Consider the following 55,091-nt stretch of genomic DNA (forward strand, 5'->3'; position numbering starts at 1 on the left):
GACCTGGACCGTCGGCCTGGTCTACAGCCCGGAATTCGTGCAGGGCCTGGACGTCAGCCTGGACTGGTGGAAGATCCGCATCAACAACGCCATCGTCGGCGAGTCGGCCACCGATATCCTCAACCAGTGCTACGTGCAGGGTGTGGATTCGGCCTGCGGTCGCTTCACCCGTTCCACCGCAGCGGCCACGCGTGGCCAGGTCTCGGCACTGGATCGCTCGCTGGTCAACGCCGGCTACCGCGAAACCGCCGGCTATGACATCGGTGTGCGTTACCGCCTGCCGGAAACCGCGTACGGCAAGTTCGCCATCAACTGGAACACCACCTACACCGACTACCTGGAGCAGCGCAACGACAGCGCCGCCACCACGCCGGTGGAGCAGAAGACCGGCTGGCAGGGCAACTTCCGCGTGCGTTCGACCTTCAACCTGGATTGGCAGTACGGCGATCTGGGCATCGGCTGGACCGCCCGCTACTACTCGGGCATGAAGGAAGCCTGCTCGTATGACCTGGCCGGTGGCGCGGACTGCAACATGGCCGGCTTCGTCTCGCCGTATACCGATGCGCAGCCGAGCCGCAAGGTGGGCTCCAACACCTTCCACGACCTGCAGGTGCGTTACAGCCTGCCGTGGGACGGCACTGTGTCGCTGGGCGTGAACAACGTGTTCGACCACCAGGGCCCGATCATGTACAGCCAGCCGAACAGCAGCTTCACCTACTACGGTGGCTTCGACATCGGTCGTTTCATGTACATGAAGTACCAGCAGCGCTTCTAAGGCTGCAACCGCGTTCCCGCCACCGCCACCTCTCTCCTGGCGGTGGACGGAAGCAGAACGGCGCCCCTCGGGGCGCCGTTCTTTTTTGAGGAAGCGGGGGGCGGATCCAGGCGAGGGGATCCGACGCTGTCGCCGTTACCGCTTGCGCATCGTGCGGATGTTGTCACCGACGAACAGGATCAGGCCGGCCCAGATCGCGGCGAAACCGATCGCCTTGGCGGTATCGAACACCTCATGGAAGAAAAACACGCCCAGCAGCAGCTGCAGGCTCGGCGCGATGTACTGCAGGATGCCGACCAGCGACAGCGGAATGCGCTTCACACCGTAGGCGAAGCCGATCAGCGGTACCGCAGTGACCGCGCCGCCGAAGATCAGCAGCAGGTCGTTGCGCCAGCCCCAGCCATGGAAGAACGCGCCGCCGTGGCCGTTCTCGGCCCAGATCGCAAACGCCAACGCCGGCAGGAACAGGTACATGCTCTCCACGCCCAGACCAGCCACCGGATCGACCGAGACCAGCTTGCGCAGCAGGCCATACAGGCCGAACGAACAGGCCAGGCCCAGCGCGATCCACGGTGGCGTACCCGCGTCGATGGTCAGCCAGGCCACGCCCACCGCCGCCATCGCTACCGCCACCCATTGCAGGCGGCGCAGCCGCTCCTTCAGTACCAGCACGCCCAGCAGCACGTTCACCAGCGGGTTGATGAAGTAGCCCAGGCTGGTCTCGATCACATGGCCGGCGTTGACGGCCCAGATGTACAGCCCCCAGTTGAACGCGATGGTCAGGCTGGACACCAGCAGGATCGGCAGCGCGCGCGGCTGCGCTGCGATCTTCTGCCACCAGCCCAGGCGCGAGCTGAGCAGCAGCCAGCCCACCACCATCACGGTGCTCCAGATGATGCGGTGGGCGATGATCTGGAACGAGGGCACCTCGTTGAGCAGGTGCCAGTACACCGGCACCAGCCCCCAGATCACGAAGGTGGAGGCAGTGACCAGCAGGCCACGGCGTTGTTCCTTCTCGTCCATGCTCATTTCTTTCTCGTCCTTGCCATTGTCAACACCACCACACCCAGAAGAATCACCGCCATCGCCAGCAGGTCGCGCCAGCCGAAGCGTTCACCGTTGAGCAGTGCGCCCAGCAGCACCGCGATGACCGGATTGACGTACGCATAGCTGCCGGCCAGCGCCGGGCGCACGTTCTGCAGCAGCCATACGTAGGCGGTGAACGCGACGATGGAACCGAACACGCACAGGTAGGCCATCGCCAGCAGGCCGCCGGTGTCGGGCAATGTGGTCGGGCGTTCGCCCACGGCCAGGCCGATCACTACCAGCAACACGCCACCGCAGATCATCTGCCCGGCGGCGGTCATGAACGGGCCCGGCAGGTCCAGGCCGCGTGCCCACACCGAACCGAAGGCCCAGCCGACCGGCGCGATCAGCAGCAGCACCAGCCCGGTCGGCGATGCGGTCAGACTACTGCCGGCATTGAGCCAGACCACGCCCAGAAAACCGATGGCGATGCCCAGCCACTCACCACGGCTGGCGTGCTGGCCGCGCAGCGCTGAGAACAGCGCCATCCACAGCGGTACCGAAGCCACCGCAGTCGCGGCCAGGCCCGAGGACACCTCACGCTCGGCCAGCACCACCATGCCGTTGCCCAGCACCAGCATGGTCACGCCCATCACCACCAGGTTGCGCCACTGCCGAAGGGTCGGGTTCGGCAGCTTCCAGAACAGGCGCAGCGCCGCGAACATCACCCCGCCGGCAATGATGAAGCGGCTGCCGGAGACCATCGTCAGCGGCAGTGCGCCGCCGTGCAGGGCCTTGGCGATGCCCAGGTAGGTCGAGCCCCAGACCACGTAGACCAGCAGCAATGCCAGCGCGACAAGGCCGCCCCGGGGGGCAGCCGCAGACGAAGAAGGGGGAGCCGACATGACACACCAGGGAGCCGGGGGAAGGCGGATTCTAGGACGTTTTGAGTATGGTCCGTGACCCCATACGGTGGCACGCTGTCATCCATCCATGCACCCTGCTCTGGTCTGCTACCCCGTGTTGACGGCTGATGCAGTACCAAGAGGGCTGCCCGGCCGCGCCGCCCCAAGGCCGGGCGCCGTTTTCCCTGCGCACGGACGCGCCGCATCGAGGATTCCCACCCAGATGAGCACCACGTCCCAACCTGCCGTACCCGCGAACGACCGCGCCGCCCTGCGGCGGTCGATCTCCAACACCCTCAAAGGCTCCGCCGGCAACCTGGTGGAGTGGTATGACGTCTACGTGTACTCGGTGTTCGCCGTGTACTTCGAATCGCAGTTCTTCTCGCCGGACGACAAGAACTCCACCATGTACGTATGGGCGATCTTCGCCGCAACGTTCCTGATGCGCCCGATCGGCGCCTGGTTCTTCGGCCGCTTCGCCGACCGCCACGGCCGCCGCCTGGCGCTGACGGTATCGGTCACGTTGATGGCGCTGTGCTCGTTCCTCATCGCCATCACCCCCACCGCCGCCAGCATCGGCATCTGGGCTGCAGTGATCCTGCTGTTCGCACGCCTGCTGCAGGGCTTCGCCACCGGTGGCGAGTACGGTGCCAGCGCCACCTACATGTCCGAGGCCGCCATTCCCGGCCGCCGCGGCTTCCTGTCCTCCTTCCACTACGTCACCCTGGTCGGCGGCCATGTGCTGGCCCAGCTGACCCTGCTGCTGATGCTGACCTTCTGGGGCAAGCCGGAAATCTCCGAGTGGGGCTGGCGCATCGCCTTCGGCATCGGCGGCATCGCCGCGGTGGTGGTGTTCTGGCTGCGCCGGGGCATGGACGAGTCGCTGTCGGAGTCGTCCATCGAGGCCGCGCGCGAGGGCAAGGCGCAGAAGTCCGGTTCGATGTACGAACTGTTCGTGCACCAGTGGCGTCCGCTGCTGCTGTGCTTCCTGATCACCGCCGGTGGCACCGTGGCCTTCTACACCTACTCGGTGAACGGCCCGAAGATGATCCAGAGCGCCTTCGCCGGCAACGACCCGATGACCGGCACCCTGATCAACCTGGGCGTGCTGGCGTTCCTGATGGTGCTGCAGCCGGTCGGCGGCTGGCTGTCGGACATCATCGGCCGCAAGACCCTGCTGGTGTTCTTCGGCGTCGGTGGCGTGCTGTACAGCTGGTACCTGATCACCCAGCTGCCGCACCAGCATGACGCCACCCTGGCGTTCCTGACCCTGGCGATGGCCTTCGTCATCCTCACCGGCTACACCTCCATCAACGCGGTGGTGAAGGCCGAGCTGTTCCCCACCCACGTGCGTGCACTGGGCGTGGGCCTGGGCTATGCGCTGGCCAACTCGCTGTTCGGCGGCACCGCCCCGCTGCTGTACCAGGGCGCGCTGAAGACCGGCCACGTCGACTGGTTCGCCATCTACGTGACCGCCACGATCGCGGTATCGTTGGTGGTCTATGTGTTCTTCCTCACCAACAAGGGCCCGAACTGGCTCGACGGCACCCGCAAGTAGGCGCGTTGCCCTGATCGCAGCCACCGGTGCACTGCCGGTGGCCGCTGCGTCTCCCGCCACGCCACTGATGTGGATGGCGGCGACGCTGGCCGCAGCCACGGCACTGGCCTGGCTGCTGCGCCGTCCCAACGCACAGGCCGCGTGGCCGCGCATCGGCTTCGGGGTCGCCCTGCTGGTGTTCTGCGGCGCGCTGGCGCTGCAGCTGGCGGTGGACCTGGGCAGCGGCCACAGCTCGCTGCAACTGCGCCTGCATCGCGGCATCAATGCAGGATCACCGGTTGGCCTGCGTACGATGGTGGCGTGCTATCTGGCAGCGCTCGTCGCCAGTGGCTGGGGCGCGTGGAAGCTGTTGCGCCGGCGCAGGTAGTGCCGGCCGGCAATCGGCAATCGGCAATCGGCAATCGGCAATCGGCAATCGGCAATCGGTAGAGTCGACTGTTAGTCGACTGCTCTCTCTGTCGCCACCGGAAAACCCATGCTGCGCGCGATAGTCGACTAGCAGTCGACTCTACCGGCGGAATGACATGACACCCCGCCGGTCCCGATCCTCAACGGCGGGCCGCTTCGCTCTTGTCGCGCGCGCCGCGGAACTCCGATTCCTTTTCCCACGTCGGCCAGCGGCGGCTGTTGGCCAGCTCGGCGCCCAGGTCGTAGACCAGCAGGGTGTCGGCTGCGTGGCCGCTCGGGTCCCAGCTCGGGGTCCAGGCATCGCAGGCCTGGTGATAGCAGTCGGCGAAATACTTCTCGCGCAGCGCGCGGCCGGCTTCAACCCCACCGTCCAGCTTGTCCAGGCCCGGGCCGATGGTGATCGCCGGCACGCCCAGGCGGGCGAAGGCGAAGTGGTCGGCACGGTAGAAGAAGCCGGCCTCCAGGTTCGGGTCCGGGCTGTAGCTGCGGCCGCGGGCCTTTGCCACGCGTTCCAGGTCGCCTTCCAGCGAGACCCGGCCCTTGCCCCACGAGGCGATGTCACGGGTCGCGCCATCCGGGCTGAACATCTCGATGTTCAGCACCGCAGCGGTTTTGTCCAGCGGCGCCAGCGGGTGCGCGGCGTAGTAGCTGGCACCCAGCAGGCCCTTCTCTTCGGCGGTCAGTGCCACGAAGTACAGTGTGCGCTGCGGCTGCGGGCCGGCGGCGAACACGCGGCCCAGTTCCAGCACCGTGGCCACGCCGGTGGCGTTGTCGATCGCACCACGGCGGATGCGGTCGCCCTTGGCGTCGGCCTGGCCGATACCGAAGGCATCCCAGTGCGCGGAGAAGATCACGGCCTCGTCGGCGTGTTCACCACCGGGCAGCTTGGCCACCACGTTGCGGGTCACCACCTGCTCGCGCTTGAGCGCGAAATCCACGCTCAGCTTCGCGTTGTCCAGTGCCACCGGGCGGAAGTCTGCACGCATCGCCTTGCGCTTCTCGGCATCGAAGTCGAGGCCGGCGTCGGCGAAGATCGCCTCGGCCAGCTCGCGCTGCATCCAGCCACGCAGCGGCGTGTGCTGCGCCATCGCCTCGGCCTGGCCGCGTTCGATGTCGAACAGCGGCGAGGTACCCGAGCTCTTCACCGTGGCCCAGCCATACGCAGCCGGCGCGGTCTCGTGCACGATCAGCACGCCCTCGGCGCCACGGCGCGCAGCTTCCTCGAACTTGTAGGTCCAGCGGCCGTAGTAGGTCACCGCCTTGCCATCGAACGCACCCGGCGCATCAGCCTCGAAATCGGCGTCGTTGATCAGCACGACGGCGATCTTGCCGTGCAGGTCCACGTCCTTGTAGTCGTTCCACTGGCGTTCCGGCGCGTCGATGCCGTAGCCGACGAACACCAGCGGGGCATCCTTGATCTGCACGCGCTCGCGCGGCTGCAGGCTCTGCAGGGTCACGTCCACGCCGTTGGCCAGCGCACGCTTGCCACGCTTCAGCGACAGGCTGGCCTTGGCCGGTCCGTCCAGCTGCGCGCGCACCAGCGGCACCGGCTGCACCCAGCTGCCGTCCACGCCACCCGGCTGCAGGCCATAGCTGCGGAACTGCTCGATCAGGTACTGCACCGTGCGTTCTTCGCCTTCGGTCGCCGGCGCGCGGCCCTCGAATTCATCCGACGCCAGCACACGCACGTGGCGCGACAGTGCCTGCGGATCGATACCGCCGCCGGGCAGGTCATTGGCCGCATGGGCCAGACCCCCGACAAACAGGCAGGACGACAGCAGCAACACGCGCATCGGATTCACGGCAGTACCACGGCTAGCTTGGAAGTCACCAGAGTGTAACGTGGTCGTGACATCACGGCGCAGCCTGGGCCCACGTCCTCCACGCATGGCATGGATCTACCTGCTGATACGGTCCAGCCAGCACGCCAGGCCCTGCGCGTTGAGTTCGATGTCCATCGCCAGAACAGCAGTCACCGCCGCATCGTCCAGCGCGCAGCCATGCAGCTGTGCACGTTCCAGGTACAGCGCCTGCAGTGCGGCCAACAGGCAGCGGTGGCGGTCCGGCCGGCCATCGCACTGGCGGCCGATGGCGGCCATTGCATCGATCTGCTCGAACAGGTCGTCGGCCAGTTTCTCCACCTGTTCCACACGACCGTAGTGGGTCAGGTACATCGCCTGCGGGTCGTAGCCCAGCATTCGCTGGATCGAGGCCTTCATCGCCTCTGGGTCGAACTGCACCGGCGACGACGTCGGGAAGATGAAAGCGCCCTGCGCACTGTCCAGCTCGCGGTAGGAGATGCCGAAGGTATCGCCGGTGAACCAGCTGCGGCTGCGCGCATCCCACACGCAGTAGTGGTGCAGCGCGTGGCCCGGCGTGTGCAGCAGGACCAGCTCGCGGCCGGCCAGATCGATGCGGTGGCCGTCTTCGGCCACCACCACACGCTGCTCCGGAATCGCCTCGATGCGACCATAGCTGCGCGCGATCTCCCCGGCACCATAAACGGCGGTGGCACCGGCAATCAGCCGGGTCGGATCGATCATGTGCGGCGCGCCGCGCGGGTGCAGCACCGCCTTTGCGTTCGGCAGCTGCTGCATCAGCAGGCCGGCGCCGCCGGCGTGGTCCAGGTGCACGTGGGTCAGCAGCAGCCAGTCCACCGCCTCCACGTCCAGGCTGGCGTCGGCCAGCGCCTGCAGCATGGCCGGCACTGACAGGCCTGTGCCGCAGTCCACGAAGGCCGCGCGGCCGTTTTCAACGATCAGATAGGCCGCGTCGAAGTCCGCACGCTGGAAGCCGGTATCGATGGTGTGGATGCTGGGGTCGGCGGTCATCGGCACGCACCTGGCAGGATCGGGAACAGACCCCCATGGTAGGCGCGCAGGCGGCCCGGGTTCGATGCGGCTTTGGTCGGAGGCCAGATTCTGTAGAGCCGAGCCCATGCTCGGCTGCCTTTCTGCCAGACATCAGCCGAGCATGGGCTCGGCTCTACAGAGGGCGCGTGCAGTCGAGCATGGCTCGACTCTACAAAGGCGGGGTTACCGACCCAGCCAGCGCGGCCGCAGCAGCAGGGCCAGCACCAGCACCGCCAGGAACGCGCCGTAGGCGTACAGCACCGCCAGCACCTGTGGCCAGATCGGGCCGGCGCCGGGCTGCACCACGCCGATGCGGTAGCCCCACAGCATCGACACGATACTCAGGGCGAAGGCCAATACCAGTGTGGTGCCATCGAACAGCCGCCGACGCGCGGTGCGCGGCTGGCGCGGGAACAGCCAGTACAGGCTGCCCAGCAGCAGGAACCAGGGCAGGAACAGCAGCAGCGACAACCAGGCCATCGCAGACTCCATGTCATCGCGCCGGAGGCGCGGGGACATCATGCCACGGGCGCTGTTCCACGGTCGTGCCGGCGGGGTGCTTCCCTGTAGAGCCGAGCCTATGCTCGGCTGGGTAGCAAAGCAGCCGAGCATGGGCTCGGCTCTACAGAGGCGTAGCAAAGTCGAGCATGGCTCGACTCTACAAAGGGCAGGCAGACCCTGCGATCAGGTCCCTTCGCGCAGCGCGGCCAAGGCCGCCAGCACCGCATCCACCTCGGCCTCCAGCTTGAACAGCTCGCTCTGCAGCTGGTCGCCCTGCTCGGCCTGCTTGATCACGGCAATCAACTGCCCCGCATCTCGCGGCGAATCGAAGCCTTCGCTCTGGATCAGCAGCGTGCCGTCACCGGCGGTCAGCTTGAAGTAGAAGCGGCCGTCCTTCTCGCGGTACTGCTTGAACAGCGGCGGTGCCACGCGGGCCACGCCGGCATCCTCGCTGGCGATGTCGCCGGCGCTGGACAGGTCACGCAGGCCCACGGCGTGGCGCAGCTCTTCCAGCAGCGGTGCCGCCAGCTGCTCGCGCAGCTGCTGGCCACGGCGCTTGAGCAGCGCTTCGATCTTCTCCGGCTCGGCCATCAACGCGTTGTAGCGCTCGCGCAGCGGCGACAGCTCGCTGTCGATGCGCTCGAACAGCTGCTGCTTGGCATCGCCCCAGCTGATGCCGGCGGCAAAGGCCTTGGCGAATTCAGCGGTCTGTTCCGGGGTGGCGAAGGCCTGGTACATCTGGAACAGCGCCGAGCCCTCGGTATCCTTCGGCTCGCCGGGTGCGCGCGAGTCGGTCAGGATCGAGAACACCAGCTTCTTCAGCTCCTCGCGCGGCACGAACAGCGGAATGGTGTTGTGGTAGCTCTTGCTCATCTTGCGGCCATCCAGGCCCGCCAGCGTCGCCACCTGCTCGTCGATCACCACGTCCGGCAGCGGGAAGTACTCCTTGCCGTACACGTGGTTGAAGCGCTGGGCGAAATCGCGCGCCATCTCGATGTGCTGGATCTGGTCACGACCCACCGGTACCTGGTTGGCCTTGAAGATCAGGATATCGGCGGCCATCAGCACCGGGTACATGAACAGGCCGGCGCTGACGCCTGCGTCCTCGTCCACGCCTTCCTCGCGGTTCTTGTCCACCGCCGCCTTGTAGGCGTGCGCGCGGTTGAGGATGCCCTTGCTGGCGATGGCGGTCAGGAACCACATCAGCTCGGTGGTCTCGCGGATGTCGCTCTGCCGGTAGAACCACACGTGTTCCGGGTCCAGGCCGCAGGCCAGCCAGCTGGCCGCGATCTCCAGGGTCGCGCGCTGGGTGCGCTGCGGGTCCTGCGACTTGATCAGGCTGTGCAGGTCGGCCAGGAAGAAGAAGCTCTCGATCCCCGGCGCGCGGCTGGCAGCGATGGCCGGACGGATGGCGCCAACGTAGTTGCCCAGGTGGGGCGTGCCGGAGGGGGTGATGCCGGTAAGGACTCGGGTCGTCATGACTGCGTGGGGTAACCTTCGATGAACGGGGCCAGTTTACCTTGCACGCCATCAACCCCGTCAGGGGCTGCGGCGCGTTCATTCACGCAACCCCGCTGGAGACGCCCGATGAAACGCCTGCTGCCCCTGCTGCTGATCCTGCCCCTGGCCGGCTTCCGCCCCGCCCCGATGCCGCCGCCGGTGTACGAGGGCGGCCCCGTGCGCATGGCCCTGGTCGACCGCGACCGCGGTATCGAACTGCGCAGCTACCCCGCCGAGGGCCAGCGCTGGGTGGCCGGCGAGCGCGGCCACCGCTACGCCGTGCGCCTGTACAACGACAGCCCGCGCCGGGTGCTGGTGGTGCTGTCGGTGGACGGCGTCAACGCCATCTCCGGCGAGGATGCCGATCCCTCGCAGACCGGCTACGTGCTCAACCCCGGCCAGCGCGCCGACATCACCGGCTGGCGCAAGAGCCAGGATGAAGTAGCCCAGTTCGTGTTCAGCAGCCCCAGTGGCAGCTACGCCAGCCGCACCGGCCGCCCGGACAACATCGGCGTGGTCGGTGTTGCGGTATTCGAGGAAGCGCGGCGCTGGCGCCCGGAGCCGATCCTGCGCCGTGGCCTGCCGCTGCCGGCACCGGCCGCACAGGCCGAAGCGGCGGCCGATGCCAGCGCCAGCAACAGCCGCATCGAGGGCTACGCCAGCAAGTCGCAGGCGCCGGCGCTGGGCACCGGCCACGGCGCACGCGAGCAGTCTTCGGTACGCGATACCGACTTCGAACGCGCCAGCCGCAGCCCGGCGCAGGTCCTGCAGCTGCGCTACGACAGCGCCCGCAACCTGCGCGCGCGCGGCATCCTGGTCGATGCGCCCTCACGCCTGCCGCGCGAACCGCAGGCGTTCCCGAACCGCTACGTGCCGGACCCGCCGGCGCGCTGATCGCCTGCCCAGACAGCATAACGCCCGCAACCTCTCGGTGCGGGCGTTGTGCTGTGGGGGAAACCGTAGCGCTTACTTGTAGTCCGGGTAGTCCTTGCTCACCGCATCCTGGAACTCACGGACTTCCTTCTCAGCGCGGTCCTTGGCCCAGCCATAACGTTCCTGCAGGCGACCGGCCAGATACTCGGCATTGCCTTCGGCCACATCGAAGTCGTCGTTGGTCAGATCGCCCCACTTGGCCTGGGCCTTGCCCTTCAGCTGCGACCACTTGCCGGAAATGATGTCTTTGTTCATTGCTGGGAGTCCTTGGTTGCAACGGCGTTCTTACCGTGGCTCCAGCTTCGCGCAACGGCTGTTGACTAACGGTCAACCAGCCATGAAATAGATGCTCACCTGCTTGAATGGTTCACTCCGCTTAGACAGTCACGCGGCGAAACGCGCGCACAAAAAAGGCCGGGAAAATCCCCGGCCTTTTTCTCTTTCCGTTCCGTCCAGGGCTCAACGGCCCTTCGCGGTGTCCTCGACCTTCTCGCCCGCCTTCTGCACGTCCTTGCCGGCACCGGCAATGGTGTTGCAACCGGCCAGCAGGGCCACCGAGAACATCGACAACAGCATCAGGGCAACTACGCGCTTCATGGGCTTCTCCTTGGGTTCACCGCTACACCGCTTCATTCGCGGATGGGATTCTTTCGCTCGGCGGGAGGGCACCGATGCCCACTGCCGCCGCGTGAAGTGCAATCTGGCGGGAGGGGCGTGGAGCGGGTGTGAACGGATCACAGATCCGTTCAGGCGGAGCCGTCAATCGCGCATCAGGGTGGACTTGCCGAACAGGCTTTCGACCAGGTCCACGGCCAGTTCGGCGGTGGCATTCTGCTTGTCCAGCAAGGGGTTGAGCTCGACGATGTCCAGCGACCCCATGCGCCCGGTGTCGGCAATCATCTCCATCACCAGCTGCGCCTCGCGGTAGTTCACCCCGCCCGGCACGGTGGTGCCCACGCCCGGTGCGATGCTCGGATCCAGGAAGTCGACATCGAAGCTGACATGCAGGTGGGTGTTCTCATCGATACCGGCCAGCGCCGCTTCCACCGCGCGCTTCATGCCGTTCTCGTCGATGTAGCGCATGTCATAGACATCCACCTTGTGAGTCTTGATCAGGCGCTTCTCTTCCGGGTCCACCGAGCGGATGCCGATCTGGTGCATCTGAGCCGGGGTGATCGCCGGTGCGCTGCCACCCAGCTGGGTCAACGCGTCCGGGCCGAGGCCGCACAGGCAGGCCACCGGCATGCCGTGGATGTTGCCGGACGGGGTGACATCACTGGTGTTGAAATCGGAATGCGCATCCAGCCACAGCACGCGCAGGGTCTTGCCCTGCTCGCGGCACCAGCGTGCCACCGCAGTGATCGAACCGATGCCCAGGCAGTGGTCGCCACCGAGCATGATCGGCATGCGGCCGGCCTGCAGTTCGGCATAGCTGGCTTCCATCAGTGCATGGTTCCACGCCACCACTTCATCCAGGTGCCGGTAACCTTCCACCGGCGCGGTCCACGGGTTGCGCGGGCCATCCAGGTTGCCCAGGTCGCGCACGTCCACGCCGCGCGCCTCCAGCGCCTCCGGCAGGCCCGCCACGCGCAGCGCTTCCGGCCCCAGCCGGGCACCGCGATGGCCCGCACCCACGTCGGTGGGAACGCCAATCAGGGATACGGAGATGGGATGGGCCATGGGTGCCTCCTGCGCGGAAAAAGAAGCACAGTCTAGCCAGAGCTGTGTGACACCACTCGCGGCGGTGCAGCAGGGGATTGGCATGGCGTGATCCCGCGCGGACCCAACCGCCCTTCATGGAAGATTGCGATGTCGCCCTTCATCAATACCGCCTGGCCACGCTTTTTCATGGTCGCGCTGCCCATCGCTGCGTTTGCGGTTTTTTTTCAGCAGCTCGATTGATGCGCCGCCGAACGCCTGGCTGATGCAGGCGACGCTGCTGCTGACGCCATTCTCGTTTCTGCTGTTCCTCGGGTTGGGGTGGCAGCGCCTGCGCAAGGCACACGCTGAATACCCGATCCTGAAGAGCGAGCCGCAGCGGATGCTGACGGCGTTGATTGGCAACGTGAAGGTGGCCGCGCTGTGGTTCGGCCTGACCGTCGTCGGCATGTTCGCCCTGATGCTGGCGTGGGTGTTGCTGCGGAAGACAGGCGCCTGACGCCACATCCCTACCCGCGAACTCAACCGCCGCGGTGACGAACCGGCGTCATGCTCTGCACCTGGCCGTTGTTGCGCATCATGCACAGGAAGCGGCCATCGGGGTAATCGATGATCAGTTCCTGGTAGTCGCTACCCACCGGCATCTGGGTCACCAGCGTGCCCTGCGCGCCCTTGCGCATGTTGCAGGAACCCAGCGCGGTATCGCCTGCCGGCGCCGGGGTGGCCACCGAGGACACATTGCGGAACACCGCGCGGCAGCCGCCGTTGACCCACACCGAATGCCGCGCCAGCCCCCAGTTCTTTCCTTCCTCACAGCGGGTGCGGCTGAGCTGGCGCACGATTTCCACGTTGCCACGGGTATTCAGATCGCACGACACCTGCTGCTGGCCGGTGGATTCGCAGGTGACTTCGCGGGGTAGCGCGGCATCCCCAGAGGCAGCGTCGCGAGGGCGAACGCTGTTTGCGGCGGGCGCAGGCGCACCACTGCTACTGACCTGGCAGATGCCATTGGCGCCGCCACGGCCGGTGTAGCTGATCTGCGGCGTGCCGTCATCGCTGCGGCTGATCGACAACGTGATACCACTGTTGGCGTCGCGTGCTTCGAAATAGCGGTCGTTGAAGCGCTTCAGCGTGGCCTCGCGGCCCTGCACGTAGACCGGCCCGCCATCGTCGGCGTGAACATCGATGCCGCCCGGGCAGCTGGCGTTGAAGAACGGTACCGCAGCCATGGCTGGGGCCACGAACGCGGTGGATACCAGTGCGACGGTGAGCGACAGGGCGTGGCGACGCATGTGCGGATCCCGAAGGGGCCCAGGTGGGCGTGTAGCGGCAGTATGCGGTGGGCGCTGCGGGCGGTCCGTGAGGAATATCAAGATCCGGGTGGTGTGCGTGGGAATTCACGTCTGGTATCGTTGCCTTGGTGCCTTACCGAGGCTGTTAAGCCAGCTTTACGTCGCACGCTACTGTAAGCCGTGCGGCAACAGTGGCGCGGCCCGGATGGCCGATGATGACGGCGCTGCGCGATATGTCGCTTCTGGCATTGCACTGCTCGAAACGGGCCAAACGCGATAATTCATTTTTCCTTTCAGATCACCCGATGCCATCGAAACAAACGACTGGCAGGCGGGGATTTCGCGTGCGCATGATGAATCGCCACCTGCAAAGGTGGTCGGGACTTCCAAGCCCGTGTTGTCAACGATGTATACGCTTGCCAGCCGGCGTCGTCCTTTCAGGGGCGGCGCCGGCTGGCAATCCGTTAGCCGATCGACGGCGGGCGGTGCGTGGGGGCCTCGTGCCCGCCGATTCGTTGACCCGGTCTTGGAAGCCACGCATCGCCCGCCACCCTCTTCGGGTGGCACCTCTGTTGCCGACGAGGACGCCCGCATGCCCAAGACCCATCACCCGTACCTGACCGCCACCCTTGGCGAGGCCGCGCTGCGCCTGCCACCCGAACTGGCGCAGCCGTTGGAAGCCGCTTTCGCCGCCGCCAACGAGGCGCCCGCGCCCATCAACCTGCCCGGCTGCCTGCAGCGCATCCAGGCCGGGGACGCCGCCGATGGACAGCCGTGGCCGGGGCCGGCAGGCACACCTGGTGAAGCGGTGGCTGCCGCTCGCAGGGATCGCGCCGCAGTGGGCCTGGTGTCGTTGCTGGAGCTGTACCACGCCGCCGAGCGCGTGCGCGTGGATGGGGAAGAGAAAGACGATATCGGCGACGGTGTGCGCGAGGGGCTGATGCTGGCCTGCCGGGGGCTGGCAGAGTATGTGGCGTTGCAGGTGGGTGGGGCTCAATAGTGCAGCACATTGAGATCCCCAATGCACAGTTTCACAACGTCACTTCGCCGGCTATCGAATCAAGAAGAGCCGCAGCTGGAATGAGCACACCCTATCCAAACCTGAAGCCTGTTCTCGTTGAGCTTCGGCTGGACGAAGTGGATTCGCGCGGCGGCGCTGTTGCCGAGATGATCGCCTCCACCGCGCGCCCCATGGCGCTTTCGATAAGCCCTGAACTTATGTGGTACGGCTTCGTCTTGAATGACCGCGGCATCACCCGGATCACGCCAGGAACGCGGGCACACTGCACGATCTCATTCATCAACTACGACGGTGCGAAAGAGGTATTCCCCTGTGGCAGGGTGGCCGCCTTCGGAGACGGATCATCGACAAAGGGGTTGATCCGCATCATCCGGTTTGATTGAACCTGTTCGCGCCGAATGCCTTGATCTGGCAACGGCAGACGCGTGATGCATCAATGCGCCGCGTGGCACACAAGCTGCATCGAGCCAGAATGGCCAAACGACTCCTCCTTTGCCGCGTCATTGAGTTGACTCACCGGCTTGGGACGAAAAAACCGCCGAAAGGCGGTTTTTTCATGCTTTTCCGTGCGCTTTACATCCAGCGACGTGCCAACGCATCAAGGTCCGCACGTACGCTCACGCAGCGCTGGCATGCAGGCGCACACCCAGGGCACGGGTCACCTTCAGGATGGTCGCGAAATCCGGGCTGCGCTCGCCCGACAGTGCGCGATACAGGCTCTCCCGCGACAAGCCCGCCGCCCGTGCGACCTTGCTCATCCCCTGAGCGCGGGCGATATCGCCGAGCGCCTTGGCGATGAATGCAGAATCGCCGTCGCATTCTTCGATGCAGGCGTCAAGATAGGCGGCCATTTCCTTCGGCGTTCGAAGGTGCTCGGCCACATCAAATGCTTTGAGTTCGACTTTTCTCTTGATGGCCATGATGGGACACCTCCGGAACTTCGGTATTGAGTCGTTTCGCGGACAGCCAGTTCGATGCTCACAGGGCGCGCGCCATTTCCCTCGCCTTCTCTATATCGCGCTGCTGTGAACCCTTGTCGCCTCCGACCAGAAAATTTCCCTTCAGCTTCGTTGAGTGTAGCCTACAGGCTACACTTTCCAACATCGCGTGCGGGAGTATCCCATCGTCAGGAACGCGCACAGGAAGCGGTAGGCCCGCCAATAACTAGCAGTGTCAATGAACGCCGTGTAGGGTCAGGGATTAGCGCTGCTACGGGCAATGCAGAAGAGGCATTCCATAAGGCACGCAGGTCTGGCACTGAGACTAATTCGTCTGCGAGCCCGCTGCCGGTATTCTGTAGATCGACCGGGGGGGAATTAATGACTTCGTTGGCCGACGCAATCGCTCGCATCGTGGCGCAACAGCGAGCAACCGCGCCTAGCGCGATGCCCAGAGAAGAACTCAAAGAATGTGCGCACCAAGCACGGCGCCTCATCACCTTGGCCCGCAGCGCTTTGGCAGAAGTCACGTTTCATGCGCACGATAGAGGGCGTACTGCCGTTCCACTGCTGCTTGCGGCCATGGATCAGGCGTGGGCCTTCAGCCACCTTCTGGCGACCGAGCCAGAGTTGGGCCAGTTCGGTGCCGTATCGCTCTACAGATCGCTGACCGAGACACTGTTGCGTGGAGCGTTCTTTGCCAAGCCCGCTACTGATGACGAGATCCAATATTTCCGCACGAAAGACCTCATGCCACAGCGAGCGCCGATGCGCGGGAAGTTCGGTTCGAAGAAGACGAAGCTGTCTGCAGGCGAACTCGCGGAAATCGTTGACCATGCATACGCGTTCGAACCTCGGGGGAGGCTAGTCGAGTCAGTCCAGGCTGACTGGAACCAATGGAACGGCATCGTCCATGGTGGAGTGAACGTGGTCGGTATGTATGGCGGCGCCAGGTTTCGGGGCTCCGATGGAATGCATCTGCCGATGGGATGGCACTCTCAGAACGAAGGCATGCAGGAGTTGGTAAGCCATGCGGCCGTTTTTGCATGGCTTGCTCTCCTTGCGGCAACAGAGGTAGCGCATACCCTCCCAGATGAGGCAAGGGATGCAATCAAGTACACGGAGCAGCAGTACCAGGGCTTTGCCCTCCGATGGCCACCGCCTCTCGCGTAGCGCTACCGATAGCGAGGACAAGGCATCCGGTGGCCAGGTGATCAAGGCCACGCGGCAGCTGTACGACCACTCTGTGCCGGTGGTCAAAGCAGCCGTGAAGCCAAAAAAGAGTCGCTAATTTTCCCGGCAATTTTCCCGGTAGAGGTAAAAAGGCCAGCGCCCCGCGCTGGCCTTTTCTATTGAAACCCCTATTTTCAAGGCGTTTCGGCGCTTCCCATGTGGTGCCGCTTATCCGAATCGAACGGATGACCTACTGTTTACAAGACAGTTGCTCTACCAACTGAGCTAAAGCGGCATGGGTGGATCACCGGCGGCAGCGCCGCGGTCAGGGGATTCTAGCGCAACCGCGTGCATTCCAGCGACCGGCTCTGTGCCGCCCCGCTGCGCTGTTGGGCCTGGGCCGGCGACGTGCCCGCCGCCAGCTGCCCTTCCAGCCACCACTGCCCGGCGTCGCCGCTGGCGACCAGGCGCGGCTGGAAGCCGGCGGCCTGCACCGCCGCCATGCGCCGCTCGGCGCCTTCGCGGTTGCGGTACTGGCCCAGCGCCACGGCGTTGATGTCCTCGCCCTGGCTGATGATGTAGTAGTCGCTCAGGCCGGCGGCGACGATGCGCTTCACCGTGGCCTGGGCTTCTTCGCGGTTGGCGGCGGCCGGCAGCATCACCCGGAAACGGGCACTGCCGCTGGCAGCAGGCTGTTCGCGCAGGCGCACCTGGCTGAGCAGCGTGCTGGCCTTGCCCTGCGCACTGGTAGCGGCGGCGCGGTCGGCGAACGGGCCCAGCGCGACACAGCGCGGCGGCTCGGCCGCCACGGGCGGGGTTACGGGCTTTTCCGGTGCCGGAACGGGTGCAGGCGGTGTTACCGGCTTGGCAGCGGCAGCAATCGGCGTAGCCTCAGCCACCTGCGGCTTGGCAGATTCCGGCTTGGCCGGCACGGCCGGCGCCGGCGTGGCAGCCACAGCCGTCTTCTCCACCGGCTCGCGCTCCGTCAACGGCGCGGTCGGCGCGGCGGCCGTGGCTTCGGCGGCCGCAGCGGCATCCACGCCACCGGGCACCCAGCGCAGCTCGGCCACGCCGGCCGGTTGCGGCGGCGGCGCAGGCTTCTGCGGCGCATCGCGCAGCAGCCACCAGCAGGCGACGCCAAGATTGAGGATGGCCAGCACGACGATCAGGGCACGGGTCAGCATGCGCGGATACTAGCCTGCGGGCTGGTGCACCGCCCAGCGGGCGAGGCCATCCAGCACCAGCGAGGGGTGGTAATCCGCGCCGGGCAGCAACGGCATCAGCGCCGGTGCGCCGCCACCATGCACCAGCAGCGACGGTGCCACGCCCAGCAGCGTGTGCGCCTGCTGTGCGCTGCGTTCGATCAGTGCCACGGCCGCACCATCGCAGCCGGAGGCGAGCGCATCAGCGGTGTCATTGGCAAATTCGCTGTAGTCGCCGCCGGTCGCCGGCAGCTGCACCGCGCGGGCATGCAGTGCTTCGCGCATGGTGGTGGGCGATGCGGAAATGCGGCCACCGTGGTGCTGGCCGTCGGCGTCGAGCAGATCGATCGTCAGTGCGGTGCCCACGCCCACCACCAGCACCGGGCGCTGCGCCTTGGCAGCGGCCAGCAGCGCCAGGAAGCGGTCGACGCCGAACTTTTCCGGCTTGGCATAGGCAATGCGCACACCGGCGCATTCGGCGCTGGTACGCACCACGTGCACGTTTTCGAAGCGGCGCTGCAGCTGGTCCAGCATGGCGCTGGTCAGCGACGGTGCCGCCACGCTGGCCACGAACGCGGTGGTGCCGCTGGGCAGGCTGTGCGGCGGCTGCCCGGCCATGCCTTCGGCGCCATGCGCCCAAGCCTGCACGTCACCGGCACGGTCGCCCTGCAACGGCGCGAACTTGAAGCGCGAGTTGCCGAGGTCGAACAACCAATCGCTCATGCCGCCCTCACGCTGACTTCGCCGGCATGCAGCAGGCGTTCCTGGCCATCGATGCGCACGCGCAAGGCGCCGTCATCGGCCAGGCCGAGCGCGGTACCATGCTGCCACTGCCCTTCCAGTTCCACCCGTACTTCGCGGCCAGCCAGCATGTCGAACGCGGCATAGCGCGGCAGGAACGGCGCCAGGCCTTCGCGATCGAATTCTTCCAGCGCCGGCAGCAGGCGCGTCAGCACGGCGGCGACCACCACGTTGCGGTCCACCGGTTTGCCCGCCAGCGTGTCCAGGTCCACCCACGGCTGGGTGATCTGTTCGGCGAAAGACGGCGGCATGTGCGTGTTGATGCCGATGCCGATCACCGCGCGCGCCGGGCCGGCGTATTCGCCACCGCCTTCTGCGAGCAGGCCGACCAGCTTGCGCTTGCCATCGACAATCAGGTCATTCGGCCACTTCAGCTGCGCCTGGGTGTAGCCCAGGTCGTGCAGCGCTTCGGCCACGGCGATGCCGGCCACCAGGCTCAGCCCGGCCAGGCGGCCGAGGCCACCGGAGAACAGGCGCAGCACCGACAGGTAGATATGCGCGGCCAGCGGCGACGCCCACGTACGGCCGCGGCGGCCGCGGCCGCCGGTCTGGCGCTCGGCCAGCAGGACACTGACCCCGCGCTGGGGCGCGCTGCAACGCAGCAATTCGGCGTTGGTCGAGTCCACCGTCCAAGCCACCTGCAGGTCGTGCAGCAGGGCCTGGACGTCGGCAGGCAGGCAGGCGCGGATCGCGTCCGGGTCCAGCAGATCGACCGGGCGGGTCAGGCCGTAGCCCTCGCCAGCGCGGCCCTCGATGTCCACACCGGCGGCCCTAAGTCCTTGAATACGCTTCCAAATGGCCGCCCGGGTCTGACCCAGCTCACGGGCCAGGGCGTCGCCGGACAGGCGACCGGCAGCGAGTTTGGCCAGCAATTGGCGATCGTCCACGGCAGCTTCCACGAAGTCAGAAAGGAATTATGCGGGAAAGCCGCCAGCGACGCCCGCCACGCTGGGTTCCGCAGGGGCTTCCAACGGGGCGGCGAGTTCGGGCTAGAATCGGGAACTCACCTTCCCTTAACGTGGATGTCGTCAATGCGCCGTTATGCCCATTGCCTGATCCTGCTGATGATGCCCTTCGCGGCGTCTGCGACAGCAGCGCTGGACGACAGCCGCGGCGCCTGCGTGTCGTCCAACGGTGATGCCGCCTCACAGCGCGCACCGACCGCGACCGCCTCGGCGGCCACCACCAAGCCGGCTGCGGTTCGCCCGGCCGCCAGCAGTGCCACCAGCACCGGCGGCGGCGGCAGCGACGACGACGTGCTGCAGCGCATCCGCGCGCCGAAGTGGCACAGCTACCTGCCGGGAATGTTCCGCTGATCAAGTCGTTGCTGCGGTGGCTGCGGCCTGCGCCGCGGCCGATTGACGATGCACTTTGGGAAGACGCCTGCCGCCGCGCGGCCTGGCTGCGCGGTCTGGACGACGAACGCCGCGCACGCCTGCGCGTGCTGGCCACGCGTTTCCTGCACGAGAAGACCATCACGCCGATCGGCGAGTTGCAGCTGCAGGCCGGCGATGGCGTGCTGCTGGCGGCGCTGTGCTGCCTGCCGCTGCTGGAGTTCGGCGAGGTGGGCCTGGAAGGCTGGTCGCAGCTGATCGTCTACCCCGATGCGTTCCGCTTGCACCGCAGCCACATGGATGCAGCCGGCGTACTGCACGAATGGGATGACGAACTGATTGGCGAGTCGTGGGACAGCGGTCCGTTGATCCTGTCCTGGGCCGATGTGCAGGCCGACCTGGCGACGCCGCACGAGGGCTACTGCGTGGCGGTGCACGAGATGGTGCACAAGCTGGATGCGCTGGATGGTGCGATGGACGGCACGCCACCACTGCCGCGCGAATGGCAGCGCGAATGGGCGGGCATTTTCCAGCGCGCCTACGACGCCTTCTGTGCACAGGTGGACGCAGGCGGGGAAACGTTGATCGATCCGTATGCGGCCGAAGCACCGGAAGAGTTCTTCGCGGTGGCCAGCGAGTATCACTTCTCGGCGCCGGATCTGCTGCAGCAGGCGTTGCCGGAAGTGGCCGCGCAGCTGCGGCGGTTCTATGGCGAGCCGCCGGCGATAGTCGGCTGATTCACTACCGCAGCTTATGTAGAGCCGAGCCATGCTCGGCTGCTTTTTACGGAGCAGTCGAGCATGGCTCGACTCTACACAAGGCTACGGCCCCGGCGGCAAACGCACTTCGAAGCGGGCGCCGCCCAGTTCGCTGGAACGGCCGACGGTCAGTTCGCCGCGGTAGTCCTTGATCAGGTCCTGCACGATCGACAGGCCGATGCCGTGGCCCTGCACGCGCTCGTCACCACGCACGCCACGCTGCAGCACCTTGCCGATGTCGTCCGGGGCAATGCCCGGGCCATCGTCGTCCACCGCCAGCAGCAGGCCGGCGCGACGCGCGTTCGGTGCCGGCAGCGGCTGCGCGGTCAGCAACACGCGGCGGTTGGCCCACTTGAAGGCATTTTCCAGCAGGTTGCCGAGCAGTTCCTGCAGGTCGCCCGGTTCGCCGTGGAAGCGCGCGGCCGGGTCGATGTCGAATTCGCACAGCACGCCCTTGGAGGCATAGACCTTTTCCAGGCCGCGCACGATCTCCTCGGCGTTGGATTCAATCGGCAGCGGCGCGGAGAACAGCTTGTGGCCCGACGATGCAGCACGTGCCAGCTGGTAGGAGACCAGGTTGTTCATGCGCTGCAGCTGCACGTCCAGCTCCTCGCGCAGGGCGCCATCGCCGGCACCGCTGTCCATCTGCGTGCGCAGCACGGCGATGGGCGTCTTCAGGCTGTGCGCCAGGTCGGCCAGGGTATTGCGCTGGCGCTCGAGGTTCTCGCGCTCGCTTTCAATGAAGGCGTTGATGCTGTCGGTCAGCGGCTCCAGCTCGCGCGGGTGGCGCTCGCTCATGCGCTCGGTTTCGCCGCGCTGCACCTTGGTCAGCTCGGTGATCACGCGACGCAGCGGCCGCAGGCTCCACTGCAGGATGACGGTCTGCAGCAGCAGCAGGATCAGGCCAATGCCACCCAGGTAGAACCAGACCCGGCTGCGGAACACCCGCAGCTGCGCACCCAGCGCGCGCGAGTCTTCCATCACATAGATGGTGTACGGGAATTCGGTGGCAGGATCGGCGTCGGCATCCCACACCAGGCCCAGGCCATAGCGGTACACCGAGCCCTGGCTGCCATCGATCTGGATCATCGGCAGCGGACCTTCGAACACTTCCTGGCGCGGTGCCAGCAGGCCGCCGCCGACGGTGGGCAGCATCGGGCCTTCGGCGGACATCGAATTGCCCTTGCCGTGCGGCATCACTACCTGCAGGTACAGGCCACTGCCCGGCACGTCGAAGCGCGAATCCGGCGGCTGCTCGCGGATGTACAGCGAGCGGTCGCGGGTGAAGTCGATGCCGGCCGCGTAGGCGGTGGCGTAGTTCTTCAGGCGCTCACGCAGGTTCGCCTTCGCCGTATCGGCGAAGGCGGCGTCGAGCGCGTAACCGGCCAGCGCCAGGAACGCGACCAGGCCCACGGACGCGGCGAACATCTGGCGCGCCTGCAGTGAGCGCGGCCGCCAGCGTCGGAAGAACCACAGACGGCCGGACATCGTGTAATCGCCAGGGTGAGCCGGCTCAGCCCTCGTTGCGCGGGATCGCGAAACGGTAGCCGCGGCCGCGCACGGTCTCGATCGGCTTCAGCTCGCCATCCGGGTCCAGCTTCTTGCGCAGGCGGCCGATGAAGACCTCCAGCACGTTCGAGTCGCGGTCGAAGTCCTGCTGGTAGATGTGCTCGGTGAGGTCGGCCTTGGAGACCAGTTCACCGGCGTGCATCATCAGGTACTCCAGCACCTTGTACTCGTAGCTGGTCAGGTCGACATTGCTGCCGGCGACGCTGACGGTCTGCGCAGCCAGGTCCAGGGCAACCGGGCCGCATTCCAGCGTCGGCTTGCTCCAGCCAGCGGCGCGCCGCAACAGCGCGTTGACGCGGGCCAGCAGCTCTTCGACGTGGAACGGCTTGACCAGGTAGTCGTCGGCGCCCTGCTTCAGGCCCTCGACCTTGTCCTGCCAGCTCGAACGCGCGGTCAGGATCAGCACCGGGAACTTCTTGCCTTCATCACGCAGGGCCTTGATCAGCTCCATGCCCGACATCTTGGGCAGGCCAAGGTCGATGATGCCGACATCGAACGGGACTTCGCGCCCCATGTAGAGGCCTTCCTCGCCGTCCTGCGCAGCATCGACGGCAAAGCCTTCGCGCTTGAGCCGGGCTGCCAGGGTCTCACGCAGCGGGGCTTCGTCTTCGACCAGAAGGATACGCATGAACTCTCCCTAGTGTCCTGGGTGTGGCCCGGAGGCCTGTGGGGTACGGGTTGATAGCGACAACTATCCCTGTTCAGGGGTTATCGCCGCGTAGTGATGACATATCCGACCGCGGCGTGCGCGGCTGTGAACGCGACGGGGCGGGGTCGTCCATGTAGCGGACCCGGCCCCGATCGTCCATGTACTTCACCCGGTTGATGTCACGACCGTCGAACGGAACGCGCTCGGCGCCGAGGATGTGGCCTCCGGTGCTGCGCTGCACGCGGCGCACGGCATCGGACAGCGAACGTTCGTCGCCGCGGTTGCCGCGCTCGCCCCGCTCCATCATCTCTGCACGCCCCTGATCGCCACGCGGCGGCTGTTGCGCCAGCGCCGATGACACCGGCACAGCCGACAGCACCACGCAGGTGGCCAGGGCAATGCGGCAATGGAAGGGAGCGGAAGACATCGATGCGATCCTAGCCGAGCACGGCGATTCGTTCAAAAGTCGTAAATCCGGGTGCCGGGTTCGGGGCCCGGTGTTTTACAAATCCTTTGCAAATTCTTGGTTTGGGGCAGTGAATCCGGTCTGAACTTTTCCGGTCCAGCGTCCGGGTTGTTCAGCTAAGTGAACATTCGGGACGAATCGCCGCTGCTTGTCAAGTCAGGAATGTGACTGCGGTCACGCTGCGGCGCGATCAGCTTCGCGTTCGGTGACCGCCAGGGCCTGTTCGACCAGGCTCCAGTCGGCGCCCGGGCGGTGTGCGCCCTCGCTCAGCACCTGACGGAATGCGCGGCCGCCGGGCTGGCCGTGGAACAGGCCGAGCAGGTGGCGGGTGATGTGCTTCAGCGCCAGGCCTTCGCCCAGACGCGCCTCGATGTAGGGGCGCAGCGCGCGCAGCAGGTCACCACGGGCCTGCAGCGGGGCGCCGGTGTGCAGCGCCTCCAGCTGATGCAGCAGGTAGGGGTCGTGGTAGGCCGCGCGGCCCAGCATCACGCCATCGACGTGCGCGGCCTGCGCCTGCACCGCCTCGATGCTGGCCAGGCCGCCATTGAGCACCACCGGCAGTGCCGGGCGCTCCTGCTTCAGCCGGTAGGCCCAGTCGTACTTCAACGGCGGAACCTCGCGGTTCTCCTTCGGCGACAGGCCCTTCAGCCAGGCATTGCGGGCGTGCACCACCACCATTGCCGCACCGGCGACAACCTGGCGGTCGACGAAGGCGGCAAATACGTCGTAGTCGTTGTCCTCGTCCACGCCCAGGCGGCACTTCACCGTCACCGGGATATCAACCGCATCGACCATGGCCGCCACGCACTCGGCCACCAGCACCGGCTCGCGCATCAGGCAGGCGCCGAAACGGCCAGCCTGCACGCGGTCGGACGGGCAGCCGCAGTTGAGGTTGACCTCGTCGTAACCCCACTCGGCGGCGATGCGCGCGGCCTGTGCCAGCAGCGCCGGATCGCTGCCACCGAGCTGCAGCGCCAGCGGCTGTTCGCTGGCATCGAAGCCGAGCAGGCGCTCGCGGTCGCCGTGGATGACCGCATTGGCGTGCACCATTTCCGTGTACAGGCGTGCGCCCGGCGCCAGCACGCGATGGAACACGCGGCAATGGCGATCCGTCCAGTCCATCATCGGGGCAACGGAAAGGCGCAGGGAATCGGCGTAACGGGCGGTGGCGGACGTCATCGGGGTATTGATCGTGGAGACTGGCATTGCCAGTGAGATCAATAGTTTACACCGACCGGCTGAATGGCGGCGGGCGCCCCCCGGGGCCGGTGCACCCGCCCTGCGGGGAACGCCGCGGCCCGCCCTACTGCACGCGCCCCTTCACCTGCTCCTGCTGCGCGTCCTGCGCCTGCGCGTTGAACTGGGTCTCCAGTTCCGCGCTCTGCCGGGTACTGGCCTCGACCGACTGCGAGACCGCCTGCTGGCGATCGACGAAGATGCGCTGCGCCGCCGGATCACCCGGCGTGCCCTGCACCGCGAACAGGCCGGTGCCATCCGGGCGTGCCACCACATGGTCGATCTGGCGCATGCCGGCCACCTTGCTCTCGTAGGCCAGCTGGCCGGCCGCACGCTCGGCTTCCTGCGGGTTGGCGAACAAGGGGGACAGCCCCGCCTGCACGCGCTGCTGTTCCAACCCCTGCAGCTTCTCCAGTGCCTGGGCGAAACGCGGGTTTTCGGCATGCCCGGGGTCGCGCATGCTGGCCGGTGCTGCAGGTGCTGGCGGCGCGGCCGGTTCGGTGTGTACCGGGCCGGCGGCGGTCTGCGCACCGGCCTTCAGCGCGGCCGGATCTGCCAGGCGGGCCAGGGTGAGACGGCCCGCCTTGCCGTCATCGTCCAGGCCGTTGTTGGCCTGGAACTGCTTCAGCGCCGCCAGCGTGTCCTTGCCGAAGATGCCATCGGTGCCCAGCGCGGTGCCGTCGGCGGCGGTATAGCCCAGCGCCGCCAGCTTGCCCTGCAGGGCCTTGACCTCGTCACCGCGCTCGCCCTTCACCAGCATGCCATCGGCCATCGGTGCCTGCTGCGCGTCGCGTGCGGCCTGCGCGGCTTCAGGGCCCTGTGCCTGCACCTTGCCGCCCAGAGTGATGCGGTCGTTGAGAATGTCCCCCAGATAGCGCCGATACTGGTCCGGCTCGACTTCGATGTGCGCGTGTATCGCGCCCGGCGACCCAACATCCGACTGCCGCACCAAAGGTGCGCCGTACTCGACGAAATCCCCGGTCTTGTACGGAATGGACCCGCGCGCGCCGTGCAGCACCTGGCCCACCAGCTCGCGACGCGCATCGCCGACCGGATGGCTGTAGATGCTGATGGAATTGGTGTCGTCGTCGTTGAGCTTGACGTAGCCGGCCACCGGACTGGGAACCATCAGGCTGCGCCCGCCTGACCGATCGGTCAGGATCAGGTCCTTCTGCACCAGCGGAATGCCGTTGCGGTCTTCGCGTCTGCGCACCGCCTCCAGCTCGCCCTCGACCTTTTCGGCGGTACGGTCGACCCTGCTGGCGTCGCCCGCGCGCACGGCGGCCGCGTTGGTGTTGGGGTGGTGGATCTTCAGTTCGCGGAACGCCTCTTCACCACTGATGCCGTGACGCAGGGTGCGGTTGCTGCCGCCATTGCCGTAGGGCTCCACCACCGTGATGCGCTCGCCGCCGGGTGCAGCGGCGGCAGGTCCGCTGCGGCGCTCGGGCGCAGGTGCCGCTGCGGGTGCGGCAGGTGCAGCGGGTGCAGCGGGTGCAGCGGGTGCAGCCGGTGATGGCGTTGCAGGGCGATGCTGTGCGGCTTCGGCATCGATCGCGCGGCGCGTGGATGCGTCGGCCATGCCGGTGGCCGGCAGATGGTGCTGCTGCTGGAAGGTATTGATGGCGTGCTGGCTCCCCGCCCCCAGGTAACCGTCGGGGGTAATCAGCTTGCCCCGCGCATCGGTCAGCCCCAGTGCCGCCATGTCAGCCTGCAGCGCGCGTGCTTCGCGGTCGATCGCGCTCAATGTGGCCGGCCCGGCCTTGCCATCCACCGGGGTCAGGCCATGGTCACGCTGAAAGGCCTCGACGGCCTGCCGGGTGGTGGCATCGAACTGGCGGTCGGGATGGATGGCCTGCGCCCCCGTCCCGCCATAACCCAGCGCGTGCAGGTTGTGCTCCAGCTTTTCCACCGCGCGGCCACTGGAGCCTTCCTTCAGCACCTGCGGACCACCGCCACCGTGTCCATGCGCTCGCGCCTGTTGCAGCGCCACCCGGATGTCCGGGTCACTGCCTTCGGTGGCAGGTGCGAAATCGCGGCGCCCCACCTTCAGATGCGCCCGGTCCATCGCCTCTTTGTTGCTCGCGTAGGCGTCTTCATACCCGGCAGCGACGTCGGCGGCGGTCAGCCCGGCATAGAACTTCCTGCTGTGGCGGATCGCGGCGGCCTGGTCGCGCAGGTCCTGGTAATCCCCGCCGCGCTTGAGCACAGCTTCCAGATCATCCAGCCGGCCCGGCAGCTGGTTGGCCGTCTTGGCAATCAACGCGATGGCCTCGAAGCGCTTGTCTTCGGCAATGCCGCTGCCATGCTTTTCCAGCATGTTCATCGCAATGTGCGTGGCGTTGCGTACCTGCGGGTAGTCGATGTGCGTGTGGATCCACTGCTTGCCTTCCGGCGAGCCGGCCCAGGCATTGATGCTGTCGCGGGTGGGCGCATCGATGAAACGGATGGACGGCCGTTTCTCCCGTCCATCCCCATGGCTCAGCAGGTCCGCACGCAGATCGGCGCGATCGTGGGTGAACGGCAAGCCGTGTGCGCTGGCATAGGCACTGGCCTGGTCGATCACGGCATCGACGTAGGTCTTCTCGCCTGGCTTCAGCGTGCGGCGCTCTGTCGCGCCCAGCGGCCACGTACCGCGCTGGCCGAAGTCGACCTGGATGGTGCCCAGCGAATAGCCGCTGTTCTCGGCCACCGCGCCGACGGTGCCCCACTTCGGCTCATGCAGGCCCTTGGTGATGCCGGCAATGGAGAGATGGTACGACGACCCACCGCCTTCCGTGCCGCGGCCGACGGCGAAGAACACTGCCCCGGCGGTGGCATCAAGATTGCGGGTATCGATATGGGTAGGCATGGCTCAGTTCCTTGTCCTTGGAGAGTGACCGGGCGCGGACAGCGCTGGCTCAGCGGGCCAGCACGCGCCCCTGCAGTTCGATGGCGCGGTTGGCGTACCGGTTGATGCGGCACGACTGTGCGTCCAGCATCGCCCCCACATGGTCACTGGCAGGCGCGCAGCGCTTGTCGGTGTCTTCAACCCAGTTGGCCTGCTCGTCCATCCAGCGGTCCTTGGCCGGACTGTCCGGGCTCGCCATCAGACGCGCTACCTGCGCCTCCAGCTGCTGCTTCTGATAGGCAAACTCGGCGGCGTCGCACGCTTCAAGCTGGTCGTCCATGCCGCGGGCGTCCTGCACGCAGCGGGTGTATTCATCGCGCAACGACGCCTTCGCATGGGAGGTGTCGGGAGGAGCGCTCTGTGCCAGCAACGCATCGGCACGATTGGCCATGCGGAACAGGCGGCATTCCTGCGCCCTCTGCAGCGCATCCACGCCGGCATCGGCCGCTGCGACGCAATGACGGTCGGTATCGCTGCGCCAGGCCGCCTCGCCGGCGCGGAATGCAGATGTGGCAGCCGCGTCGAGTCCGGCCACCGCCTTGGCGGTGCCCTCCTGCAGGCGCGCCTGCTGGTAGGCCAGTTCATCCTCGCCGCAGGCCTGCAGCTTGCCTGCGTCTTCCACGCCATCCACGCACCACCCGTAAGCGGGCCGCAGGCGGCCTTCGCTGTAGGAGCTGTCGGGGTAACCGGTGGGCGCGCCGCCTGCCGGCGCCAGCGCGGCCGGCGCTGACGCAGCGGCGGTGGATTCGGCCGATGCGGGGGAAGAAGGGGCCTGGCAGGCGGCCAGTACCGCACACAGACCCAGCGCCACCCAGTGCCGGCGGCCAGCGTGCTTCGTTACATTGCCCTTGCGGGGTGCCATTGCTTCACTCACGTGCGTCTCCCTGGCGTGCAGCCGGCGGGTGCCGGCCCAAGCGGGGCCGTCCATCGGTCCCCATCACGCGGGCCATCCTAAGGCAGCCTTCCGCCCCGGTACCTGACTGGATTCATGTTGCACCGATGCCGCCGCTGAAGTCCGGCCTATAGGGCAACCGGTCACATTTGTCGTGAATCGTTGACGACGACGAAATAGTGACGCCGCTATAGTCCAGCGCTCGCAATGGATTGGACGTGTGGAGCAGATGATGCAGCACAAGCGCATGAGCAGGACCCTCGCCGCCGCGCTGGCGATTGCCGCCCTGGCCGTCGGCACGGCAACCGCAGCACCGGCTGCCAGCGGGCTGAGCCCGACCTTCACCACCTGCCGGGACAAGGCGCAGGGTGCTGTCGAGCAGGCCGCCTGCCTGACCTCGGAAAGCGCCCGTCAGGACCAGCGCCTGAACCTGGCGTACCGTCAGCTGCAGGCAAAGCTGAGTGGCGCGAAGAAGACCAAGCTGGTCAATGCCCAGCGCGCGTGGCTGCAGTCGCGCAGCCGCGATGGCGAACTGGATACCGCGCTGTACGACGATTCGCAGCCCGGCAACCTGCAGGGCGAGCTGAACGATGTGATGCGCCTGAGCGCGCGTGCCGACCAGCTGCAGAAGTATCTCCAGCTGCTGGACTGACCCAGGAGGGGCGGACCCTCTGACTGAACAAGGATGTAAGACATGCCAACCAACATCGATACCCACGATCTCGACGCCACCTCCGGCGCGGTGTATTTCGCCGTCGGCCGAGGCACCGAAGGTGGCCCCGCCTCCTACCACCTGGCCATCGCCGGCATCACCCAGGGCGTGACCGAACCGCACTGGGGTACGGTGAACAAGGTCGCGCAGAACAGCGGTTACAGCCTGGGCGCGATCCAGGTCGACTTCGGCCAGCGTGGCGAATGGGCGCTGGGTGCCATCGACGGCCATGCCCTGAAGCCGGGCGAGACGACCTATGTCGACGCGGTGATCGATCAGGCCAGCGCCTACGCCAAGGCGCACAACCTGCCCTTCACCCAGGACCATGCCGACCTGCGCCGCGACCTGCTCAGCCACGGAAATGGGCTCAGCGGGCGCAGCTCGATCCAGTTCATCGATACCCACACGCGCGACAGCATCAATGCCTGGGCCGGTTCGGCCGAGGGCAAGCAGTGGATCCACGCCAACATCGACTACCCGCAGGTGCGCAACGCCACCCGGATCGGCATGACGATGGTGGACACGCACGGCAGCAACATCGCTGAGGAGAACCGGTTCGAAGCGATCAGCCTGATCGCCAAGACCGCCAACCAGTTGCCCAGCCAACTGCCCAAGCTGCAGAAGGTGCTGGAAGAAGGCGGTGACTACGAGGCGCTGCGCGCGAAGGCCGGGCAGATCCGCGAGACGTACCAGTACTTCGACGCGCCCAAGGCCGGCGACATCGCCGTGCGCTACGAAGACGCCTACGCCAGCAACAAAGAGGCGATGGACCGTGCCCACGCCAAGGTCAGCAGCCGCGACTACTCGCCCGCCGGTGAGCACAACGATTCGGACATCAAGGTGGCGCTGGACCAGATCGGCGCACCGCGCCAGCAGGCCGGTTCGCAGACGTTGAAGGAAGGGTCCAGCGGCCGTGACGTGCTGAAGCTGGAAAGCAACCTGGTCACGCTGGGCTATGCCAGTGCTGACGGCCAGCAGACACTGAATCCGGACCGGCGCTTCGATGCCACCACCCGCAAGGCGGTGGAAGACTTCCAGCGCGCGCATAATCTGGACCCGGTGGACGGCAAGGCCGGGCCAGCCACGCTGGCCGCGATCGACCGCGACGCGCGCGAACTCCAGGGCAGCCTGGCCGCGCTGGGGCTGACCGACGCCAAGGGCCAGGCCATCGGCAGCGATGGCTATCTGGGCGGTGGCAGCCGCCATGCGATCAATGCTTTCCAGCAGCAGCATGGCCTGCCTGCGACCGGCATTGCCGATGCGGAAACCCGCCAGGCGCTGGCCAATGAAGTGCAGCAGCGCGCGCAGGCGCAGGGCAACACCCCGGAACAGCAGGCAGCGGCCGAGCCTGCACGCGAGACGGTGTACCCGATGTCCGACCCGCGCAGCCCGCAGAACTGGCTGTACACCGAGACCCTGGTGCATGTGAAGTTCGCCGAGGAAGCGCGTGGCCTGCCCTCCGGCGAGCACAGCGAGAAGCTGGCCGCTGCCCTCACCGTGGAAGCTGCGCGTGCCGGCCTGTACCGGGTTGATCGCGTTGAGCTGAACCAGGATGGCTCGATGGCGCGCGCGGTGCAGGCCAATGCGCTGCATGACGAAAGCGCGTTGAACCGCAATACCGCGCCGGTATCGACCGCTGACGCGATGCGCCAGAGCGTGCAGGAGAACAGCGAGCGGGCGTTGCAGGTGAGCGATCAGCAGCGCGAGCAGCAGAAGATCGACCAGCAGACCCAGCAGCACGGTCCGCGGGCCATGATGGCGTAAGAGAGCGGGCCAACTGGCCCGTGAGTGCCATTGCCTTGCTCACCCCTCGTCGGCTTGAGGCCGACGAGGGCGTTGGTTGAGGTGCGTCGGGGATTGTCGCAAATGCGAGGTCTTGCGCCCCGGAGCGTGCCCACGCTTCGAGGTAGTCGGCCTCGAGGTGTAGTCGATCCGGTTTGATCGCGTCGACGCTTTGACGACAGATGAGTCCGTCCGGAGCTTTCCCTAAGTGGTCAGTACCCGCCATCCATAGGCGGTCTGCTTCCAGTAGGCGTCCTGGCCATCTCCGGTCCATGCGAACGTCCACTTCTCGCGTGCGCATCCTGGAAGATCGTTGGTAATAGTGATCTTCTCTCCGGGAGCACCATGATGGAAAAGGGCGCGGATGGCTGGCGTCCGAGGTGAATCCCGCTCCCCCCTACAGCGATGGCGAATGGTCAGTGTCCCAAGTGCAAGCGTCCGCTGGTGGACATCCTTGCGTGCGTCCAGCCATCGAACGACTTCGTTCGCTTCGTCAGTTCCGGCGCTGTAGCGCGTGGTCCGATCGACGGCAACCGCAAGGCGGTCCAACGCCATCACTCCCGGCCATGTCGTCGAACCAAGCGCAAGCGCAAAAGCCAACAGACATTTGAATGACACCGAAAAATTCGATTTCATGGATGCTGCTTCCTTGAACGCAGAATCGCGTGTCTTCAGCCTGCTTCCATACGCAGAAGATTGGCAATGAGAAAAGCTGCAATCTGCATCATGCGATCCGATGTCTTTCGGGATTTTGCGAACCAGGGAACGACGGCCAAACAACAACTTTTGTTGATAGCGACAGCTACTGACGTCAATGCCAGTTACCGCTCCCAGCCAAGTCGATACACTCATTACCTCGCACCGGCTTGCCCAGTCTGAGAGGCCTCGTCTGCAATCATCCTCCCTCCTGATGCTCGCCTCATGACCGCTATCACAAAGCGCGCCCTGAGCATCGTCTACGCATCCTTGAAGGACGCAGGATTTGTCCGAAGTGGACCAACCTTTACGAGATGCCGCGAGAATTTCATCGATGTGCTCTCACCTCAGATCAGAAGCGACGGCAAAGCATTCGCACTCAATGTCGGTGTGCTCGCCCGCTTCATCCCGGGGCGTTGCATGGATCGGACCACGAATCTCAACGAAACCGACTGCGATGTGAGATGCAGGGCCGCTCCCACAGGGAAAAGCGACCATTGGATAGCCGTTGAAAAGGACGCTGATCTGCTCAGGACTGAGGTGGATGCTCTATTGTCAGGGAGTGCCCTTCCCTTCTTCTCAAAGTTCCAGGACATCGATTCCATCTGTGAAGCTCTGACGGTCGCGGCCATTCAGGCTGACACGACGCCGGCACACTTCAGTTCGATCACGCGCGTCGGCAGGGCCCTGCTCGCTGCCCTTTCGTGGCAGGCAAAGGCTGACACCGAGTCTGCCAAGGCGCTGGCCACATATGGACTCTCCATATGTAATGGCGCTACCGCACTCAAAAGCCGATTCAGGAAAATTCTGGAGGATTAGCCGCCCCCAGAACCGGCGTGGGCATTGAAGCACCGCCGCTTCAGTGCCCGCTACCCGCGCCGCCCACCTGCTCGATCAACGTCTGGCTGGCAGCATTCAGCCCCACCGCCGTCACCTTCGCCCCATGTGCGGCCAGCTATTCCTGCGCGCGTTCCAGCGCGGCCGCGGCGGTCAGGTCTCACAGGTGGGCGTCGCGCAGATCAATCTGTACCTTCGGCGCCACGTGCTGGTAATCGAACATCGCACCCATATGGCCGGCCGAGGCAAGGAACACCGGCCCACTCACGCGGTAGACCTGCGTGTCACCGGCATCGTCGCGCTGCATATCCAGCATGCGGCCGAGGAATTCGATGTTCATGTTGGCCACGCCCTGGGCGACGCATTCGCGGTCACGCTCGCTGGGCGTCTCGGCGATGTCCTCGACGTTCTGCGACGATGCCGGACAGCAGAAGACAGCGGAGCATGGCGTCGCTCTACAATCGGGCCATGGCCACCGACCACCCGCATTTCTTCGACCCCGCCACCGAACAGGGCGTGCTGCGCCTGTCGATCGCCGGCGCACTGCTGCTGGCCGCTGCGGCGGTGGTGTTTGGCCTGCTGGCCAATTCCTCGCTGATCATCTTCGATGGCATCTACGGCCTGATCGACGTGGTGATGACCTGGCTGTCGCTGCTGGTGGCCCGGTTGATAGCGCTGTCCACGCAGACCGATGCCCTGCAGTCGCGGCTCAATCAGCGCTTCACCATGGGCTTCTGGCACCTGGAGCCGATCGTGCTGGGCGTGAGCGGCACGCTGATGATCGGCGCGGCACTGTATGCGCTGGTCAATGCGGTGGATGCGCTGATGTCCGGTGGCCGCCACATCGCGCTGGGCCCGGCGATCATCTTCGCCGGCCTGTCACTGGTGGCCGAGAGCGCGCTGGGCTGGTTCGTGCTGCGCGCCAACCGCCGTATCGGCTCTGAATTCATCGCGCTGGATGCCAAGAACTGGGTGATCGCGGCCAGCATGTCGGCCTGCTACATGGTCGCCTTCCTTGGCGGCGTGCTGGTACAGGGCACGTCCTGGGCCTGGATCGGGCCGTACATCGACCCGGCCATCCTTGCCTTCGTCTGCGTGCTGGTGATGATCGCCCCGCTCGGTACCGTGCGCCGGGCGCTGGCCGGCATCCTGCTGGTCACCCCGCCGGAGCTGCAGGCGCACGTGGATGCCGTGGCACGCGCGATCGTGGCCAAGCATGGCTTCGTCGAGCACCGCAGCTACGTGGCCCAGGTGGGCCGCGGCGAGCAGATCGAGCTGTTCTTCGTGGTCCGCGAGGACGACCCGCCGCGGCCGCTGGTGGAATGGGACCAGCTGCGCGACGAGATCGGCGATGCGCTGGGCGAGGCCTCGCCGGACCGCTGGCTGACCATCATGTTCACCACCGACCGCGAATGGACGATCTAGGCCCGCAGGACGATCGATCAAGTTTTTCGTACGCTTTGCAACCCAACGTACGCGGAAACCGGGCAAAGTAGGCTCCAACGAAACACCCACCACCGACCAGGAGCATCCCGATGTCCATCGAAAAGGTTCTGTACACCGCCCAGGCCACCTCCACCGGCGGCCGTGAAGGCCGTTCCGTCTCCTCCGACAACGTGCTGGACATCCAGCTGTCGACCCCGCGCGAGCTGGGCGGCGCCGGTGGCCCGGGCACCAACCCGGAGCAGCTGTTCGCAGCCGGCTACTCGGCCTGCTTCCTGGGCGCGCTGAAGTTCGTGGCCGGCCAGGCCAAGGTCGCGCTGCCGGCCGACACCACCGTGACCGGCAAGGTCGGCATCGGCCAGATCCCGACCGGCTTCGGCATCGAGGCCGAGCTGACCATCAACGTGCCGGGCGTGCCGCGCGAGCAGGTCGAAGAGCTGGTGCAGAAGGCGCACATCGTGTGCCCGTACTCGAATGCCACCCGCGGCAACATCGACGTGACGCTGATCGTTGCCTGATGCGGTGATGCCGGCCAGCGGCCGGCACTACCCGCGTGCAGGGCAAAAAAATGGGCGGATGCCGGTCGAAACCGGGCATCCGCCCATCCCACCTCGGGTGGGCCCCGGCGCGCGCCGGGGACGCATTTGCTTCTGTAGAGCCGAGCCCATGCTCGGCTGATCCGTCCGGCGCTGGAACATCCGGCGGAAAAGCAGCCGAGCATGGGCTCGGCTCTACCTACCCAAGCCTTATTTCTCGCTCGTGATGAGCTGCACGACGCTGGAGAAATCCAGCTTGCCGCGGCCGGCCTGGTGGTTCATCGAGTACAGGTTGCGGGCCACTTCGCCCAGCGGGATCGAGGCGCCGACGCTCATCGCCGCTTCCACCGCCAGGCCCATGTCCTTCAGCATCAGATCGCTGCCGAAGCCGCCGCTGTAGCCGCGCGAGGCCGGGGCGTTTTCCAGCACACCCGGCCACGGGTTGCACACTTCGGTGGCCCAGCTGCGGCCGGTGCTGACCGCCATCATCTGCGACAGCACCTTCGGGTCCAAGCCGTGCGCCACGCCGAGGGCGATGGCTTCGCCGGTCACCGCCATGATCACGCCCAGCGCCATGTTGTTGCACAGCTTGGCAACCTGGCCGGCACCGCTGGCGCCGACATGGAAGATGTTCTTGCCCATTGCCTGCAGCACCGGGCGGGCGCGTTCCAGCGCGTCCTCTTCGCCACCGACGATGAAGGTCAGGGTGCCGGCCTGGGCACCGGCGGTACCGCCCGATACCGGCGCGTCGATCATCTGCAGGCCACGCGCGGCAGCGGCTTCCGAAACCTTGCGCGCGCTGGCCGGGGCAATGGTGCTGCAGTCGATGACCAGTGCACCCGCCGGAATCGCGGCAAGAATGCCGTCCTCGCCCAGGTACACGCCTTCGACGTGGCGGCTGGCCGGCAGCATCGAGATCACCACCTCGGCATCGGCAAGGGTTTCGCGCGCCGATGCGGCTGCGCTCGCGCCGGCATCGACGGCGGCCTGCACCGCGGCCGGGACCAGATCGAAAACACGCACGGTGTGGCCGTTCTTGACCAGATTGGCGGCCATCGGGCCACCCATGTTGCCCAACCCGATGAATGCAATGCGGCTCATGCAAGGCTCCTTTCAACAAGGGGAGTGCCCAGGTCGGCCAGCGGATGCGCGGCATCGGCCCAGGGGGAAGCGAAGAAGGTATCGGCCCACGCGGCGGTGGCCTCGGCCAGGGTGGCCGGGTTCCACTGCGGATTGCGGTCCTTGTCGATCAGCAGCGCGCGGATGCCTTCGGCGAAATCACCGTGGGCGGCGCAATGCAGGGCGACGACGTATTCCAGGCGGTAGATCGCGGCCAGGTCCTGATCGGCACTTCGGCGCTGCAGCTCGTACGACAGCCGTGCCGAACCCGGTGCACCGGCGGCGAGGGTCTTCTGTGCTGCCTGCAACCAGGCATCGTCGGTCTGCAGACCGGCAATGCGCGCCACGATGGTCTGCAGGTCATCGCCTTCGCAGAGCACCTCGACCTGCGCTGCATTGGCCAGCAGCGGACCGGTCGCAGCATCACTGGCATGCGACTGCAGCAGATGGGTCAGGCGTTCGTGGTTGTGTGCGGCATCACTGGACCAGGCCACCTGCAGCAGCGCATCGAACACTGCACTGCGGCGCTCTTCAGCCACGTGCACATCGGCCAGGCCGGCGTAGATGGCATCGCCTGGATTGAGCAGTGCGCCGGTCAGGGCCAGGAACAGGCCGCCCTTGCCCGGCACGCGCGGCAGCAGCCAGCTGCCACCGACATCGGGGAACAGGCCAACAGTGATTTCCGGGAAGGCCAGCTTGGAGCGCTCGCTGACCACGCGGTGGCTGGCGCCGGACATCAGGCCGATGCCACCGCCCATCACGATGCCATGGCCCCAGCACAGGATCGGCTTTGCGTAGGTGTGGATGAGGTAATCGACGCGGTACTCGACGTCGAAGAACTCGGCGGCGTAGTCGTTCTCGCGGATGTCGCTGCGGCCGGCCTCGCGGAACGCGACCATGCTCTTGTACAGGCTGTGCAGGTCGCCGCCGGCGCAGAACGCCTTCTCACCGGCACCCTGCAGCACCACCATGGCGATGCCGTCGTCATCGGCCCAGGCATTCAGCTGCTTCAGCAACAGGTGCGCCATCGGCAGCGAGAAACCATTGAGCGTGCGCGGCGCGTTGAGCGTGGCGATGCCGATGCGCGTGCCGTTACCGGCCACGCGCTCTTCGAACAACACCGGTGCGTCGTCGGCAGCGGTGTCGGTGCTCATGCGTTCTTCCACTGCGCGGCGCGCTTTTCCAGGAAGGCGGTCACGCCCTCGACCTGATCAGCGGTATCGAACAGGTCGACGAAGGCTTCGCGCTCGGCCACCAGCGCCGAGGCGTGGGTGCCGGTGCGGGTGGACTGCACCAGGGTCTTGCAGGCGGCGATGCTGGTCGGGCTCTGCTTGCCGGCCTTCTTCGCCCATTCCAGGGCCAGTGCCTTGGATTCGCCCTTGCCGACCTTTTCTTCGGCCAGGCCAATGCGCAGTGCGGTCTCGGCATTGATGCGCTCGCCCAGCAGGATCATGCGCTTGGCCCAGCCCTCACCGACCAGGCGCGGCAGGTTCTGGGTGCCACCGGCGCACGGCAACAGGCCGACGGTGGCCTCCGGCAGCGCGACCTGGGCGTGGTCTTCGATGATGCGCAGGTCGCAGGCCAGTGCGCATTCCAGGCCACCGCCCATGGCGTAGCCGTTGATCGCGGCGATCGACACACCACGGAAACCGGACAGCGCTTCGAAGGCTTCACCGAAACGGCGCGCGGCTTCACGTGCAGCGGCCTTGTCACCGGAGGCGAACTGGTTGAGGTCGGCACCGGCGGAGAAGAACTTCTCGCCGTCGCCGGTGATCACCAGCGCGTAGATGTCGCGGTCTGCGTTGAGCGCGCCGACCAGGTCGCGCAGCGCTGACAGGCTGTGCACGGTCCAGGTGTGCGCCGGCGGGTTGTTCAGGGTGACCACGGCGGTGTGGCCATCGACCTCCACCTTCAGGCCCACGTGCTCCTGGGTACGCCAATCCTTCATCGCAGTTCCTCTTCGGTGTTGAGTAGGTGACGGGCAACGATCACCCGCATGATCTCGTTGGTGCCTTCCAGGATCTGGTGCACGCGGCAGTCACGCAGCAGGCGCTCGATCGGATATTCGCGGATGTAGCCGTAGCCACCGTGGATCTGCAGCGCTTCGTTGCAGATGTTGAAACCGGCATCGGTGGCGAAGCGCTTGGCCATCGCGCACCACACGTTGGCGTCGCTGGCACCGGCATCGAGCTTGCGCGCGGCGGTGTGCACCATCTGCCGTGCGGCCACCAGCTGGGTGACCATGTCGGCCAGCTTGAACTGCAGCGCCTGGAATTCGGCCAACGCCTTGCCGAACTGGCGGCGCTCGCCCATGTAGCGGCGCGCGGCATCCAGCGCACCCTGCGCGGCGCCCAGCGAGCAGGCGGCGATGTTGATGCGGCCGCCATCGAGCCCCTTCATCGCCAGCTTGAAGCCGCCGCCTTCCTCTCCCAGAAGGTGGCTGACCGGCACGCGGACGTTCTCGAAGGTGATGCCGCGGGTGGGCTGGCTGTTCCAGCCCATCTTTTCTTCCTTGCGGCCGAAGCTGATGCCCGGCAGGTCCGACGGCACCGCAATCGCGCTGACACCGCCGGCACCGGCACCGCCGGTACGCGCCATCACCACCAGCAGTTCAGTGGCACCGGCGCCGGAAATGAAGGCTTTCGAGCCGTTCAGCACATAGAAGTCACCGTCGCGCACGGCCGTGGTCTTCAGCGAGGCCGCATCGGAACCGGCACCGGGTTCGGTCAGGCAGTACGAGGCCAGCTTGAGGCCGGCGGCCAGATCCTGGCCCCACGCATCGCGCAGCGCCGGCTGGCCCCACTTGGACACCATCCACGAGGCCATGTTGTGGATGCTGATGTACGCCGCGGTCGACGGATCGACGTTGGCGAGCTCCTCGATGACGACGGCGGCGTCCAGTCGGCTCAGACCGCTGCCGCCCACCTCCGGGTCCATGTACAGACCGCAGAAGCCCAGTTCACCTGCCTTGGCGATCGCCTCGCGCGGAAAGATGCCCTCCGCATCCCATCGCGCGGCGTGCGGCGCCAGTTCGGCCTGTGCGAAGTCGCGCGCCGCCTCGCGGTACGCCTGCTGTGCTTCTTCCAGTTCCGTCGTCATCGAGTGGCTCATGGCTGCTCCTGCCGTTACTTCAGGCTGATCGTGGTGTTGACGCCATGGCTCAGCGTTTCGTCATCGAACCAGCGCGCGGTGACCGTCTTGGTCTGGGTGTAGAACAGCACCACCTGCTTGCCGTACGGACCCAGGTCACCCAGCTTGGACGCGCGCGAGCCGGTGAACGAGAACAGCGGCACCGGCACCGGGATCGGCACGTTGATGCCGACCTGGCCGACGTCGATGTCTTCCTGGAACTTGCGTGCGGCCGCGCCGGACTGGGTGAACAGGGCGGTGCCGTTGCCGTTCGGGTTGCTGTTGACCATCGCGATGGCGTCTTCCAGCGTTTCCGCTTCGAGGATGACCAGCACCGGCCCGAAGATTTCTTCCTGGTAGATGCGCATGTCGGTGGTGACACCGGCAAAGATGGTCGGGCCGACGAAGTTGCCCTTCTCGAAGCCATCCACCTGCGGCTTGCGGCCATCCAGTACCAGCTTGGCGCCCTGCTCCACGCCCGAGGCGATCAGGCCTTCCACGCGCTCGCGGGCGCTGCAGGAAATGACCGGGCCGACGTCGGTGCCGGACACGGTGCCGGCGCTGACCTTCAGGGTCTGGGCCTTGGCCACCAGGTCCTGCACCCAGTTGCGCGCTTCACCGACCAGCACCAGGGTGGAGGCAGCCATGCAGCGCTGGCCGGCCGCACCAAAGGCGGCGCCGACCATCGCGTTGAGGGTCTGTTCCTTGTTGGCGTCCGGCAGCACCACGGCGTGGTTCTTGGCGCCCATCATGCACTGCACGCGCTTGCCGGCCAGCGAGGCGCGGTTGTAGACGTGGGTACCGACGCGGGTGGAACCGACGAACGACACGGCCTTGATGTCCGGGTGGTCGCAGATCGCGTTGACCACTTCCTCGCCACCGTGGACGACGTTCAGCACGCCCTTCGGAATGCCCGCTTCCAGCGCCAGCTCGACCAGGCGCATGGTGACCATCGGGTCCTGCTCGGACGGCTTGAGGATGAAGGTGTTGCCGGTGGCAATGGCCATCGGGAACATCCACAGCGGGATCATCGCCGGGAAGTTGAAGGGGGTGATGCCGGCGCACACGCCCAGCGGCTGCATGATCGTGTAGGTATCCACGCCATTGGCCACGTTGTTGGCCAGCTCGCCCAGCTGCAGGTTGCCGATGGCGGCGGCGTGCTCGACCACTTCCAGGCCGCGGAACACATCGCCTTCGGCGTCCGGCAGGGTCTTGCCCTGTTCGGCGGTGAGGATGTGGGCCAGCTCGCTCATGTTCTCGCGGATCAGCTGCTGGTACTTCAGGAAGATGCGCGCGCGGGTACCGATAGGGGTCTTGCGCCAGGTCTTGAAGGCTTCCTTGGCGGCGGCGACGGCGGCGTCCACTTCGCCGGTGGTGGCGAACGGCACCTTGGCCAGCACGTCCTGAGTGGCCGGATTGATCACGTCCTGCCAGTGGGAAGTGGCCGATTCAACGAACTGGCCATCGATCAGCATGCGGATACGGGGCGCTGCAACAGTCATGACGACAATCCCACGGGTGCGAAAGATGCTTGGCATTATTCACAGCACCCACCTCGATTTCCGGGCTGAATCCGCTTAATCTGGCCAACACGCCAGACGATTCATGTTAATTCTGTGAATTATTCAGCCACCCAGCGGCAACTTGGCCTGCGCCTGCTGCGGCTGCGCGAGCAGCGCGGCTACAGCCAGGCCGATCTGGCACGGGCGCTGGGGCTATCGGCCAGCTACCTGAACCAGATCGAGCGCAACAAGCGCCCGCTCACCCCGGCCGTGCAGAAGAAGCTGGGCGAGGTATTGGGCGATGTTTCCGCACTGTTCGACGAAGATGAGCCCGCCGCGCTGCAGGAGTCATTGAGCGAGACCCTGCGCGACCTCGGCCTGGCCGATGTCAGCGCCACCGAACTGCGCGCCCTGGCCGGCAACCTGCCGCAGGTCAGCCGCGCGCTGCTGGACCTGCACCGCCGCCACCTGGCGCTGCGCGAGCATGCCGCCGCGCTGGAATTCCAGCTGGGCGAGCCCGGCGCCGGCAGCACTCTGCCCGCTGGCGACCAGGTGCGCGAGTTCTTCAACCGCATGCACAACCACATTCCCGAGCTGGATGAGCTGGCCGAGCGCCTGTTCGCCGAGTGGGGGCTGTCGCCCGGGCACGTGGCGCCGCGCCTGCGCCAGCTGTTGGCCGACCGCCATGGCGTGCTGGTGGAAGTGGCCGCGCTGCAGGCCGGGCGCGAGAAACGCCAGTACGACGCGGGCACGCGCCGGTTGTGGCTGCCGGACTACCTGGAGCCGGGCCAGCAGGCGTTCCAGATGGCCGCCGAGCTGGCCCTGCACGGCTACCTGCCGCAGATCGATGCGGTGGTGGCACGTGCCGGCTTCACCGATGAGGCACGCATCGCGCAGGCGCGGATTGGCTTGTCGAACTATTTCGCCGGCGCACTGGTGATGCCGTACATGCGTTTCCTGCGTGCGGCCGAGGCCAGCAGCTACGACATCGAGCTGCTGGCGCATCAGTTCGGCGTCGGCTTCGAAGCGGTTTGTCATCGGCTGAGCACGCTGGCGCGGCGCAGTGCGCCCGGGCTGCCGTTCTTCTTCATCCGCGTGGACCGCGCCGGCAACGTGTCCAAGCGTCATTCGGCCACCGACTTCCACTTCTCGCAGGTGGGTGGATCGTGTCCGCTGTGGATCGTCTACGAGGCGTTCAACCAGCCCGGCCGCATCCTTACCCAGACCGCGCGCATGCCCGATGGCCGCCGCCATTTCTGGCTGGCGCGTCAGGTCAGCAGTGGCCCGGTGGGCCATGGCCAGCCCCGCAAGACGTTTGCGGTGGCACTGGGCTGCGACCTGCAGCATGCCGAACGACTGGTGTATTCGCTGGGGCTGGATGTGCAGAGCCCCGGCAATTCGGTTTCGATCGGGCCGGGTTGCCGGGTGTGCCCGCGCGAGGACTGCATGCAGCGCGCGTTCGCGCAGTTGCCGGGGCGGTAGGGTTGGTTCGGCAGGGCTGCGCCCTGCACCTACCGAGGCCGAAGCAACAGCAACGGCAAAAGCTGGCATTCCGTGGGATGGCGGGGTGGATCCGGTTGCGGGGGACGCCGTAAACCCGTCCTTGGGGGCTTGGCCGCGGCATCCATGCCGCGGACACCCCCGCAACCGGGCCCACCCCGCCTTCGACAGTTTCCTGCCATCTGTCGGAACGACGTATTGCCCTGGTAGGTGTCGACCTTGGTCGACACGGTAGATCCACGCCATGCGTGGATGCTCTTCGATGAATGTTCGAAATATTCGATTTCGATGGACATTCATCCACGCATGGCATGGATCTACTACCGGGTCAGTAGATCGGCGTCACCTTCATCTGCGGCAGCGGGCGTGGTGCACCGTCAGTGAGGTCGGGGCCGAGGTCCTCCCAGCTGCGGCCCTGCTCGACCATCAACCCCCACAGCTGCTGCGAGGCCAGCCGCTTGTCTTCCGAGCCCAGCTTGTACGAGGGCGGAGACGGTTCACCGCGGGCAACCATCGCGTACGCCGCGCGGTAGGCCAGCACCTGCTGCGCCGGGTCGTCGGTTCGCGCCACTTCCAGCGTGTAGCGCTGGTAGGCCGAGGCCAGGTTGCGCCAGCGGATCCAGTAGTGGTTCTCGAACGAGAACGAACAGAAGCGCGCACCAGCCAGGCTGCCCTTGTCGGCGATGCGGGTCAGCACCTCCTGCGGCATGTCCAGGTTCATGCCGCCCTCGTCGCCCTCCAGGCTGACGTGCACGATGCGGTCGCGGTAGCCCGGCGCGCGCGCCTGCAGGAGATCGCGCCAGTTCTGCATGGTCGCCACCACCGCGAACAGGAAGCGGCCCAGCTCGGCGGCCGCCAGCGGTGTGGCGATCGACTGGTAGGTGCGCTGCCAGCCGTGTCGGTTTTCGGTGGGCAGAAACACCGCGTGTTCCAGCGACTGGCGGCCACTGCTGCCGTGGTTCACCTCTTCGGCGTGCTGCGGGTAGACCAGATTGATGGCGAAGGTCGGCCAGCGTGGCAATGCGGCGTCGAACAGATGGATCGGGAAGTTGCTGCTGATGCCACCGTCGGAGAACCAGCAGATGCGGAAGGCGGTGATCACCGGACCGCAAGCCTGCCCGGCGCTGGTCAGCCCTTCCATGCTGTCGGCCACGTTGTGCTCGGGGTCGGCCGCCGGTGCAGTCGGTTCGCAGCGACGCTCGCGCCGCGAGGGTTCGTGCAGCGGCACTGCGCTGATCAGCAGCGGGAAGCTCAGGCTCATGCGCGTGGCCACCAGCACCGGCAGCTGCGGGCCCGGCGGCAGGTGGTAGTACTGCCGCCCCTCCACCTCCAGCGGCGGGCCGGCCTGCGTCACCAGCCACTGCACCACGCTGGCCGGGAACAGCTGCTCGAATTCCTCGCGCAGGAACCAGAACTGCGCGCCACCCAGCGGCAGCGTACGCGGCTCGTTGTGCGACACGCAGGTGGTGATCATCTGCAGGCTGATCGCATGCGGGCTGTCCGGCTCGCCGGCATAGCGCGGCGCGTCGTGCAGGTCGGCGAAGGTGAGCGGTGCATCCAGCGGCTTGCCGGACAACTGCTGCAGGCATTCGTGCAGCCACTCGGTCAGTGCCGGCGTGCGTGCATCGCGGCCGAGTCCACTGCACAGGCCCAGCAGATTGCGCCGCGCCACACGCGCGACCCGCAGCGCGGCACCGGCCACGCCGGCACCATATGCACACAGCAGCGACGGCAGCAGTGTGGCCGCCACGCCGCTCCAACCACCGCCCCACCAACCCAGGCCGAGCAGCAGCGCCAACGACACCAGCACTTCCAGCGGCGCGATCTCGAACACGGCAACCGCCAGGCACAGCAGCTTGTGCGGCAGGCTGGCATTGCCGGTCAGCACCACCAGCAGCCGATAGGCCGCGCGCGCGCCGCGCGCCGGCTGGAACAGGCTGTAGATGAAGCCGCGCCGCGACAGCTGCGCCGATACCGCCGACAACCCGCCATAGCCGGCATCGCCGGGCAGGTGCTCGCCGGCCTGCTGACGGCGATCACCACACGCTGCCGCAGCCGCCACCGCCGCGGCGATGGCGCCGGCCGAAGTGCCGCCGATGCTCTTGAAGCGATACTCGCGCGCCAGCGCCAGTACCGCATTGGGGTACACGATGCCGCTGGTGATGCCGCCTTTCATGACCAGATCGCAGTACTTGTCCGCCACTGTCTTGCCCCCGAGCATGCCGTCCGCCGCGTGGGTACCAGTATGGCGCAGAGGCTTCTCAGGGCCTGAGACTCTCATCTACTGAAATACCGGTGATCAGTTCCAGGCCAGACGAGTCAGGAGCTGCGGAAGGGAACATCTCCAAGCGCCCACACGAGGGTGCCCACGATTGCAAATGCAACGGAAAAGAAGTCGCGCAAATCCGGCTCTGCAACGATCTGATGCAGCTCCGCGACCAATTTGCGGGTCTGATCAAGAGCCTCTGCCTCAGCCAGCATACTTATCCCAGATCCGTCTCTTATACGCTCTTCAGTAGTTTTCCCGAAGTAAGCCGGATCAAGCCGTTGCTTCCAGCTACTCGTCAACTTTGAGTACTGAAGTGACACCCCCGCCAGGACCAGCAACGCGCCACTGCGCTGAAACCAAAAGTACTCATTCGGCGAGTACCAGTCCACCACACACGCCGCAATGGCAATGACTACCATAAGAATGGCGTATTTCCTGGAGAATCCTGGCCTCTGTGGCACCAATGCCCAGTTCGACAGAGATTTTTTCAGTGCAGCAAAGCATCTATTAGTGAATTGCATCTTCAAAGCATCCCCCCCTTGAACTCAGGCTGTTCGGACAATTTAACCGATGCCAACACTCTAGTTCGCCTCGCATAAGCCCCTTGCCGCAGACTTGAGGGAACCGGTGTGAGCATCGATCAGGTGATTCGCATCTTTGAACAAATGACCGATTGGCTCGATATCACTCCGGCATGTGCCCTTCCTACAACAGTTGCGGAGTGATCTACCGTGGCCAGTCGTCAGATCCGCTTCGCCAGCAATTGATTTCGTCGACAATATTGAACGACTCCGTTGCAGCCTCCCACTTGACCCTGACCACCATCGGCGTAGCATCTGCAGCAAGCCAAGGGACAGACCCGCGGCTGCCACAACGACATGAGGGATTCTCATGGAATTCGACTATCTCGTCTTCATCGGGCGATTCGAGCCCTTCCACAACGGCCACGCCGCCGTTGCCCGCCTGGCCCTGAGCCGGGCCCGCAAGCTGATCTTCCTGGTCGGTTCTGCCGATACTCCCCGCAGCCTCCGCAATCCCTGGACCGTGGCCGAACGCGCCGTGATGATCCAGGCTGCCCTCGATGGCCACACCGACCGCCTGCTGATCCGCCCGCTGCGCGACCACCTCTACAACGAAGCGCAGTGGATCGCCAACGTGCAGCGCCAGGTGGCCGAGGCCCTGCGCAACGACGGTGCCGCCGCCGATGCGAAGGTGGGCCTGATCGGCATGGACAAGGATGCCTCCAGCTATTACCTGCGCGAATTCCCGCAGTGGCCGCTGGTGGACGTGCAGCACACCGCCACCCTGTCGGCCACCGAGCTGCGGCGCTACCTGTTCGAAGCCGGCGACGTCGACTTCCACGGCGCGCTGCTGATGCTGCGTGGCAATGTGCCGGCGCCGGTGTACGACATGCTCGAAGCGTTCCGCAAGAGCGCGCCTGCCTATGGCCAGCTGGTGGCCGAGTACCGCTTCATCGAACAATACAAGGCCGCCTGGAAGGATGCGCCCTACGCGCCCACCTTCGTCACCACCGATGCGGTGGTGGTGCATTCGGGCCACGTGCTGCTGGTGCGTCGCCGTTCGGAACCCGGCAAGGGGCTGTGGGCGCTGCCCGGCGGTTTCGTCGGTCAGGAACAGAGCCTGCTCGACAGCTGCCTGCGCGAACTGCGCGAGGAAACCCGGCTGAAGATTCCGCTGCCGGTGCTGAAGGGTTCGCTGAAGGGACAGCAGGTGTTCGACCACCCGGATCGCAGCCAGCGTGGCCGCACCATCACCCACGGTTTCCACTTCGAATTCCCGGCCGGTGACCTGCCGCCGGTGCGCGGTGGCGACGATGCCGACAAGGCCCGCTGGATACCGGTAAGCGAAGCCCTGGACATGGGCCCGCAGCTGTTCGAAGACCACCTGCACATCCTGGAGTATTTCCTCGGCCGCGGCTGACCGGCCCGGCCTCCCCACTGGCGGATAGACCGCTGGTGTCACTCGACGCGAAGGAGCTTCCGTCATGCACTACCTCGATAATCTTCTCCTCAACACCGACAGCTACAAGGCCAGCCACTGGCTGCAGTACCCGCCGGGTACCGATGCCACGTTCTTCTACGTCGAATCACGTGGCGGCCTGCACGATCGCACGGTGTTCTTCGGCCTGCAGGCGATCCTCAAGGACGCGCTGGCACGGCCGGTCACCCACGCCGATATCGACGACGCCGCTGCGGTGTTCGCCGCGCATGGCGAACCGTTCAACGAGGCCGGCTGGCGCGATATCGTCGACCGTCTCGGCGGCCATCTGCCGGTACGCATCCGCGCCGTGCCCGAGGGCAGCGTGGTGCCCACCCACCAGGCCCTGATGACCATCGAATCGACCGATCCGGCCGCATTCTGGGTGCCGTCGTACCTGGAAACGCTGTTGCTGCGCGTGTGGTACCCGGTCACCGTGGCCACCATCAGCTGGCACGCACGGCAGACCATTGCCGCGTTCCTGCAGCAGACCAGCGACGACCCGCAGGGGCAGCTGCCGTTCAAGCTGCATGACTTCGGCGCGCGCGGTGTCTCGAGCCTGGAATCGGCCGCGCTGGGCGGTGCCGCGCACCTGGTCAACTTCCTCGGCACCGATACGGTCTCGGCGCTGTGCCTGGCGCGCGCGCACTATCACGCGCCGATGGCCGGCTATTCGATTCCCGCCGCCGAGCACAGCACCATCACCAGCTGGGGCCGCGAGCGCGAGGTGGACGCCTACCGCAACATGCTGCGCCAGTTCGGCAAGCCCGGTGCGATCGTAGCGGTGGTGTCGGACAGCTATGACATCTACCGCGCCATCAGCGAGCACTGGGGTACCACCCTGCGCGATGAAGTGATCGCCTCCGGTGCCACCCTGGTCATCCGCCCCGACTCGGGCGACCCGGTGGAGGTGGTGGCCGAAAGCCTGCGCCGGCTGGATGAAGCCTTCGGCCACACCCTCAACAGCAAGGGCTACCGCGTGCTCAACCACGTGCGGGTGATCCAGGGCGATGGCATCAACCCGGATACGATCCGCGCCATCCTGCAACGCATCACCGACGACGGCTACGCCGCCGACAACGTAGCCTTCGGCATGGGCGGTGCGCTGCTGCAGCGGCTGGACCGCGATACGCAGAAGTTCGCACTGAAGTGCTCGGCGGCGAGGGTCGAGGGTGAGTGGATCGACGTCTACAAGGATCCGGTCACCGATGCTGGCAAGACCAGCAAGCGCGGCCGCATGCGCCTGCTGCGCCGCCTGGACGATGGCAGCCTGCATACGGTGCCACTGCCGGCCAGCGGCGACGACACCCTGCCGGACGGCTTCGAGGACGCAATGGTGACCGTGTGGGAGAACGGCCGCCTGCTGCACGACCAGCGGCTGGACGACATTCGCGCGCGTGCGGCGGCGGGACGTTGAAGGCATGTCCCGCCCGGGGTCGGATCCCGTTGCAGCGCAACGGGCTCTGCCCCCCCTTGACCCTGGCCAGTAACCCGTCCACCGTGGGCGCGCCGAAGGTATCCCTCCAGGCGTTCACGCGCCGGGAGGGATTTAAACGGGAATCCGGTGAAGGCGCCTCGCGCGCCCATTCCGGAGCTGCCCCGCAGCGGTGAATGGAAACGAATCCTGCCAACAGCACTGGGCTCGCGCCTGGGAAGCGGCAGGTAGTAGGTGGGCTGCGGCCCGTGTCCATCAGCCCGAATACCGGCCCCGGCCGGGGGACATGACCGTCCCCTGACTCGACCTGGAATCTCCGCGGGGAGGTTGCCGGGGCCGTCGTCGTCCTGCGCGTGCAGGCCGCGCGGCCGCGCGCGTCCTGTTCACGGTATCCGGCCAGACCTGTTCACCCACGCGCTGATGCATGGGCCACCGCCGTTGCCGGCGGTCCATGCGGTACCTGACGATGACCGAGCTCCAACGCCCCACCCTGACCCTGCCCGCCGACGGCAAGCGCCTGCTGCTGCATTCATGCTGCGCGCCCTGCTCCGGCGAGGTAATGGAGGCGATCACCGCCTCCGGGATCGACTACGCGATCTTCTTCTACAACCCCAACATCCATCCGGTGAAGGAATACGAACTGCGCAAGCAGGAAAACATCCGCTTCGCCGAGCAGCATGGCATTCCCTTCATCGACTGCGACTACGACACCGACAACTGGTTCAGCCGTGCCCGCGGCATGGAAAACGAGCCCGAACGCGGCATCCGCTGCACGATGTGCTTCGACATGCGTTTCGAGCGCACTGCGCTGTACGCGCACGAGCACGGCTACGACACCATCAGTTCGTCGCTGGGCATCTCGCGCTGGAAGAACATGACGCAGATCAACGATTGCGGCATCCGCGCCGCCTCGCGCTATGAAGGCCTGCAGTACTGGGACTACAACTGGCGCAAGGGCGGCGGTGCCAGCCGCATGATCGAGATCAGCAAGCGCGAGCAGTTCTACCAGCAGGAGTACTGCGGCTGCGTGTATTCACTGCGCGATGCCAACCGCCACCGCCGCGAGAACGGCCGCGAACGGATCAAGATCGGCCTGCTGTACTACGGGCAGGACGCTGAGACGCCGCAGGGCGATTGACGTGCAGGCATCGGGCGGCCACGCTGGTCGCCCCTTCTGTTGTACCGGAACTGCCATGACCGCCCTGCCCGCCGATGTCGCCCTGCTGGTGATCGACCTGCAGCCGGACTTCATGCCCGGCGGTGCGCTGGCCTGCGACCAGGGCGATGCGCTGGTGGCACCGATTGCCGATCTGCTGGCGCAGCGCCGCTACCGCACCGTGGTGGCAACACAGGACTGGCACCCGGCCGACCATGCCTCGTTCGCCAGCCAGCACCCCGGCCAACGCCCCTTCGAGACCATCCTGCTGCATGCGCAGCCGCAGACCCTGTGGCCGGACCACTGCGTGCAGGGCAGCGCCGGTGCCGCCCTGCACCCGGACGTGGACTGGACCGTGGCCGACCTGATCCTGCGCAAGGGCACGCGCCAACAGGTGGATTCGTACAGCGCCTTCCGAGAGAACCATGGCCCCGATGGCGAGCGCCCGGCCACCGGCCTGGCCGGCTGGCTGCACGAACGCCGCATCCGCGAAGTGCACGTATGCGGCCTGGCCCGTGACTACTGCGTGCTGTGGAGCGCGCAGGACGCGGTGAAGTCCGGCTTCCGGGTGAAGTTCCTGTGGGAGCTGACCCGGCCGGTGACCGAGGCCAACGACGCGATGGTGCGCGAGGCGCTGGGCAAGGCGGGGATCGCGATCATCTGAGTTGCCCTGTAGAGCCGAGCCATGCTCGGCTCATCCGTCAGATTCACGGCATTGGGCCGAACTGCAGCCGAGCATGGCTCGGCTCTACAGAAAAGCACCTACCGGAATACGACGGTGCGATGCCCGTTGAGCAGGATGCGGTGCTCCACATGGCGGCGAACCGCGCGTGCCAGCACCAGCGATTCGGTATCGCTGCCCAGCCGCACCAGCTCGCGCGGCGCCATCGCGTGGTCCACGCGGGCCACGTCCTGTTCGATGATCGGGCCTTCGTCCAGATCCTCGGTAACGTAGTGCGCGGTGGCGCCGATGATCTTGACCCCGCGCGCGTGTGCCTGGTGGTACGGCTGCGCGCCCTTGAAGCTGGGCAGGAAGCTGTGGTGGATGTTGATCGCGCGTCCAGCCAGCGCGCGGCACAGCGTGGGTGACAGGATCTGCATGTAGCGCGCCAGCACCACCAGGTCGATGCGTTCGCGCTCGACCAGGTCGATGATCTGCTGCTCCTGCACCGCACGCGTCTCGGCGGTCACCGGCAGGTGGTGGAACGGCACCTGGTAGGACGCCGCCAGCGGCGCGAAGTCGGCGTGGTTGGACGCCACCGCCGCGATGTCCACCTTCAGCTGGCCACTGTGGGCGCGGAACAGGAGATCGTTGAGGCAGTGGCCCTGCTTGCTGACCAGCACCAGCAGGCGCGCGCGGCGTCGGCCATCGTGCAGCTGCCAATCCATGCCGAAGCCCTCGGCGAGCGTGGCCATGGCCGCGTGCACGGTCTCCAGCGGCAGGCTGGCATCGCGGTCGAAGTGCACGCGCAGGAAGAAGCGGCCACTTTCCTCGTCGCCGAACTGCTGGGCGTCGAGGATGTTGCAGCCGTGGTCGAACAGCAGGCCGGACACGCGGTAGACAATGCCGGTGCGGTCGGGGCAGGACAGGGTAAGAATGGAATCGGGGCGCATCGCCACAGTGTAGGGCAGCGCCCTGCCCAGCGGCCGGATGATCACGGATGCAACCGACCTGCTTGGTTCAGTCCCAAGCGATACTTTGGACTCCCCGTGGCAAGCTGGTCGGTCATGAACCTGTTGCAACTGATCCGCAGCTTCACCCGCACCGCAGAGACCGGCAGCATTGCCGCCGCGGCCCGCATCCTTGGCATCAGCGCCACCGCAGTCGGTCAGAACATCAACCGTCTGGAGGCCCACCTGGGCGTACGGTTGCTGAACCGAAGTACGCGGCAGCTGGCCCTCAGCGAGGCCGGCGCGCTGTACCTGGCGCAGGTGCGCCACATCGAAGCCGACCTGGCGCGCGCGCAGGCGATGGTCACCTCCGGTGACATCGAACCGGCGGGGCCGCTGCGCATCGCCAGCAGCAGCGCCTTCGGTCGCCACGTGCTGGCACCGTTGCTGCCTTCGCTGCAGCAACGCTACCCGCAGCTGCAGCTGGAGCTGCGCCTGACCGACCGCGCCGTGCAGCATGGTCCTGAGGCGGTGGACGCCAGCATCCGCATCGGGGCGCAGCTGGAGGACGGCGTTGTCGCACGGCAGCTGGCACGCGTGCCCTTCGTGTTCTGTGCCTCACCGGCCTACCTGAAGGCACACGGCACGCCGAAGCAGCCCTCCGAGCTGAGCGGTCATCGCGGGCTGCTGCACCGCTTCCCCACCGATGGCCGGCCGCTGCGCTGGGGCCTGCTGAAGGATGGCCAGCGCGTGGACGCCGCGCTGCCGCCGAGCATGGTCTGCGATGACATCGATGCACTGGCAACGCTGGCCGCGGCCGGTGCCGGCATCACCCGGCTGGCCGCTTTCGTGGTCGAGCCGTACCTGCGCGATGGTCGCCTGCAGGCGGTGTTCGGCGCCGACACTGCATGGCGTCCGGAGCCGATGGAGGTCTATTTCTGCGTCAGCGACCGCCGCGATTTCACCGCCAAGATCCGCGCGCTGTTCGAGCACCTGCAGGCCGGCATGGCGCCGGCCTGGCGGGTGTGAACCTCAGCGCGTCTTGAACACGCCGCGCGCATCGCGCGGCTCGCAGCGCAGGTACTGCGGCGCCGGTTCCACGCTGTCGCGCAGCGCGGCGGCGGCATGCCACGGCCAGCGCGGGTCGTAGAGAATGCCGCGCGCCAGGGCCACAGCATCGGCGTGGCGATGGCGCAGGATCGATTCGGCCTGCTCGGGCTCGGTGATCATGCCCACGGCGATGACCGGCATGCGCACCTTGGCCTTGATCGCTGCTGCGAACGGTACCTGGTAGCCCGGACCGACGGTGATCTTCTGGCGCTCGTCCAGGCCGCCGCTGGAGACATGCAGGAAATTGCAGCCGCGCGCGTCCAGCACCTGGGCCAGCGCTTCGCTCTGCACCAGATCCCAGCCGCCATCGACCCAGTCGCTGGCGGAAATACGCACGCCCACCGCGACCTTGTCGGACACCACCGCACGCACCGCATCGAACACTTCCACCAGCAGGCGCAGGCGGTTCGGCAGCGAGCCACCGTAGCCATCGGTACGGTGGTTGCTCAGCGGCGACAGGAACTGGTGCAGCAGATAGCCATGCGCGGCATGCAGCTCGATCAGCTCGAAGCCCAGGCGCTCGGCGCGCACCGCGCTGGCGGCAAAAGCGGCGATGACCTCGGCGATGCCGGCCTCGTCCAGTTCCTGCGGTGCCGGGTCGGCGGCATGGAACGGCAGCGGCGACGGCGCCACGGTGGCCCAGCCACGCGCGTCATCGGCCGACAGCTGGCCACCACCGTCCCACGGGCGGTTCACAGAGGCCTTGCGGCCGGCATGGCCCAGCTGGATGCCCAGCGGCATCGGCGACCAGCGGCGGACGCTGGCCAGCACCTGAGCCAGTGCTGCTTCGGTACCGTCATCCCACAGGCCCAGGTCGGCCCAGCTGATGCGGCCGCGCGGTTCGACGGCAGTGGCTTCCAGGATCAGCAGGCCGGCACCGGACTGCGCCAGGTTGCCCAGATGCATGGCGTGCCAGTCGCTGGCACGGCCGTCTTCTGCGGAGTACTGGCACATCGGCGCGATGACGATGCGGTTGGACAGGGTCAGGGGGCCGAACGAGATCGGCGAAAACAGCTGGGTCACGGCGATGCGGGGGACAGACGGATGGAGGGGGCGTATTGCACCGCCGCACGGCCTGCGAATCAACCGTCTGGATGGATCGCTGTTTCGCGCGGCCTGCTGCAGCCGAGCGTGGGCTCGGCTCTACAGAAGCCCTCGACCCTTGTAGAGCCGAGCCCACGCTCGGCTCAGCGCGAAGCCCACCCGGCCAACGCTTCGGCGCAATCGCGCTCGTCCTTGAACTGCAACAGGTCGTCGGCGCGGGTGCGGCCACGGTTCAGCGCCGCCACCGGCAACCCTGCCTTCGCGGCCGCCTGCACGAAGCGGAAACCGGAATAGACCATCAGCGACGAGCCCACCACCAGCACGGCGTCGGCCTGCTGCAGGTGCTCATGCACCGCCGCCACCCGCTCCCGCGGCACGTTTTCGCCGAAGAACACCACGTCCGGCTTCAACACGCCGCCGCAATGCGGGCAGTCGGGCACCACGAACGTGGAGAAATCGGTCTCCAGGTCGGCATCACCATCGGGGGCGATGCCGGCCTCCAGCACGTCCCAGCCGGGATTGGCGTCCAGCAGCCGCTGCTGGAACTCCTCGCGGCCACTGCGGCGCTCGCAGCCCATGCAGCGCACAAGGTCCAGGCGGCCATGCAGGTCGATCACGTTGTGGCTGCCCGCGCGCTGGTGCAGGCCGTCCACATTCTGGGTCAGCAGCACCTGCAGCTTGCCCCGGCGTTCCAGGGCAGCCAGGGCCTGGTGGGTGCCGTTGGGCCGGGCCAGGCCGAAGCGCGGCCAGCCCAGCAGGCTGCGCGCCCAGTAGCGCTGGCGGGTGGCTGCCTCGCCCATGAAGGCCTGGTAGGTCACCGGCGGCGTGCGTTTCCACTGACCATCGGTATCGCGATAATCGGGAATGCCCGAGGCGGTGCTGCAGCCGGCGCCGGTCAGCACGAACAGGCGCTGGGCGCGGTCGATGAAGTCGGTCAGTGGCGGGGTCATGGCTGCCAGATGGGGGCGCGGCCGTGCCCCCGCAAGCGCAGGTTCAGCCGGCGGATCAGGCCGCCGGCAGCGGCGGCACCGCGATCGGGTGACCTTCCTCGTCCAGCGCAATCATCACGAAGTGGCCGCGGGTGCACAGCTTGCGCTCGCCGCTGTGCAGGTCTTCGGCGATCAGTTCCACCTCGACCTTCATCGAGCTGCGGCCGACTTCGACGATGCGGCCGATGGTTTCCACCATCTGGCCGATGCGGATCGGCAGCTTGAAGTCGACCTGGTCGCTGCGCGCGGTCACCACGGTACGGCGCGAGTAACGGGCGGCGGCCAGGAAGGCGGCCTTGTCCATCCAGGCCAGCGCCTGGCCACCGAACAGGGTGCCAAGGTGGTTGGTGTGATTGGGGAAGACTATTTCGGCCATGCGCACTTCGGTGGGCGGCACGGTCTCGGCGATCGGGGTCATGGGGGTGCTTCGGTGTGGGGTGCTGCGGATTCTAAGCGACCGGCGTGACGGCCATCGGAATGCACGTGCAACGGTCACCCGGCAGCGGTGCCTGCGCAGGCCGCGCCTGCAGCAGGCGTTACACTGCGCCACGCCCACTGCCAGGACCCCCCATGCCCGCCACTTCCGACCTGCTGGCCTTTGCGCTGGTTTCGCTGGCCATGGTGCTCACGCCCGGGCCGAACATGATCTACGTCATCTCGCGTTCGATCTGCCAGGGACCGATGGCCGGGCTGATCTCGCTGGGTGGGGTGGCGTTGGGCTTTGTCTTCTACATGCTGTGCGCGGCACTGGGCATCACCGCCCTGCTGATGACTGTGCCGTTCGCCTACGACGCGCTGCGCATCGGTGGCGCGCTGTACCTGCTGTACCTGGCCTGGCAGGCACTCAAGCCCGGCGGCCGTTCGCCGTTTGCAGTGCGTGACCTGCCGCAGGACAGCCCGCGCAGGTTGTTCACCATGGGCTTCCTGACCAATCTGCTGAACCCGAAAGTGGCGGTGATGTACCTGTCGCTGCTGCCGCAGTTCCTGCACCCGGACAGCGAAGGCAGCGTGCTGATGCAATCGATCGTGCTGGGCTCCACCCAGATCCTGGTCAGTGTCAGCGTGAACGGCGTGATCGCGCTGACCGCCGGCAGCATCGCCGGATTCCTGGCCGCGCGCCCCACCTGGCAGATGGTGCAGCGCTGGTTGATGGGCACCGTGCTGGCCGGGCTGGCGGTGCGCATGGCGGTGGAAGGGCGGCGCTAGCCGCTCCTTGTAGAGTCGAGCCGTGCTCGACTGCTGTTTGCGAAGACCAGTCGAGCATGGCTCGACGCTACAGAAACAAAAAACCCCGGCGTTGGCCGGGGTTTTTCGTTGCGACAGGCCTGACCGGTTCGATCAGAAGTTCATGTCGAAGGCGACTTCGCCCTGCACGCCGACCTGATAGGCCGAGACGCGGCGTTCGAAGAAGTTGGTCAGTTCCTGCACGTCCTGCAGTTCCATGAACGGCAGCGGGTTGCGCACGTTGTACTTCTTTTCCATGCCCAGCTTGGCGAAGTGCTGGTCGGCACAGTGCTGCAGGTACTGGCGCATGTCGCGGGTCGAGATGCCGGCCACGCCGCCGGACAGCACGTCCTCGGCGAACTGCACTTCGCATTCGATGGCTTCGGCCAGCATGTCGTAGACCTGCTGCTTCATCTCGTCATCGAACAGGTCCGGCTCTTCCTCACGCACCACGCGCACCGACTCGAATGCGAACTCCATATGCGCGCTCTCGTCGCGGAACACCCAGTTGGTGCCCGAGGCCAGGCCCGGCAGCAGGCCGCGCGAACGGAAGTAGTACACGTAGGCGAAGGCAGCAAAGAAGAACAGGCCTTCGATGCAGGCGGCGAAGCAGATCTGGTTGAGCAGGAACTGGCGGCGCTCGGCACGGGTCTCGATGCGCTTC

At 66.5% G+C, this 55,091-nt stretch carries 56 protein-coding genes, 1 tRNA gene and 1 riboswitch (2 of these 58 cut by a window edge); of the genes, 22 read left to right on the top strand and 35 right to left on the bottom strand.

Annotated features, from left to right (window positions below; translation table 11 throughout):
- Window positions 1-775: the final stretch of a TonB-dependent receptor plug domain-containing protein gene (locus HLA98_RS14560; RefSeq protein ID WP_057500015.1), read on the top strand. The gene continues 2,084 nt to the left of window position 1, outside the view; 775 of the gene's 2,859 nt are visible here — the last part of the coding sequence; its start codon lies off the left edge, out of view; the stop codon is at window positions 773-775.
- A 135-nt stretch (window positions 776-910) separates the two neighbouring features.
- Here HLA98_RS14560 and rarD read toward each other — a convergent pair whose 3' ends face one another.
- Both rarD and yedA read right to left on the bottom strand, forming a co-directional pair.
- Entirely contained in the window at window positions 911-1,804 is an 894-nt protein-coding gene (gene rarD / locus HLA98_RS14565) for an EamA family transporter RarD (protein WP_057500016.1), read from the bottom strand.
- Entirely contained in the window at window positions 1,801-2,706 is a 906-nt protein-coding gene (yedA, locus tag HLA98_RS14570; RefSeq protein WP_049448247.1) for a drug/metabolite exporter YedA, read from the bottom strand. Before yedA ends, rarD begins: the two co-directional genes overlap by 4 nt.
- A gap of 223 nt (window positions 2,707-2,929) precedes the next feature.
- Here yedA and HLA98_RS14575 point away from each other — a divergent pair, with 223 nt between their 5' ends.
- Both HLA98_RS14575 and HLA98_RS14580 read left to right on the top strand, forming a co-directional pair.
- Entirely contained in the window at window positions 2,930-4,264 is a 1,335-nt protein-coding gene (locus HLA98_RS14575) for an MFS transporter (RefSeq protein ID WP_010486964.1), read from the top strand.
- A 67-nt stretch (window positions 4,265-4,331) separates the two neighbouring features.
- The gene (locus tag HLA98_RS14580; protein WP_057500017.1) at window positions 4,332-4,631 is read left to right on the top strand and encodes a hypothetical protein; all 300 of its coding nucleotides are present in this window, start codon (window positions 4,332-4,334) and stop codon (window positions 4,629-4,631) included.
- A gap of 181 nt (window positions 4,632-4,812) precedes the next feature.
- On the opposite strand, the gene HLA98_RS14585 is transcribed toward HLA98_RS14580, so the two are convergent.
- The 4 genes from HLA98_RS14585 to HLA98_RS14600 all read right to left on the bottom strand — a co-directional run bounded on the left by HLA98_RS14585 (window position 4,813) and on the right by HLA98_RS14600 (window position 9,504).
- A complete protein-coding gene (locus tag HLA98_RS14585; protein ID WP_057500018.1) occupies window positions 4,813-6,465 on the bottom strand; it encodes a M28 family metallopeptidase in 1,653 nt (550 codons plus the stop codon).
- Between the two features lie 105 nt (window positions 6,466-6,570).
- Window positions 6,571-7,503, bottom strand: a complete 933-nt coding sequence (locus tag HLA98_RS14590) for an MBL fold metallo-hydrolase (RefSeq protein WP_057500019.1) — start codon at window positions 7,501-7,503, stop codon at window positions 6,571-6,573.
- A 204-nt stretch (window positions 7,504-7,707) separates the two neighbouring features.
- Window positions 7,708-8,004 (bottom strand): hypothetical protein, encoded by a 297-nt coding sequence (locus tag HLA98_RS14595; protein ID WP_057500020.1) that lies wholly within the window; start codon window positions 8,002-8,004, stop codon window positions 7,708-7,710.
- A 204-nt stretch (window positions 8,005-8,208) separates the two neighbouring features.
- Window positions 8,209-9,504 (bottom strand): tryptophan--tRNA ligase, encoded by a 1,296-nt coding sequence (locus HLA98_RS14600; RefSeq protein WP_057500021.1) that lies wholly within the window; start codon window positions 9,502-9,504, stop codon window positions 8,209-8,211.
- Window positions 9,505-9,612: 108 nt separating this feature from the next.
- Here HLA98_RS14600 and HLA98_RS14605 point away from each other — a divergent pair, with 108 nt between their 5' ends.
- A complete protein-coding gene (locus HLA98_RS14605; protein ID WP_057500022.1) occupies window positions 9,613-10,419 on the top strand; it encodes a hypothetical protein in 807 nt (268 codons plus the stop codon).
- A 72-nt stretch (window positions 10,420-10,491) separates the two neighbouring features.
- Here the strand turns inward: HLA98_RS14605 and HLA98_RS14610 are convergent, their stop codons facing one another.
- From HLA98_RS14610 to rocF, 3 genes are all read right to left on the bottom strand, one after another.
- Window positions 10,492-10,713, bottom strand: a complete 222-nt coding sequence (locus tag HLA98_RS14610; RefSeq protein WP_004153772.1) for a CsbD family protein — start codon at window positions 10,711-10,713, stop codon at window positions 10,492-10,494.
- A gap of 204 nt (window positions 10,714-10,917) precedes the next feature.
- On the bottom strand, window positions 10,918-11,055 hold the full coding sequence (locus tag HLA98_RS14615) for an entericidin A/B family lipoprotein (protein ID WP_008266021.1): 138 nt from the start codon (window positions 11,053-11,055) through the stop codon (window positions 10,918-10,920).
- Between the two features lie 162 nt (window positions 11,056-11,217).
- Entirely contained in the window at window positions 11,218-12,138 is a 921-nt protein-coding gene (gene rocF / locus HLA98_RS14620) for an arginase (protein ID WP_049448235.1), read from the bottom strand.
- Between the two features lie 244 nt (window positions 12,139-12,382).
- Between rocF and HLA98_RS14625 the strand changes: the two genes are divergently transcribed.
- The gene (locus tag HLA98_RS14625) at window positions 12,383-12,616 is read left to right on the top strand and encodes a hypothetical protein (RefSeq protein WP_232015483.1); all 234 of its coding nucleotides are present in this window, start codon (window positions 12,383-12,385) and stop codon (window positions 12,614-12,616) included.
- Window positions 12,617-12,638: 22 nt separating this feature from the next.
- Here HLA98_RS14625 and HLA98_RS14630 read toward each other — a convergent pair whose 3' ends face one another.
- Window positions 12,639-13,409, bottom strand: coding sequence for a DUF3011 domain-containing protein (locus HLA98_RS14630; protein ID WP_057500023.1), 771 nt, complete (start codon window positions 13,407-13,409; stop codon window positions 12,639-12,641).
- Window positions 13,410-14,001: 592 nt separating this feature from the next.
- Between HLA98_RS14630 and HLA98_RS14635 the strand changes: the two genes are divergently transcribed.
- Entirely contained in the window at window positions 14,002-14,409 is a 408-nt protein-coding gene (locus HLA98_RS14635; protein ID WP_057500024.1) for a hypothetical protein, read from the top strand.
- 80 nt (window positions 14,410-14,489) lie between these two features.
- Window positions 14,490-14,813 carry a hypothetical protein gene (locus HLA98_RS14640; RefSeq protein ID WP_057500025.1) on the top strand — a complete coding sequence of 108 codons (324 nt, stop codon included), beginning with the start codon at window positions 14,490-14,492 and terminating at the stop codon, window positions 14,811-14,813.
- A 234-nt stretch (window positions 14,814-15,047) separates the two neighbouring features.
- Here HLA98_RS14640 and HLA98_RS14645 read toward each other — a convergent pair whose 3' ends face one another.
- The gene (locus tag HLA98_RS14645) at window positions 15,048-15,350 is read right to left on the bottom strand and encodes an addiction module antidote protein (RefSeq protein ID WP_057500026.1); all 303 of its coding nucleotides are present in this window, start codon (window positions 15,348-15,350) and stop codon (window positions 15,048-15,050) included.
- 399 nt (window positions 15,351-15,749) lie between these two features.
- Here HLA98_RS14645 and HLA98_RS14650 point away from each other — a divergent pair, with 399 nt between their 5' ends.
- Complete coding sequence (locus HLA98_RS14650; protein ID WP_129550590.1) at window positions 15,750-16,541, top strand: hypothetical protein; 792 nt, start codon at window positions 15,750-15,752, stop codon at window positions 16,539-16,541.
- Between the two features lie 219 nt (window positions 16,542-16,760).
- On the opposite strand, the gene HLA98_RS14655 is transcribed toward HLA98_RS14650, so the two are convergent.
- The 4 genes from HLA98_RS14655 to birA form a co-directional block, all read right to left on the bottom strand.
- A tRNA-Thr gene (locus HLA98_RS14655) sits at window positions 16,761-16,836 on the bottom strand.
- Window positions 16,837-16,876: 40 nt separating this feature from the next.
- Window positions 16,877-17,725, bottom strand: coding sequence for an SPOR domain-containing protein (locus tag HLA98_RS14660; RefSeq protein WP_057500028.1), 849 nt, complete (start codon window positions 17,723-17,725; stop codon window positions 16,877-16,879).
- A 9-nt stretch (window positions 17,726-17,734) separates the two neighbouring features.
- Entirely contained in the window at window positions 17,735-18,466 is a 732-nt protein-coding gene (locus HLA98_RS14665; protein ID WP_057500029.1) for a type III pantothenate kinase, read from the bottom strand.
- Complete coding sequence (gene birA / locus HLA98_RS14670) at window positions 18,463-19,431, bottom strand: bifunctional biotin--[acetyl-CoA-carboxylase] ligase/biotin operon repressor BirA (RefSeq protein ID WP_057500030.1); 969 nt, start codon at window positions 19,429-19,431, stop codon at window positions 18,463-18,465. The genes HLA98_RS14665 and birA overlap by 4 nt, the downstream gene beginning before the upstream one ends.
- A gap of 144 nt (window positions 19,432-19,575) precedes the next feature.
- Between birA and HLA98_RS14675 the strand changes: the two genes are divergently transcribed.
- Both HLA98_RS14675 and HLA98_RS14680 read left to right on the top strand, forming a co-directional pair.
- Window positions 19,576-19,860 (top strand): hypothetical protein, encoded by a 285-nt coding sequence (locus HLA98_RS14675; protein WP_014035646.1) that lies wholly within the window; start codon window positions 19,576-19,578, stop codon window positions 19,858-19,860.
- Window positions 19,827-20,615, top strand: a complete 789-nt coding sequence (locus HLA98_RS14680; protein WP_165284679.1) for a M90 family metallopeptidase — start codon at window positions 19,827-19,829, stop codon at window positions 20,613-20,615. Before HLA98_RS14675 ends, HLA98_RS14680 begins: the two co-directional genes overlap by 34 nt.
- A gap of 84 nt (window positions 20,616-20,699) precedes the next feature.
- Here the strand turns inward: HLA98_RS14680 and HLA98_RS14685 are convergent, their stop codons facing one another.
- The 6 genes from HLA98_RS14685 to HLA98_RS21400 form a co-directional block, all read right to left on the bottom strand.
- A complete protein-coding gene (locus tag HLA98_RS14685; RefSeq protein WP_049448209.1) occupies window positions 20,700-22,124 on the bottom strand; it encodes an ATP-binding protein in 1,425 nt (474 codons plus the stop codon).
- A gap of 25 nt (window positions 22,125-22,149) precedes the next feature.
- Window positions 22,150-22,833 carry a response regulator transcription factor gene (locus HLA98_RS14690; RefSeq protein ID WP_004136763.1) on the bottom strand — a complete coding sequence of 228 codons (684 nt, stop codon included), beginning with the start codon at window positions 22,831-22,833 and terminating at the stop codon, window positions 22,150-22,152.
- Window positions 22,834-22,906: 73 nt separating this feature from the next.
- Window positions 22,907-23,281 carry a hypothetical protein gene (locus HLA98_RS14695; RefSeq protein ID WP_049448207.1) on the bottom strand — a complete coding sequence of 125 codons (375 nt, stop codon included), beginning with the start codon at window positions 23,279-23,281 and terminating at the stop codon, window positions 22,907-22,909.
- A gap of 213 nt (window positions 23,282-23,494) precedes the next feature.
- A complete protein-coding gene (dusA, locus tag HLA98_RS14700) occupies window positions 23,495-24,526 on the bottom strand; it encodes a tRNA dihydrouridine(20/20a) synthase DusA (protein WP_057500032.1) in 1,032 nt (343 codons plus the stop codon).
- A gap of 97 nt (window positions 24,527-24,623) precedes the next feature.
- Complete coding sequence (locus tag HLA98_RS14705) at window positions 24,624-27,404, bottom strand: peptidoglycan-binding domain-containing protein (RefSeq protein WP_080392857.1); 2,781 nt, start codon at window positions 27,402-27,404, stop codon at window positions 24,624-24,626.
- Between the two features lie 49 nt (window positions 27,405-27,453).
- Window positions 27,454-28,317 (bottom strand): lysozyme inhibitor LprI family protein, encoded by an 864-nt coding sequence (locus tag HLA98_RS21400; protein WP_160320752.1) that lies wholly within the window; start codon window positions 28,315-28,317, stop codon window positions 27,454-27,456.
- 265 nt (window positions 28,318-28,582) lie between these two features.
- On the opposite strand from HLA98_RS21400, the gene HLA98_RS14715 reads away from it, so the two are divergent.
- A complete protein-coding gene (locus HLA98_RS14715) occupies window positions 28,583-28,987 on the top strand; it encodes a lysozyme inhibitor LprI family protein (protein ID WP_232015484.1) in 405 nt (134 codons plus the stop codon).
- 42 nt (window positions 28,988-29,029) lie between these two features.
- Window positions 29,030-30,811: a peptidoglycan-binding domain-containing protein gene (locus HLA98_RS14720; RefSeq protein WP_057500035.1), complete on the top strand. Its 1,782-nt coding sequence runs from the start codon at window positions 29,030-29,032 to the stop codon at window positions 30,809-30,811.
- A 222-nt stretch (window positions 30,812-31,033) separates the two neighbouring features.
- On the opposite strand, the gene HLA98_RS14725 is transcribed toward HLA98_RS14720, so the two are convergent.
- On the bottom strand, window positions 31,034-31,681 hold the full coding sequence (locus HLA98_RS14725) for a hypothetical protein (protein WP_129550591.1): 648 nt from the start codon (window positions 31,679-31,681) through the stop codon (window positions 31,034-31,036).
- Between the two features lie 69 nt (window positions 31,682-31,750).
- On the opposite strand from HLA98_RS14725, the gene HLA98_RS14730 reads away from it, so the two are divergent.
- On the top strand, window positions 31,751-32,344 hold the full coding sequence (locus HLA98_RS14730) for a DUF4304 domain-containing protein (protein WP_057500036.1): 594 nt from the start codon (window positions 31,751-31,753) through the stop codon (window positions 32,342-32,344).
- 178 nt (window positions 32,345-32,522) lie between these two features.
- Here HLA98_RS14730 and HLA98_RS21470 read toward each other — a convergent pair whose 3' ends face one another.
- Window positions 32,523-32,702: a hypothetical protein gene (locus HLA98_RS21470; RefSeq protein ID WP_057500061.1), complete on the bottom strand. Its 180-nt coding sequence runs from the start codon at window positions 32,700-32,702 to the stop codon at window positions 32,523-32,525.
- Between the two features lie 104 nt (window positions 32,703-32,806).
- Between HLA98_RS21470 and HLA98_RS14740 the strand changes: the two genes are divergently transcribed.
- Entirely contained in the window at window positions 32,807-33,787 is a 981-nt protein-coding gene (locus tag HLA98_RS14740) for a cation diffusion facilitator family transporter (protein WP_057500037.1), read from the top strand.
- 110 nt (window positions 33,788-33,897) lie between these two features.
- Window positions 33,898-34,323 (top strand): organic hydroperoxide resistance protein, encoded by a 426-nt coding sequence (locus tag HLA98_RS14745; RefSeq protein WP_004153735.1) that lies wholly within the window; start codon window positions 33,898-33,900, stop codon window positions 34,321-34,323.
- A 228-nt stretch (window positions 34,324-34,551) separates the two neighbouring features.
- Here the strand turns inward: HLA98_RS14745 and mmsB are convergent, their stop codons facing one another.
- From mmsB to HLA98_RS14770, 5 genes are read right to left on the bottom strand one after another with little or no spacing between them, the layout of a single operon-like run.
- Entirely contained in the window at window positions 34,552-35,442 is an 891-nt protein-coding gene (mmsB, locus tag HLA98_RS14750) for a 3-hydroxyisobutyrate dehydrogenase (RefSeq protein ID WP_057500038.1), read from the bottom strand.
- Entirely contained in the window at window positions 35,439-36,614 is a 1,176-nt protein-coding gene (locus tag HLA98_RS14755; RefSeq protein ID WP_057500039.1) for an enoyl-CoA hydratase/isomerase family protein, read from the bottom strand. Before HLA98_RS14755 ends, mmsB begins: the two co-directional genes overlap by 4 nt.
- Window positions 36,611-37,408 (bottom strand): enoyl-CoA hydratase, encoded by a 798-nt coding sequence (locus HLA98_RS14760; RefSeq protein WP_049449380.1) that lies wholly within the window; start codon window positions 37,406-37,408, stop codon window positions 36,611-36,613. Before HLA98_RS14760 ends, HLA98_RS14755 begins: the two co-directional genes overlap by 4 nt.
- Window positions 37,405-38,559 carry an acyl-CoA dehydrogenase family protein gene (locus HLA98_RS14765; protein WP_435369326.1) on the bottom strand — a complete coding sequence of 385 codons (1,155 nt, stop codon included), beginning with the start codon at window positions 38,557-38,559 and terminating at the stop codon, window positions 37,405-37,407. The genes HLA98_RS14760 and HLA98_RS14765 overlap by 4 nt, the downstream gene beginning before the upstream one ends.
- A gap of 26 nt (window positions 38,560-38,585) precedes the next feature.
- On the bottom strand, window positions 38,586-40,091 hold the full coding sequence (locus HLA98_RS14770; RefSeq protein WP_057500041.1) for a CoA-acylating methylmalonate-semialdehyde dehydrogenase: 1,506 nt from the start codon (window positions 40,089-40,091) through the stop codon (window positions 38,586-38,588).
- Window positions 40,092-40,205: 114 nt separating this feature from the next.
- Between HLA98_RS14770 and HLA98_RS14775 the strand changes: the two genes are divergently transcribed.
- A complete protein-coding gene (locus HLA98_RS14775; RefSeq protein WP_057500042.1) occupies window positions 40,206-41,573 on the top strand; it encodes a helix-turn-helix domain-containing protein in 1,368 nt (455 codons plus the stop codon).
- A 346-nt stretch (window positions 41,574-41,919) separates the two neighbouring features.
- Here HLA98_RS14775 and HLA98_RS14780 read toward each other — a convergent pair whose 3' ends face one another.
- Complete coding sequence (locus HLA98_RS14780) at window positions 41,920-43,812, bottom strand: patatin-like phospholipase family protein (protein ID WP_057500043.1); 1,893 nt, start codon at window positions 43,810-43,812, stop codon at window positions 41,920-41,922.
- A gap of 98 nt (window positions 43,813-43,910) precedes the next feature.
- A complete protein-coding gene (locus HLA98_RS14785; RefSeq protein WP_129550592.1) occupies window positions 43,911-44,387 on the bottom strand; it encodes a hypothetical protein in 477 nt (158 codons plus the stop codon).
- 364 nt (window positions 44,388-44,751) lie between these two features.
- Here HLA98_RS14785 and HLA98_RS14790 point away from each other — a divergent pair, with 364 nt between their 5' ends.
- The 4 genes from HLA98_RS14790 to pncA all read left to right on the top strand — a co-directional run bounded on the left by HLA98_RS14790 (window position 44,752) and on the right by pncA (window position 49,113).
- A complete protein-coding gene (locus HLA98_RS14790; protein ID WP_005411941.1) occupies window positions 44,752-45,801 on the top strand; it encodes a bifunctional nicotinamide-nucleotide adenylyltransferase/Nudix hydroxylase in 1,050 nt (349 codons plus the stop codon).
- 64 nt (window positions 45,802-45,865) lie between these two features.
- Complete coding sequence (locus HLA98_RS14795; RefSeq protein ID WP_057500045.1) at window positions 45,866-47,275, top strand: nicotinate phosphoribosyltransferase; 1,410 nt, start codon at window positions 45,866-45,868, stop codon at window positions 47,273-47,275.
- A gap of 97 nt (window positions 47,276-47,372) precedes the next feature.
- Window positions 47,373-47,566, top strand: a riboswitch (cobalamin riboswitch).
- Window positions 47,567-47,744: 178 nt separating this feature from the next.
- Complete coding sequence (locus HLA98_RS14800; protein ID WP_425480864.1) at window positions 47,745-48,431, top strand: epoxyqueuosine reductase QueH; 687 nt, start codon at window positions 47,745-47,747, stop codon at window positions 48,429-48,431.
- Window positions 48,432-48,486: 55 nt separating this feature from the next.
- The gene (gene pncA, locus HLA98_RS14805; RefSeq protein ID WP_049443635.1) at window positions 48,487-49,113 is read left to right on the top strand and encodes a bifunctional nicotinamidase/pyrazinamidase; all 627 of its coding nucleotides are present in this window, start codon (window positions 48,487-48,489) and stop codon (window positions 49,111-49,113) included.
- A 98-nt stretch (window positions 49,114-49,211) separates the two neighbouring features.
- Here the strand turns inward: pncA and purU are convergent, their stop codons facing one another.
- Window positions 49,212-50,063 carry a formyltetrahydrofolate deformylase gene (gene purU / locus HLA98_RS14810; RefSeq protein ID WP_057500063.1) on the bottom strand — a complete coding sequence of 284 codons (852 nt, stop codon included), beginning with the start codon at window positions 50,061-50,063 and terminating at the stop codon, window positions 49,212-49,214.
- Window positions 50,064-50,177: 114 nt separating this feature from the next.
- Between purU and HLA98_RS14815 the strand changes: the two genes are divergently transcribed.
- Entirely contained in the window at window positions 50,178-51,089 is a 912-nt protein-coding gene (locus tag HLA98_RS14815) for a LysR family transcriptional regulator (protein WP_057500046.1), read from the top strand.
- A gap of 3 nt (window positions 51,090-51,092) precedes the next feature.
- Here HLA98_RS14815 and HLA98_RS14820 read toward each other — a convergent pair whose 3' ends face one another.
- The 3 genes from HLA98_RS14820 to HLA98_RS14830 form a co-directional block, all read right to left on the bottom strand.
- Window positions 51,093-52,193, bottom strand: a complete 1,101-nt coding sequence (locus HLA98_RS14820; protein WP_080392859.1) for an NADH:flavin oxidoreductase/NADH oxidase — start codon at window positions 52,191-52,193, stop codon at window positions 51,093-51,095.
- 164 nt (window positions 52,194-52,357) lie between these two features.
- Entirely contained in the window at window positions 52,358-53,164 is an 807-nt protein-coding gene (locus HLA98_RS14825) for an NAD-dependent protein deacetylase (protein WP_057500047.1), read from the bottom strand.
- A gap of 55 nt (window positions 53,165-53,219) precedes the next feature.
- Window positions 53,220-53,621: an acyl-CoA thioesterase gene (locus HLA98_RS14830; RefSeq protein ID WP_049443640.1), complete on the bottom strand. Its 402-nt coding sequence runs from the start codon at window positions 53,619-53,621 to the stop codon at window positions 53,220-53,222.
- A gap of 152 nt (window positions 53,622-53,773) precedes the next feature.
- On the opposite strand from HLA98_RS14830, the gene HLA98_RS14835 reads away from it, so the two are divergent.
- Window positions 53,774-54,409 (top strand): LysE family translocator, encoded by a 636-nt coding sequence (locus HLA98_RS14835; protein WP_057500048.1) that lies wholly within the window; start codon window positions 53,774-53,776, stop codon window positions 54,407-54,409.
- 132 nt (window positions 54,410-54,541) lie between these two features.
- Here the strand turns inward: HLA98_RS14835 and HLA98_RS14840 are convergent, their stop codons facing one another.
- Window positions 54,542-55,091, bottom strand: the 3' portion of a protein-coding gene (locus HLA98_RS14840) for a ribonucleotide-diphosphate reductase subunit beta (protein ID WP_008264781.1). The gene runs 470 nt beyond the window's last position; only the last 550 of its 1,020 coding nucleotides appear in the window; its start codon lies off the right edge, out of view — the gene reads right to left on this strand; the stop codon is at window positions 54,542-54,544.

Origin of the sequence: Stenotrophomonas africana (genome assembly GCF_013004645.1) — a bacterium.
GTDB lineage: Bacteria > Pseudomonadota > Gammaproteobacteria > Xanthomonadales > Xanthomonadaceae > Stenotrophomonas > Stenotrophomonas africana.

Bases quoted from the DNA above. Each gene is read 5' to 3' on its own strand.
- HLA98_RS14675 (WP_014035646.1), top strand. From the start codon at position 19,576: ATGCGCCGTTATGCCCATTGCCTGATCCTGCTGATGATGCCCTTCGCG.
- mmsB (WP_057500038.1), bottom strand. From the start codon at position 35,442: ATGAGCCGCATTGCATTCATCGGGTTGGGCAACATGGGTGGCCCGATG.
- purU (WP_057500063.1), bottom strand. From the start codon at position 50,063: ATGCGCCCCGATTCCATTCTTACCCTGTCCTGCCCCGACCGCACCGGC.
- HLA98_RS14695 (WP_049448207.1), bottom strand. From the start codon at position 23,281: ATGTCTTCCGCTCCCTTCCATTGCCGCATTGCCCTGGCCACCTGCGTG.
- HLA98_RS14610 (WP_004153772.1), bottom strand. From the start codon at position 10,713: ATGAACAAAGACATCATTTCCGGCAAGTGGTCGCAGCTGAAGGGCAAG.
- rarD (WP_057500016.1), bottom strand. From the start codon at position 1,804: ATGAGCATGGACGAGAAGGAACAACGCCGTGGCCTGCTGGTCACTGCC.
- HLA98_RS14725 (WP_129550591.1), bottom strand. From the start codon at position 31,681: ATGAGTGTATCGACTTGGCTGGGAGCGGTAACTGGCATTGACGTCAGT.
- HLA98_RS14600 (WP_057500021.1), bottom strand. From the start codon at position 9,504: ATGACGACCCGAGTCCTTACCGGCATCACCCCCTCCGGCACGCCCCAC.
- yedA (WP_049448247.1), bottom strand. From the start codon at position 2,706: ATGTCGGCTCCCCCTTCTTCGTCTGCGGCTGCCCCCCGGGGCGGCCTT.
- HLA98_RS14815 (WP_057500046.1), top strand. From the start codon at position 50,178: ATGAACCTGTTGCAACTGATCCGCAGCTTCACCCGCACCGCAGAGACC.
- pncA (WP_049443635.1), top strand. From the start codon at position 48,487: ATGACCGCCCTGCCCGCCGATGTCGCCCTGCTGGTGATCGACCTGCAG.
- rocF (WP_049448235.1), bottom strand. From the start codon at position 12,138: ATGGCCCATCCCATCTCCGTATCCCTGATTGGCGTTCCCACCGACGTG.
- HLA98_RS14760 (WP_049449380.1), bottom strand. From the start codon at position 37,408: ATGAAGGATTGGCGTACCCAGGAGCACGTGGGCCTGAAGGTGGAGGTC.
- dusA (WP_057500032.1), bottom strand. From the start codon at position 24,526: ATGCCAGTCTCCACGATCAATACCCCGATGACGTCCGCCACCGCCCGT.
- HLA98_RS14660 (WP_057500028.1), bottom strand. From the start codon at position 17,725: ATGCTGACCCGTGCCCTGATCGTCGTGCTGGCCATCCTCAATCTTGGC.
- HLA98_RS14770 (WP_057500041.1), bottom strand. From the start codon at position 40,091: ATGACTGTTGCAGCGCCCCGTATCCGCATGCTGATCGATGGCCAGTTC.
- HLA98_RS14605 (WP_057500022.1), top strand. From the start codon at position 9,613: ATGAAACGCCTGCTGCCCCTGCTGCTGATCCTGCCCCTGGCCGGCTTC.
- HLA98_RS14740 (WP_057500037.1), top strand. From the start codon at position 32,807: ATGGCGTCGCTCTACAATCGGGCCATGGCCACCGACCACCCGCATTTC.
- HLA98_RS14635 (WP_057500024.1), top strand. From the start codon at position 14,002: ATGCCCAAGACCCATCACCCGTACCTGACCGCCACCCTTGGCGAGGCC.
- HLA98_RS14790 (WP_005411941.1), top strand. From the start codon at position 44,752: ATGGAATTCGACTATCTCGTCTTCATCGGGCGATTCGAGCCCTTCCAC.
- HLA98_RS14615 (WP_008266021.1), bottom strand. From the start codon at position 11,055: ATGAAGCGCGTAGTTGCCCTGATGCTGTTGTCGATGTTCTCGGTGGCC.
- HLA98_RS14645 (WP_057500026.1), bottom strand. From the start codon at position 15,350: ATGGCCATCAAGAGAAAAGTCGAACTCAAAGCATTTGATGTGGCCGAG.
- HLA98_RS14640 (WP_057500025.1), top strand. From the start codon at position 14,490: ATGAGCACACCCTATCCAAACCTGAAGCCTGTTCTCGTTGAGCTTCGG.
- HLA98_RS14625 (WP_232015483.1), top strand. From the start codon at position 12,383: ATGCAGGCGACGCTGCTGCTGACGCCATTCTCGTTTCTGCTGTTCCTC.
- HLA98_RS14780 (WP_057500043.1), bottom strand. From the start codon at position 43,812: ATGCTCGGGGGCAAGACAGTGGCGGACAAGTACTGCGATCTGGTCATG.
- HLA98_RS14745 (WP_004153735.1), top strand. From the start codon at position 33,898: ATGTCCATCGAAAAGGTTCTGTACACCGCCCAGGCCACCTCCACCGGC.
- HLA98_RS14685 (WP_049448209.1), bottom strand. From the start codon at position 22,124: ATGTCCGGCCGTCTGTGGTTCTTCCGACGCTGGCGGCCGCGCTCACTG.
- HLA98_RS14595 (WP_057500020.1), bottom strand. From the start codon at position 8,004: ATGGCCTGGTTGTCGCTGCTGCTGTTCCTGCCCTGGTTCCTGCTGCTG.
- HLA98_RS14690 (WP_004136763.1), bottom strand. From the start codon at position 22,833: ATGCGTATCCTTCTGGTCGAAGACGAAGCCCCGCTGCGTGAGACCCTG.
- HLA98_RS14580 (WP_057500017.1), top strand. From the start codon at position 4,332: ATGTGGATGGCGGCGACGCTGGCCGCAGCCACGGCACTGGCCTGGCTG.
- HLA98_RS14715 (WP_232015484.1), top strand. From the start codon at position 28,583: ATGAGCAGGACCCTCGCCGCCGCGCTGGCGATTGCCGCCCTGGCCGTC.
- HLA98_RS14755 (WP_057500039.1), bottom strand. From the start codon at position 36,614: ATGAGCACCGACACCGCTGCCGACGACGCACCGGTGTTGTTCGAAGAG.
- HLA98_RS14825 (WP_057500047.1), bottom strand. From the start codon at position 53,164: ATGACCCCGCCACTGACCGACTTCATCGACCGCGCCCAGCGCCTGTTC.
- HLA98_RS14575 (WP_010486964.1), top strand. From the start codon at position 2,930: ATGAGCACCACGTCCCAACCTGCCGTACCCGCGAACGACCGCGCCGCC.
- HLA98_RS14765 (WP_435369326.1), bottom strand. From the start codon at position 38,559: ATGACGACGGAACTGGAAGAAGCACAGCAGGCGTACCGCGAGGCGGCG.
- HLA98_RS14585 (WP_057500018.1), bottom strand. From the start codon at position 6,465: ATGCGCGTGTTGCTGCTGTCGTCCTGCCTGTTTGTCGGGGGTCTGGCC.
- HLA98_RS21470 (WP_057500061.1), bottom strand. From the start codon at position 32,702: ATGAACATCGAATTCCTCGGCCGCATGCTGGATATGCAGCGCGACGAT.
- HLA98_RS14705 (WP_080392857.1), bottom strand. From the start codon at position 27,404: ATGCCTACCCATATCGATACCCGCAATCTTGATGCCACCGCCGGGGCA.
- HLA98_RS14720 (WP_057500035.1), top strand. From the start codon at position 29,030: ATGCCAACCAACATCGATACCCACGATCTCGACGCCACCTCCGGCGCG.
- HLA98_RS14730 (WP_057500036.1), top strand. From the start codon at position 31,751: ATGACCGCTATCACAAAGCGCGCCCTGAGCATCGTCTACGCATCCTTG.
- HLA98_RS14590 (WP_057500019.1), bottom strand. From the start codon at position 7,503: ATGACCGCCGACCCCAGCATCCACACCATCGATACCGGCTTCCAGCGT.
- HLA98_RS14630 (WP_057500023.1), bottom strand. From the start codon at position 13,409: ATGCGTCGCCACGCCCTGTCGCTCACCGTCGCACTGGTATCCACCGCG.
- HLA98_RS14800 (WP_425480864.1), top strand. From the start codon at position 47,745: ATGCGGTACCTGACGATGACCGAGCTCCAACGCCCCACCCTGACCCTG.
- HLA98_RS14830 (WP_049443640.1), bottom strand. From the start codon at position 53,621: ATGACCCCGATCGCCGAGACCGTGCCGCCCACCGAAGTGCGCATGGCC.
- HLA98_RS14795 (WP_057500045.1), top strand. From the start codon at position 45,866: ATGCACTACCTCGATAATCTTCTCCTCAACACCGACAGCTACAAGGCC.
- HLA98_RS14835 (WP_057500048.1), top strand. From the start codon at position 53,774: ATGCCCGCCACTTCCGACCTGCTGGCCTTTGCGCTGGTTTCGCTGGCC.
- HLA98_RS14650 (WP_129550590.1), top strand. From the start codon at position 15,750: ATGACTTCGTTGGCCGACGCAATCGCTCGCATCGTGGCGCAACAGCGA.
- HLA98_RS14665 (WP_057500029.1), bottom strand. From the start codon at position 18,466: ATGAGCGATTGGTTGTTCGACCTCGGCAACTCGCGCTTCAAGTTCGCG.